Origin of the sequence: Methyloversatilis universalis FAM5, from assembly GCF_000214035.2 — a bacterium.
GTDB lineage: Bacteria > Pseudomonadota > Gammaproteobacteria > Burkholderiales > Rhodocyclaceae > Methyloversatilis > Methyloversatilis universalis.
Genome location: NZ_AFHG01000048.1, coordinates 56,584 through 113,113, shown reverse-complemented (window position 1 = coordinate 113,113; position 56,530 = coordinate 56,584). Strand labels below are relative to the sequence as shown.

Here is a 56,530-nt window from a genome sequence, read left to right as displayed (position 1 = left end):
CTGCATGTGGCGGCCGTTCGCCTGCGCCTGGGCGCTGAGCGCTTCCATGCGGGCACTGGTGTCCAGACCTTCGCCCGAGTAGGTGGCGGCGTCGGTGGCATTCGACTGCATGCGTTCGCTGGCCAGGCTGGTGTCGTCCTGTATGCCGCTGACCAGGGTCGCGATCTCGGTCGTGGCGGAGCCGGTGCGCTCGGCCAGCTTGCGCACTTCATCGGCCACCACCGCGAAGCCGCGCCCCTGCTCACCGGCACGCGCCGCCTCGATGGCGGCGTTCAGCGCGAGCAGATTGGTCTGGTCTGCGATCTCGCGGATCAGCTGCACGATGCCGCCAATGCGTTCCGCCCGCTCGCGCAAGGTGTTCACGCTGGACGCGGTTTCGGTCAACCGGCCGGCATAGCCGCTCAGGCTTTCCGCCACCGCACGGCTGCCGCCGGCGGTCTGCGCGCACTGTCCGGCCGTTTCCGCGGCGCGGCCCGCTTCGCTGCTGACGATATCGGCCAGCGAAGCCAGCGTGGTGCGGAAGCGCTGGAAGGAGCCGGCGTAGGCGGTCAGATTGGTCAGCAGGCCGTTCTCGAAGGCCGCGCGGGCACGGATGTCCGCGTTCTCCTGCTGCAGCGTGCTGCGCTCGGCCTCCAGCCGGGCGATGTCCGCCCTCAGCCGCGCAATGTCGTCCTGCAGACGGTTGCGCTCGGCGCCGAGCTGTTCGTGTTCGCGTACTGCCACCCATCCGAGAAATGCCATCGAGCTGTCCGTCCATGCATGATCAGAACAGGCTTATCGGCGGCCTGACATGCGGCTTGAATCGGATTCAGCGTGCCACCGGCGGTGCGCCTTCGAGGCCGAGCGCACGCATCTGCGCGCGCGCCCGGTCCGCTTCCGCGCGGGTGCGGAAAGGGCCGACCAGCACCCGGGTCTCGACCTGCGCCGGAATGCCGTGCAGCGCGAGCTTGGCGCGCAGTTCCTCAGCATTGGCGGTGTGACTGAACACGCCGGCCTGCACCACATAGCCCCCTGCCGGGCTGCGCGTAAGCGCCGGCGGCGCGGACGGCTCGGCGCGCGCGGCACGGTCGGTCGACGGCCGGCGTGCGTCCGCCCCCTCGGAGACGGCAACCGGTGCGCCCGGGCGTGCGGTGGCTTCGGGGACGGCCGGTTCGGCCGCGGCGGCCGGCACCTTGGCCGACTGCGCGTGCGGCAGCACCTTGGCGGCGCCTGTGCCAGCCGGTTCCGCAGTGGTGCTCGCGGAGGGCGTGGCAGCCGCCTCCGCGGCATCGCCTTCCGGCAGCGGCGGCGGGCTGTCCTCCAGCGCGGCCGGCAGGGCGCTGACCGCAGGGGTCTCTTCCGGTGGCACCGCGGACACGGCCGCGGGTGCAGGCAGGGTCGGTACGGCCGCCTGGGCCGGCGCTTCGTCGTCCTCGTCGTCGTGCGAGCGACGGCTGGCGTCGAATACCGCCAGTCCGCCGATCAGCAGGGCGATCAGCACACCGGCCACCACGATACGGCGCAGCAGTACGCCGCGCTGTTCGGCAGCCGGCGCTTCGTCGCGCCGGGCGGTAATGCGGATCGTCGTGCTCATCGCTATTCTCCGAGCCCCCGGCTCTGTGCAAGCGTACGTACCAGATCGGCTTCACCGATCGACATGTCGCACTGTTCGGCGATCGCCTCCGCGCTCAGTCCGCGCGCGGCCAGGGACAGCGCTTCGCTGTACTGCGGCGCCACCGGCGGCAGCTGATTGACTGTTTCGATGCGGCGGCTCACGCCATCCAGCCTGTCCTCGATCACTTCGATCCGGGTTTCCAGCGCCTGCATCAGCGGCGCAAGGCGGGCGTCCAGCAGCGTATCGAGTTCGGCCTGCAAATCGGGCGGCGGCGGCGCCGGCACCGGTGCGGGCGGCGGCGGTGGCGACGCGGGTTCGGCATCGCGGCGGGCGTTCAGCATGGACAGACGCATCAGCGCGTAGCCCAGATAGCCGGTCAGGATGACCAGCGCCAGCAGCGCCGCCTCCTTCCAACCCATCGCTGACAGTTCGATCAAATCCCGCTCCGTAGGGTCCGGCCACGCGGACGGCGCAGCGCATCAGGACAGAATGACGCCCGCAGGCGCTCCGGCCCGGATAATAAGGCCTTTTCACCCTGCCCGGCTCCGATGCTCGCGTCCATGCTGTTCGTTCTCAAGAAGGCGATTTCCACGCTGGTGCTGCCGCCGGCCGGCCTGCTGCTGCTCGCTGCGGCCGGTCTGGCGCTGGTACGCCGGCATCGCCGCGCCGGCATGACGATGATTGCCTGCGGCCTGCTGCCGCTGTTCGCGTTGTGTCTGCCGGCCGTGTCCGGCTGGCTGGAACAGAGCACCTACTGCTGCCGGAACACGGCGCCGCCGACGGATGTCGGGGCCATCGTGGTGCTGGGCGCCGGCACCTACGACAACCTGATCGACTACGACGGCGAAACGGTGAATGGCTGGGCGCTGGAGCGGGTACGCGCCGGCGCGCGGCTGGCGAAGCAGACCGGACTGCCGGTACTGGTCAGCGGCGGGGTGGTATGGCGGGGCAGACCGGAAGGTGAACTGATGCGGCAGGCGATGGCGGAATTCGGCGTGACAGTGCGCTGGGTGGAATCGGCCTCGCGCGACACCGCGGACAACGCGCGCATGTCGGCGGCGCTGCTGAAGGCAGCCGGCATCAGCCGCGTGGCGCTGGTCACCCACGCGATGCACATGCGGCGCTCGATGGCCGAGTTCCGGCTCGCCGGACTGGAACCGGTCGCCGCACCGACGGTGATCCGGCGACCGCCCGACATGGCGTTCACCGACTTCATCCCCAGCGCGCGCGCGCTGCAGCAGTCAGGCTGGGCGCTGCACGAATGGCTGGGCTGGCTGGCGCAGACACTGCGCCCCGCCAGCCCTTAGTCCCTGGTCCTCAGCGATCAGAGCTTGCTGCCGCCGCTCACGTCGATGATCTGGCCGGTGGTCCAGCCACCGTCGGCGCCGACCAGGAAGGACACCACGCCAGCCACGCGGTCGGGGGTGCCGATGCCGGACAGCGCCTGCATCGCCTGCACCGCGTCCGAGCCACCGCCTTCGAGCAGGCCGGTGGTGAGACGGGTTTCGATCACGCCGGGCGCGACCGCGTTCACGGTGATGTTGCGCGCGCCAAGCGACGCCGCCATCTGCAGCGTGAACACGTCGATGAAGCCCTTGGTGGCGGAATACGCCGGAATGCCCGGGAAGGCGGTACGGGCGACGATGCTGGACAGGTTCACGATGCGGCCGCCGTCACGCAGCTTGGGCAGCAGGTACTTGGTGACGAAGAAAACCGAACGCATGTTCACGTTGGACAGCCGGTCGTAGCTGCCTTCGCTCATGTCCTCGATCGCCTCGAACGGCGCGATGCCGGCGTTGTTCACCAGCACGTCGAGATGCGGCTCGGCGAAGGCGTCGGCCAGGTTCTGCGGGCCGTCCGACATCGACAGATCGGCCTGCAGCAGCGAGGCCGAACCGCCGGCGCGTTCGATCGCCGCGCACACATCGCGCGCTTCAGCCGCGCCGTGCGCGTAATGCACCACGACGTGAAAACCGTCCCTGGCCAGCCGCCGCGCGATTTCGGCGCCGATGCCGCGCGATGCGCCGGTAACCAGCGCCACGCGGCGCGTGTTTGATGCAGACGTGGATGCAGACATCCCGACCTCCTCCCTGTTGAATGTGTTGTGTCGTGCTGCGGGTGTTGCGGACTACTGGATCAGGCCGGTCTGCGGCGACGAGGCTGCAGCCCGGTAAGGCAGCTTTTCCATGCGGCCGGCGAGGAAGGCCTCGCGGCCGGCGATCACGCCGTGGCGCATCGCCGCAGCCATGCGGACCGGGTCACGCGCGTGGGCAATGGCGGTATTCATCAGCACGCCGTGGCAGCCCAGTTCCATCGCCACGGCAGCGTCCGACGCGGTGCCGATGCCGGCATCGACGATGACCGGCACCCTGGCGTCGCCGAGGATGATTCCGATGTTCCACGGATTCAGGATGCCCATGCCGGAGCCGATCAGGCTGGCCAGCGGCATGATGGCCACGCAGCCCATGCTTTCGAGCACGCGCGCCTGTATCGGGTCGTCAGAGCAATAGACCATGACGCGGAAGCCGTCGCGGATCAGCGTTTCCGCCGCGCGCAGCGTTTCCGGCATGTTCGGGTACAGCGACTTCGGGTCGCCCAGCACTTCCAGCTTGACCAGGTCGTGCCCGTCGAGCAGTTCGCGCGCCAGACGCAGCGTGCGCACCGCGTCGTCGGCGGTGTAGCAGCCGGCGGAATTGGGCAGCAGCGTGTAGCGGCCGGCCGGCAGCACGTCGAGCAGGCCGGGTTCGCCATTGGTGCCGGCGAGCGGCGTGCGGCGGATGGCGACGGTCACGATTTCGGCGCCGCTGGCGTCGAGCGCGCGGGCGGTTTCGTCCAGCGAACGGTACTTGCCGGTGCCGACCAGAAGGCGCGAGGCGAAGGGCTGGCCGCCGATCACCAGCGGATCGGTCAGCGCTTTCTCAAACGGAGCGTTCATGGTCTAGCCGCCTCCGACGGCAATGACGATTTCCAGGCGATCGCCCGGCGCCAGCGCGGTCTGGTCGAACACGCTGCGCGGCACGATTTCGCCGTTGCGCTCGACCGCGATACGCTTCTCGCGCAGCGACATGCGGTCCAGCAGGTCACCGACCGAGCCGGCGCCGTCCAGCGGCTCCAGCTGGCCGTTGACCGAAATGGTGTGGGCCACCGCTTCAGCCATGTTTCTCGTGCGCGGCGTGCAGCACGTCGGCACGGTAGGACGAGCGCACCAGCGGGCCGGCCGCCACTTCGCTGAAGCCCATGCCGAGCGCGATGTCGCGCAGCGCGGCGAAGCGTTCCGGCGTGATGTACTCGATCACCGGCAGGTGGGCCGGCGACGGCCGCAGATACTGACCGAGCGTGAGCAGGTCGCAGCCGTGCGCGCGCAGGTCGCGCATCACCTCGACCACTTCCGCCTCGGTTTCGCCCAGACCCAGCATCAGGCCGGTCTTGGTCGGCACGCCGGGGAAGCGCTGGCCGAAATCGCGCAGCAGCTTCAGCGATCCTTCATAGCTCGCGCCCGGGCGGACCTCGCGGTACAGCCGGGGCACGGTTTCCATGTTGTGGTTGAACACGTCCGGCGGCGACACCGCCAGCGCGTCCAGCGCGACCGCCTCGCGGCCGCGGAAATCGGGGGTGAGCACCTCGATCGTGATGTTCGGGCTCAGCGCACGGATGTCGGCCATGCACTGGGTGAAATGCGCCGCGCCACCATCGCGCAGATCGTCGCGGTCCACCGAGGTGATCACCACGTAGCGCAGCTTCATCGCCGCCACGGTGCGCGCCAGCCGCTGCGGCTCTTCCGCGTCCGGCGGCAGCGGCCGGCCGTGCGACACGTCGCAGAACGGGCAGCGGCGGGTGCAGATGGCACCCAGGATCATGAACGTGGCGGTGCCGCTGCCGAAGCATTCACCGATGTTCGGGCAGGCCGCTTCTTCGCACACGGTGTGCAGCGCGTGTTCGCGCAGCACGCCCTGCAGCGCGCGTACCGCCGGCGTGTCCTGGTCGCGTCCGCGCAGCCAGGCCGGCTTCGGCGGCGAGGCAACATCCTCGCGCACCTTGACCGGGATGCGGGCCAGCTTTTCGCGCCCGCGCAGTCCTTCTCCAGCCACTGCAGAACTCATGTCGGCATCCGGTAATACAGAAATCGGTACTGAAAAATCGGCCGCCGCAGGAGAGGCTGCGGCGGCCGGGGTAGAGCATCAGCCGATGAACTCGCCGATCAGCTTGTTCACTTCGCCTGCCGCTTCGAGCTGGACCATATGGCCCTGGCCCGGCATCACCTTCACGGTCGCGCCCGGGATCGCCGTGGCGTGAGAGGACGGGATGACACGGTCGTTTTCGCCCCAGATCACCAGCGTCGGCTTGCCGGCCGCGGCAGCTGCGAGCTGCGCGGTCTGGCGGCCGCCGGCGAACAGGCCGCCGGCCAGCGTCGCGAGCGCGCTGTCGACGCCTTCGAGGCGCTTGAACTTGAGCATGTCGTCGATCATCGAGCGGGTGACCAGCGACTCATCCGAGTACAGCTGGGCCAGCACCGGCTTCAGCGCATTGCGCGATGCCGCCGACACGAAACCGTCGATGTAGGCGCCGTTGATTTCGCTGCCCAGACCGGCGGAAGCGATCAGCGACAGCGACTTCACCTTGTTCGGCGCACGCTTGGCCACCGCCAGGCTCACGCCGCCGCCCATCGAATGACCGGCGAGGTGGGCGCATTCGAGACCGATCGCGTCCATGAAGCCGACGACGACTTCGGCCAGGCCGTCCAGCGAATTGATGCCGGTGACCTTGGTCGTGCTGCCGTGGCCCGGCAGGTCGAGCGCATAGACGGCGCGCGACTCGGACAGCGGAGCGTGGTTGAACAGCCAGTTGTTCAGGTCGCCACCGAAGCCGTGGATCAGCAGCAGCGGTTCCTTGCCTGCGGCGTCCTCACCCAGCTTCAGGTAACGGACCTCGATGTCGCCGACCTTGACGGTCTGCGTCTGCGGGCCGCTGTCGGCGTCGTCGGCGGACGGCGGCACGAACTCGGCCTGGAAGCGGGCGATCAGGTCGTCGATCAGCGCGTCGTCGACATCCTTGTCGGCGATCACGCCGAGCAGGGCGCCGACCGGCAGCACCTCGTCGGCCTGGGCCACCTGCCGGCGCAGCACGCCGGCGGTCGCGGCCTCGACGGCGCCGGAAATCTTCTCGCTTTCGACTTCGAGAATTTCCTCGCCCGGCTCGATCTTGTCACCCACTTCCTTCAGCCAAAGGTTGACCTTCCCTTCCTGCATGGAAAGGCCCCACTTGGGCATGGTGACGGTAAAGATTGCGGACATCAGCGATACTCCTTGACCTTCATCACGGCTTCTTCGATGCGTGCCGGACTCGGGATGTAAAGATCTTCCAGCGAGGCGGCGAACGGCACGGGAACGTGCGGTGCGGTCACCATCTGGATCGGGGCCTTCAGCGCGCCGAACGCTTCCTGGGCGATGAAGCCGGAAATGTCCGATGCCATGCTGCAGCGCGGGTTCGATTCATCGACCACGACCAGGCGACCGGTGCGTTCGACGCTTTCGAGGATGGTGTCGGTGTCCAGCGGCGAGGTGGTGCGCGGGTCGATGATTTCGCAGCTCACACCCTTCTTGCGCAGGCTGGCCGCGGCGTCCTTCGCGTAATTGACCATGCGGCCGATCGCCACGATGGTCACGTCGTCGCCTTCCTGCACCACGGCGGCTTCGCCGAACGGCACGATGTAGCTTTCGGCCGGCACGTCGCCTTCCATCGTGTAGAGCGCCTTGTGCTCCAGGAAGATGACCGGGTCGTTGTCACGGATCGACTGGATCAGCAGGCCCTTGGCGTCGTACGGATTCGACGGAACGACCACCTTCAGACCCGGAACGTGCGTGAACATGTTGTACAGGCACTGCGAGTGCTGGGCGGCGGCACGGAAGCCGGCGCCGTACATCGCGCGGATCACCACGGGGGTCTTGGCCTTGCCGCCGAACATGTAGCGGAACTTGGCAGCCTGGTTGAAGATCTGGTCGAAACAGACGCCCATGAAGTCGATGAACATCAGTTCGGCGACCGGACGCAGGCCGTTGCAGGCCGCACCGACCGCGGCGCCGATATAGCCCGACTCCGAGATCGGCGTGTCCATCACGCGACCCGGGTGCTTGGCGTACAGGCCCTTGGTGACGCCGAGCACACCGCCCCATGCGTCGTCCTCGCCCGGCGAACCTGCGCCACCGGCCACGTCCTCGCCCATCACGATGACGCTCGGGTCACGCGTCATTTCCTGATCCAGCGCCTCGTTGATGGCCTGCTGGTAAGTAATCTTTCTTGCCATTCTGTTTTCTCCTGTCAGCGTATGGCGCGGGTTCAGTAGGACACGTACACGTCGGTCATCAGCTCGGACGGCGCCGGCAGCGGATCGGCCTTGGCCTTGACGACGGAGGCGTCGATCATGGCTTTCACTTCGGCGTCGATCGCCTCGATGTCGGCCATCGTCAGTTCGCCGCGCGAGGTGACGCGCTTGGCGAACTGCATCAGGCAGTCCTTGGTTTCGCGCAGCTTCTGCACTTCGCCCGGGGCGCGGTAGGTCTGCTGGTCGCCTTCGAAGTGGCCGTAGTAGCGCGACAGCTTCACTTCGAGCAGGGTCGGGCCGTGGCCTTCACGGGCGCGCTTGATCGCTTCGCCGGCGGCTTCGTACACCGCGAAGAAATCGAAGCCGTCGACGATGACGCCCGGCATGCCGAAGGCGCTGGCGCGGTCAGCGATGTTGTCCACCGCCACCGAGAAGTTGCTGGAGGTCGCCTCGGCGTAGCCGTTGTTCTCGGCCACGAAGATGACCGGCAGCTTCCAGACCGAAGCCAGGTTCATGGCTTCGAAAATGGTGCCCTGGTTGGACGCACCGTCACCGAAGAAGCACACACCCACGTTGTTCTCGCCACGGACCTTGGAGGCCAGCGCGGTACCGCAGATCAGCGGGCCGCCGCCACCGACAATGCCGTTCGCACCCAGCATGCCCACCTCGAGGTCGGCGATATGCATGGAACCACCCTTGCCCTTGCAGGTGCCGGTGGCCTTGCCCCAGATCTCGGCCATCATGCCGACCGGGTCCACGCCCTTGGCGATGCAGTGGCCGTGGCCGCGGTGGGTCGAGGCGATGTAGTCCTTGCGGTTGAGGTGCATGCAGATGCCGGTCGCCGAAGCTTCCTCACCTGCATACAGATGGACGAAACCCGGGATTTCGCCGGTGGCGAAATCGACGTGCACGCGCTCCTCGAAATCACGAATGATGCGCATGGTCCGGTAAGCCTGCAGAAGGGCTTCCCTGTTCAAAGGACTGGTCATGAGTGCTCCTCTTTGTTGTGGACGGAAATGCCCGCGTATCTCCGGCAGCTGCGGGCGGATGGCTGAACACGGGCCTGCGGACATGCAACCGGCCGTACCGGTTGAATGTCGGCAAACCCGGGCCTGAATCGGGGCGGCAGCCGGCGCAGGCGGCCGGCGACCCCGTGGAGAACGGGATGAAGGCGGGGGTGCATCACGTGGCATCCCCGACATAGCCGCGCATCAGTCGATGCTGAGCGGCGTAGGTGAGCGTGGCGGCAACATCGATGGTGGCCGGACCGTTCGGGTCCAGTTTCACTTCGATCCGGCTGCCGCTGTCGTATTCGATCTCGCGCTCGCCATCGAGCGCGATGGTTCCGCGGCGGCCGGTGAGCAGCACCGGTTCGTGCGGCACCAGGTGGCTGTATTCGCGCACGCCGACCTCGGCCACCAGGCCGGGAGCGATCGCGGCATGCACCCGGCGCGGCGTGTCGCCGACCGGAGCGCAGCGCACGTGCAGCCCGTGCTGCGCGGTGCGCGACACCGGCTCGAGCTGGCCGGCGATGGCGGACAGGCCGATGCCGTCGGCGGCGGCGAAGGTGACGAACAGGTCCTCCACCACCGCGCTGTCCCACACCGCGCGCGAACCGATGTATTCGTGCCCGGTGAAGCAGGCATCGACCAGCGCGATGTCGTCGCGCCCATCGCACTGCACGCGCAGCACCTTGTTGCGACGCACGCCGGCCGACCCGGGCACCGCACCGGTGGCGATCAGGCCGGTGGCCAGCCCGGCCACGGTCGCTTCACGCATTTCCGGGAAGGCGTTATTGGTGCCGGTCGACAGTGCAAGCAGCGGAATCTGACCGCTGCGCAGCGACACCGCCCGGTGGGTGCCGTCGCCGCCGAGCACGATGATGGCGGTCACGCCGGCGTCGCGCATCGCGGCGGTCGCGGTCAGCGTGTCCTCGATCGTTTCCGAAATGGTCATGTCGAGGAAGCGCACGCCCTGGCCTTCGGTCGACGGCCCTTTCAGATCAAGGGCGCGATAGACCAGCGGCGAGATCGAGCCCTTGTCCGGCATCAGCAGCACTTCGTTCACGCCGGCGGCCTGCAGGCCGGCGATGGCGCGCACGATCATGCTGGCCTTCTCGGCGTTCGGGAAAACCGAGGCGCGCGAGGTGAGACGGCGGATGTCCCTGCCCGAAGCCGGGTTGGCGATGATGCCGACGCGGGTCGGGCGGGCTGGACTTGAAGACACGAGGGTGCGACTCCTGAAAGCGATTCATGCCTTCATTGCATCTGTCGTGCCAGATACCGTCCCGCCGGACACCCCCTGTCCGCAAGCCGATGATTTGGAAGCACTCTCTGCATCACGCGACGAAACCATCGTCATGAGCGAGACAAAAAGCCCGGGAAGTGAGACGCCGTGCGCCTCTCGGTCTGAGACAGCTGTCTCAGTTTTCGGAGACATTCGTCGCGTTGCATTCCGGTGAAAGCACGCCTACCCTCACGGAACAACACGGGAACCATTCCCTCAGGCGACACAGATCGCCACACAAAGAAGTAAAAAACCGAAATCGGAGGAGGCGCTGTATGAGACACGGTCGCGAGATCGCGGACCACGTCGGACGCGTGATGAACATCGTGGAAGGCCGTGGCCATCCGCTGTTGTCCGATCCGCATCACGAACGCGTGGCACGCTCCTGGAAGCGTTCGCTGAACAAGCATTCGATCGACCCCTCGCTGTCGTCGGTACCCAAGGTGGTCACCGCCTACGAACTGCGCGAGCACCGCGATCGCATCGAAACCTTCATGCGCATCGCCCGTGAAGGCGTGGAGCGCCTCCACAACGAACTCCTGCCTGCCAATTACTGCGTGCTGCTGACCGACGCCGCAGGCGTCACGGTGGATTACCGCGCCGTTCCTCACCTGGAACGCGAATTCAAGGACGAAGGCTTCCGCGCCGGCACCTGCTGGTCGGAAGAGAGCGAAGGCACCTGCGGCGTCGGCACCACGCTGATCGACCGCCAGCCCACGCTGATCCATCGCGGCGAACACTTCCGTTCGCACAACACGCAATTCACCTGCAGCTCGGCCCCGATCCTGGGCCTGCAGGACGAACCGATCGCGGTGCTGGACGCGTCCGCGCTGTTCTCGCCGGACGCACGTGAGAGCCAGCTGCTGGTGTTCCGCATGGTGTGCGACAAGGCCCGCCTGATCGAGGATGCCTACGCCCACTACAGCCTGCGCAATCACTGGACGCTGCAGCTTGGCCAGGTGGCCGAGTTCATGCCGGTCGAAACCGATTACCTGATCGCCTTCGACGACGACGGCCGCATCATTGGCGGCAACCGCCGGGCCCGCAACGAACTGATCACGCACAACGGCCGCCGTGCCGAGTTCCTGCACGACCTGTTCGAGTGCTCGGCCAACGACATCATGGTGTCGGCCCACGCCAGCCCGGGCACGCCCTTCCCGCTGCGCATGCTGGCCACCGGCCGTCGCCTGTTCGCGGTGCTGCGCGCCCCGAACGCACGCTCACCGGCCCAGGTCACGCAGTCCAAGCCGGTGCTGACCGAAGAAAACGCCACCGCGCCGCGCGGCTTCCGCCACCTCGCGCTGGGTGACCCGCGCGTCAAGAGCAATGTGCAGTGTGCGGTGAAGGTCGCGAACCGCGACATTCCGGTCATGCTGCTCGGCGAAACCGGCACCGGCAAGGAAGCGTTCGCACGCGCCATCCACGACTACAGCGAGCGGGCGAAGCAGCCTTTCGTTGCGCTGAACTGCGCGGCCATTCCGGAAAGCCTGATCGAGAGCGAACTGTTCGGCTACCGCGACGGCGCCTTCACCGGCGCGCGCAGCAAGGGCGCCAAGGGCAAGATCCTGCAGTCGGACGGCGGCACGCTGTTCCTCGACGAAATCGGCGACATGCCGCTGTCGCTGCAGAGCCGTCTGCTGCGCGTGCTGGCCGAAGGCGAAGTGGTGCCGCTGGGTGCCGAACAGCCGACGCCGGTGAATCTGCACGTGATCTGCGCCACCCACCAGGACCTGCCGGAACTGGTACGTCAGGGCCGCTTCCGCGAAGACCTGTTCTACCGCCTGAACGGCGCCAGCTTCATGCTGCCGCCGCTGCGCAACCGCGAGGACAAGCGCGAGCTGATCCAGCTGGTGATGCGCGAGGAGTGCGCGGCCATGGGCCGCGAAGAACTGCGCATCGCGGAAGACACGATGAACCGCCTGCTGGCCTACGACTGGCCGGGCAACATCCGCCAGCTGCGCCACGCCATCCGCTACGCCTGTGCGATCGCAGACGGCAACCAGGTCGCGATCGAGCACTTCCCGCAGGAACTGCGGGGCAGCGCGGCCAGCCAGGCGCGCGCGTTGCCGCAGCCGGCCCAGCAGCAGCCGCCGGCGGCCGCGCCCAGCCTGCCGCGCAGCGTTGCTGCGGCACCCGATCCGTGCGAACTGCGCGACGGCGAACCGCTGAACGAAGCCTGTCTGCAGCTGCGGCAGAAGATGCTCGACGCGCTCCGCCGCAACCACTGGCGCGTGACCGAAACCGCCCGCCAGCTCGGCATGTCGCGCGCCACCTTCTATCGCAAGATGGCCCGCCTGCGCATCGTCGCGCCGAACTATCTGGACGGCGAGGACAGCGTGGTTGGCCACGGCTGAGCCAGGCAGGCTTGCATCCAGCCGGACGGGGCGCCATGGCGCCCCGTTTTTCCTTTCGTCGAGAGACCGTCAAACAAAAAGCCCGGCACGCACTGCGGCGCACCGGGCTTCATGCGGAAGGCCGCTGAATTACTGCGTGCCGAGGAATTTGATGTAGGCCACCAGTTCCCAGATCTGGTCGGTCGAGAATGCTTCGCCCCAAGGCGGCATGATGTCCGAGCCACGACGGCCGTGGAAAATGGTGTGGAAGGCCGCTTCGGGCGGCAGGTCGGTCCGGCCCTTGAAGTCGGGGGCACGGCCACCGACCCCTTCTGCGCCATGGCAATAGCCGGCACAGGTCTTGTTGAATCGCTTCTTGCCGGACGCGATGCGTGCCGGATCTTCCAGATCGAAACTCGGCTTCGGCAGGGCGGCGGAGGCCGCTTCCTGTGCCATCACCGGCGCGCTGGTGGCCTGCAGTGCCAGGGCGGCACCTGCGAACAGCAGTGCCCGCACGGCACCGCGGAAGGAAGAAGTACGAGGAGAAATGAAGGCGTTGCGGTCTTTCATGTTTCTGCTTTCCTGCCCGGGTTGACGCTCAGATTCTCTGATGTTCTTGTGTCTTTTGAGTTCGGAAGTCTGAACAAAAAAAGACGGGCGGTCACTCCCGTTACCGCCCGTGAATGAGGAGACATTGACACCCCGCCGTGTGTCCGCACGGCGGGGCGGTACAGCACTTACTCCAGCGTGAAGGCGATCATCGCCGCGCCGCCCGGCAGATCCTTGATCTGCGGGAAAGCACCGGCGAGGAAGCCCGGAGCGTGCGAGCCCAGACCGGTCGGGAACACGATGTACTGCTTGCCCTTGACCGAGTAGCTCACCGGGCCGCCACGCAGGCCGGAACCTGCGTTGAAGGTCCACAGTTCCTTGCCGGTGTCGGCGTCGTAGCCGTAGATCTTGCCTTCCATGTCGCCGGTGAACACCAGGCCACCGGCGGTGGTCAGCACCGACGACAGCGGCGGCAGGTCGTACTTGATCGACCACTTGCGCTTGCCGGTGATCGGGTCACGCGCATCCAGACGGCCATGCGGCTTGCTGCCCGGCGGCGGGACCAGCTTGATCGACTCGATGCCGAGCGACAGCGAGGACACCGACTTCAGGTTGTCCGGATCGTCCTTGCCGGCGACCACGTCGTTGCACACTTCCATCGCGTGCGAGTACCACAGGCCGGTGCCCGGGTTGTACGCACCGTGGTTCCAGCTGCGCGCACCCAGCAGGTTCGGGCAGAAGGTCTTGGTCTTGTCGATTTCCGGGTAGATCGGATCGATCAGCGCACCGGTCTTCGGGTCGATGCCCTTGACCCAGTTCACGTTCTCGGCGAACTGCCACACGTTCTCGAGCTTGCCGTCCTTCTTGTCCATCACGAACACGAAGCCACCCTTGTTCAGGTGGACGATGACGTCCTTGCCATCCTTCTGCACGACCAGCGCTTCGTACGCCGAGTCGTAGTCCCACGAATCGTGCGGGACTTCCTGACGGTGCCACTTCACCTTGCCGCTCTTCGGATCGAGGGCCAGCAGCGTCGCGGTGTAGAGGTTGTCGCCCTTGCGGTCGTAGTTGTAGTAGTCCGGTGCAGCGTTGGACGTACCGATGTAGATGGTGTCCGACTTCGCGTCGTAGGTGCCCGGCATCCATGCGCTGCCGCCACCCACCTTGCCGCTGTCGCCCGGCCAGCTCTTCGGGTCGTTGCGGATCACGTCGAAGGTCCACGCCGGCTTGCCGGTGTCGGCGTTGACTGCGTAGATCTTGCCCGAGATCGGCTGGTCGCCGCCGGTGGTGCCACCGAACAGCACGTCGCCTGCCAGCTGCGGCGGTGCCGAGAACAGCGCGCCGTACTGGGTCTTCGGATTGGTCAGCTGGGTCGACCACACTTCCTTGCCGGTCTTCTGGTCGAGCGCGATGAAGCGGCCGTCCAGCGTGCCGAGGAACACCTTGCCGCGGCCCACGGTCACGCCGCGGCTGGCGGCGCCGTAGAACACCTGATCGACGATCTTGTCGAGCTTGGGCGCGTATTGCCAGATGGTCTTGCCGGTGGCGGCGTCGATGGCCCACACATTGTTGTTGGCCGAGATCGAGTACATGACGCCGTCGATCACGATCGGGGTGGCCTGCAGACCGTGCGTGATGGTGCCCGGCTGGTGGATCCACGCCACCTTGAGCTTCTTCACGTTGTCACGGTTAACCTGGTTCAGCGGGCTGAAGCGCCAGGCGTTGCTGGTGCGGTGGTACTGCGGCCAGTTGTTCGGGTCCTCGAAGCCCGGGCCGGACTGGGCGGCAGCCGGGGCAGAGAACAGCGACATCATCGACGCGGCGGCAATGGCGGACGCCATCAGCGCGGGGCGGAACTGCTTGCGAATCGGGTTCATCAATCAGGTCTCCATTATGTTTTTGCGGTGGCGGGGGCTGCGTCCCCCGCCACCGGTACTGCCTTTACTACCACTACGGATGCTGCGGGAACTGCAAATCAGAACATGAAGTTCAGACCGACGTTGATCAGCGTGCTCTTCTCACCCGGGGTCACGCCGGCAGCGACGATGCTGGTGCGCAGGGTGGCACCCGGATCGGCGTCGGCGAAGGCGGCCTGCACGTACAGCGTGGTGTCCGGACGCCACTGGTAGTCGTTGCTGATCACGATGAACTTGGTTTCATCGGTCTTGTTGGCATCGTCCTTGTTCAGATAGAACGCGAGCGTAGCCGAGTTCTTGGCGCTCCACTTCCAGTCCAGACCGGTGCTGTAGCCATTCACGTCAAACAGCTTGTTGCCGGCGCTGTTGTCGTTCTTGGCGTTCATCCAGTTGTTCTTCCAGGTGAAGTCGCCGAACGGGATCGCGAAGCCGAGGGAGGTGTGATCCACCACCTTCTTGCCGGTCTGTTCGTCGTGGAAGGCCTGGTACGAACCGGACAGGGTGACCGGGCCGTTGTAGGTCACACCCAGCGCGTAGGCGCTGTTGTCCTTGAAGTCACCAGCCTGGCCGCCGAAGGAGTACAGCACGCCGACGGTCACCGGACCCCAGGTGTTGCGGTACTGAACGGCGTTGTTCATGAAAATGCCAACGTCGTTGTTCGTGTTGCGACCGCCACCACCTGCCGGTGCGTTGAAGGTCGTGAACAGCTGGCCGTAGGCCCAGGCGTACAGGTTGGAGAACTGCTCCTTGAACGCACGCGGTTCGGTACCGATGTGGGCCAGCAGGGCCGGACCGTACTGGCGACCGAAGGTCAGGCTACCCCAGTCACCACGGACACCCAGGTTGGCCTGACGACGGAACAGCGGGGTGCTCACGCCGCCGGGACCGGTGCCGGCCGCATCGCCGGTGCCGTGCAGGAAACCGTTGTTGGTGTCGAAGTGCGACTCGAGGTTGAAGAAGGCAGTCAGGTTCACGTCGAGTTCACGTTCGCCCTTGAAACCGATCACGGTCTGACGCAGACCGCTGGTTTCCATCGAGGTACGGCTGTCACCTGCGGCGTTGGCCTGGCTGTTGTACAGCATGCCAACGTCGATGATGCCGAACATCGAAAGCTTGGTACCGCCCATTTCGCCGATAACGATATCGGCCATGGCCGGCGACGAAAGCACGGACAGCGCCGCAACGGCGGCTGCGCCCACCGTGAGCTTGCGCGAGAGATTTGCTGCGGCGCTGTTCAGCGACTTGCGTCCAGTTCTTGTCATGTTCCCCTCCGTGTGATGCTGGTGATGAATCACTGGTTGAATGCGGCGTCCGCGGACCGGACCACCGTCGGAACAGCTAAGGCAGCATTCATGCCACTGAAGCAATCGCCCGGAAACCCGCATGAAACCTGGGGGTTACTGGATGAGACAGGAAGGGGTGCGACAACTGTACGGGTGAGACGCAGCCCGTCTGCGACAACTGTCTCGCCTTCCGCACCCCGGTGCGGTGAGACGTCTGAGACAGCCGGTCCGCCATGACTGGCGCCGGATCCGGGCTCTGCGGCAAGCGCTGAAGGGCCGTGGACTGGAACTTGCGTCGGTCACTGGACGAGGTGCGCCCAGAGCACTCGAAGCACCCGCAATAACGAACCGGACTGCAGTACGAACAGGAGTTTCAATGAACGCCAAAGACACCTTCCTCGCCGAGCAGGCACACGTTGACGAGGCGGCGATCGCGCCGCTGCCGAACTCGCGCAAGATCCATCTCGAAGGTTCGCGCCCGGACATCCGGGTGCCGATGCGCGAAATCTCTCAGGCCGACACGCCCACCGGCTTCGGCGGCGAGAAGAACCCGCCGGTGTTCGTCTATGACTGTTCCGGCCCCTACACCGACCCGAAGGCCTCGATCGACATCCGCAAAGGCCTGCCCGCGCTGCGCGCGCGCTGGATCGAGGAACGCGGCGACACCGAGGTGCTCACCGACCTCTCCTCCGAATTCGGTCGCATCCGCGCAGCCGACGCCGCGCTCGACGACCTGCGCTTCCCCGGCCTGCACCGCCACCCGCGCCGTGCCAAGGCCGGCCGCAACGTGACCCAGATGCACTACGCCCGCCAGGGCATCGTGACACCGGAGATGGAGTTCATCGCCATCCGCGAGAACATGAACCGTGCGGCCTATCTTGAGTCACTGCGCGCCGCCGGCCCGACCGGCGAGAAGATGGCCAAGCTGCTCACCCGCCAGCACCCGGGCCAGAGCTTCGGTGCTTCCATTCCCGCCGAGATCACGCCCGAATTCGTCCGCGACGAGGTCGCCCGCGGCCGCGCCATCATCCCGAACAACATCAATCACCCGGAAAGCGAGCCGATGATCATCGGCCGCAACTTCCTGGTGAAGATCAACGCCAACATCGGCAACTCGGCTCTCGGCTCCTCGATCAACGAGGAAGTCGACAAGATGACCTGGGCCATCCGCTGGGGCGGCGACACGGTGATGGATCTGTCCACCGGCAAGAACATCCACGAAACCCGCGAGTGGATCATCCGCAACTCGCCGGTGCCGATCGGCACCGTGCCCATCTATCAGGCGCTGGAGAAGGTCGACGGCAAGGCCGAAGAGCTCACCTGGGACATCTTCAAGGACACGCTGATCGAGCAGGCCGAACAGGGCGTCGATTACTTCACCATCCACGCCGGCGTGCTGCTGCGCTACGTGCCGATGACCGCCAACCGCATGACCGGCATCGTGAGCCGGGGTGGTTCGATCATGGCCAAGTGGTGTCTGGCTCACCACAAGGAGAGCTTCCTCTACACCCACTTCGAAGAGATCTGCGAAATCATGAAGGCCTACGACGTGGCCTTCTCGCTGGGTGACGGTCTGCGTCCGGGCTCGATCTACGACGCGAACGACGACGCGCAGCTGGGTGAGCTCAAGACGCTGGGCGAACTGACCGACATCGCCTGGAAGCACGACGTGCAGGTGATGATCGAAGGTCCGGGTCACGTGCCGATGCACCTGATCAAGGAGAACATGGACCTGCAGCTCGAGTACTGCAAGGAAGCGCCCTTCTACACGCTGGGTCCGCTGACCACCGACATCGCGCCCGGTTACGACCACATCACCAGCGGCATCGGTGCAGCGCAGATCGGCTGGTACGGCACCGCCATGCTCTGCTACGTGACGCCGAAGGAGCACCTCGGCCTGCCGGACAAGGACGATGTGAAGGAAGGCATCATCACCTACAAGCTCGCCGCCCACGCCGCCGATCTGGCCAAGGGTCACCCGGGCGCGCAGATCCGCGACAACGCGCTCTCAAAGGCGCGCTACGAGTTCCGCTGGGACGACCAGTTCAACCTCGGCCTCGATCCGGACAAGGCCAAGAGCTTCCACGACGAGACGCTGCCGAAGGAATCGGCCAAGGTGGCGCACTTCTGCTCGATGTGCGGCCCGCACTTCTGTTCGATGAAGATCACGCAGGATGTGCGCGACTTCGCGGCCAAGCAGGGCCTCAATGAAGACGAAGCCCTGCAGAAGGGCATGGAAGTGAAGGCGGTGGAGTTCGTGAAGTCGGGCGCGGAGATCTACCGCAAGGTGTAAGGCCCGTGGCCGGCGCCGCTTCCCGCATCGCCTGCGGGTGCGGCGCCGGGTCCGCCGCACTTCATCCGGAGGCTGGATCGCGGCGAGGGCGCCGCTCCCACGCGCGCCTGCACCCCGCATTTCAGTGTCGTGGGCGCGGCGACCTCGCCGCGAAAAGACACACGCGGGACACACACGATGTAGTGGGAGCGGCGCCCTCGCCGCGATGCGGCTCCTGACGACTCGCGAAAACACCTCAGTGAGCGGCTGCCGGCGTCATCGATTCGTTCGTCCGGAAGCGGACAGGTGATACAGACGAGACAGATCGTCCGGTCAACTGTCTCATCAACAGTCTCACCGGCTTGTCTGTCTCAACCGGATCGGGCGATCCGGTTGAGGGGCGAAAGGTCTTACTGCAGGGCCTTGATCTGTTCCGGCGTCAGTCCTTTCAGCGCTTCGGCCGCCGACTTGCGGGCCAGATCGCGGTCGGTTTCGATGATGGCGTGCACCGAGTTCATCACCTTGTCGTAGGACGCTGAAGCCTCTTCCTTCGTGATCTGGCCGGCAGCCACGCGTTCGCAGGTGCGGTACAGCGATTCACGCAGGAAATTCAGCATCTGTGCGCGCTCGGCCAGACGGACCACATTGGCGTCCACCTGACCGCTGGCGGCCTTGCCCGACGCCTCGAGCTGGCTGATGAGCTTGAGCGTGCTGTCGGCGCCGGGTTCGGTACAGCCCGGGCCCATGCGTGCGGCGCGCGAAGCGGCCACGGTGTCCTGGTCGGAACTGCCACCGCCGAACAGCGGCTTCTTTTCGGACGCCGCCGGCATGGCGCTGCGGGAGTGTTCGTAATTGGCCCAGTACTGCTTGTGCTGCTCGGTCGAGTTGTCGCGAGCGGTACCGCTCATGCTGGAGCAGCCGCTCAGCAGCACGGCAAGAAGGCAGGTTCCGGACAACAGCGGGTATTTCATGACGGCTCCCTTTTGTGGGGTTCTGGATGGGTGTCGCGTGTCCATCGACCGGTGGGCCGGTCGCCGCGCGAAGCTCCTCAACTTCGCGTCGGGGCATGGACCCGGTACCTGTAGCAAGATGAAGGCCAGCAGACCGGCCGATTGGGTGGACCGAGTCGTCGTCCGGGCCGCAACGCCGGTGACGCAGGCCTCGGGCACAATGCGGCTCCGACCGCCGCCGCACGCTCACGATGACCGCCCCCGCCGACCGACCCGCACAGGTTTCATTCCGCGAAGCTTTCCTGTTCTGGCTCAAGCTCGGTTTCATCAGCTTCGGCGGTCCGGCCGGCCAGATTTCCATCATGCACCAGGAGCTGGTGGATAACCGGCGCTGGATTTCCGAGCGCCGCTTCCTGCACGCGCTGAACTACTGCATGGTGCTGCCCGGCCCCGAGGCGCAGCAGCTGGCCACCTATATCGGCTGGCTGATGCATCGCACCTGGGGCGGCATCGTCGCCGGTGCGCTGTTCGTGCTGCCGTCGCTGTTCATCCTGATCGCGCTGTCCTGGGTGTACATCGCCTTCGGCGACGTGCCGCTGGTGGCCGGGCTGTTCTACGGCATCAAGCCGGCGGTCACCGCCATCGTGGTGCAGGCAGCCCACCGCATCGGCTCGCGGGCGCTGAAGAACAACACGCTGTGGGCGATCGCCGGCGCCTCCTTCGTCGCCATCTTCGCGCTCGGCCTCCCCTTCCCGCTCATCGTCGTCGCTGCGGCCCTGATCGGCTATGTGGGCGGACGCCTGTCGCCGGCCACCTTCCGTACCGGCGGCGGCCACGGCGCCGCGCAGCGCGCCCACGCCCCGGCGCTGATCGACGACGACACGCCGACGCCCGAGCACGCGCGCTTCAGCGTCGGCCGGCTGGTGCGCATCGTGCTCGCCGGTGCGCTGCTGTGGGCGGGGCCGATGGCGCTGCTCACGCTGCTGCTGGGCTGGTCGCACACGCTGACCCAGATGGGCTGGTTCTTCACCAAGGCGGCCCTGCTCACCTTCGGCGGCGCCTACGCGGTGCTGCCCTATGTCTATCAGGGCGCGGTGTCACACTACGGCTGGCTCACGCCGACCCAGATGATCGACGGTCTGGCGCTGGGCGAAACCACGCCCGGCCCGCTCATCATGGTGGTGGCCTTTGTCGGCTTCGTCGGCGGCTACCTCAATGACGAAATGCGGGCGGTGTTCGGCCCGGACAGCCTTTTCCTGGCCGGCGCGGTGGCGGCCACGCTGGTGACCTGGTTCACCTTCCTGCCGTCCTTCCTGTTCATCCTGGCCGGCGGGCCGCTGGTGGAATCCACCCACGACGACCTGAAATTCACCGCGCCGCTGACCGCCATCACCGCGGCGGTGGTGGGCGTCATCCTGAATCTGGCGCTGTTCTTCGGCTACCACGTACTGTGGCCGGAGGGCTTCGACGGCCATTTCGACCTGCCGTCGGCGCTGATCGCGCTGGGCGCGGCGGTGGCGCTGTTCCGCTTCCGGCGGAACGTGATCCACGTGATCGCCGCTTGCGCGGCGGTCGGTCTGGCGGTGCGCACGCTGGGCGGCTGACGCCGGCCAGCGGCGCCGGTTCAGCGCGCGGGCGCAGCCGCGTCCTGCTTCTGCCAGTAGTCGAAAATGAGGCGGTAGCCGTCGAGGTTGGGATGCTTTGAATCCTTGGGGCCGTGCAGGAAGCGCTGGTGCGCGGCGGCCTGCATCGCCTCGGTCGGGTCGATCAGCGCGATGCCTTCGCGCTGCGCGTAGGCGGCGATGCGGCTGCGGATGACGCGGCTGCGTTCGGCGTTGCGGGCGGCATCCACGCTGTCCATCTTCGCGTGATAGGGCTGGATGCGCACCTCGCCCTGCAGCGGATACACGGTCAGCGGAGACGGGATGTACACGATGTCCAGCCGCTTCGGCCGGAAGTGCTGGCGCACCGCGGCAACCGAATCCTCGAACGCCTTCAGCGCGCGGTCGAGCTGGGCGTCGTCCAGTTCCACCGCCGCCGACTGCATCGGCGGCACGCGGCGGGTTTCGCCGGCCACCGTGATGTCCACATGGCCGTGCGTGGTGTCTTCCGAAGTGTGCGGGTCGTTGCCGGCCGCCCGGTCGAACAGCGGACGTACCGTGTGGTCGTTGAAGGTGTAGAGCAGCGCCTGCGCGCCGGCGAGATGACCATCCACCACGATGTCGCGCAGCGTGGGCTGCGAACGGTCGATCAGCGCCTGCGGCGAATCCGGATCGCGGAACTCCTTCAGCTCATGGATGTTGTTGTTGAGGTCGTTACCCTCGTAGAACAGCACCACCGCGCGATCGATGGCCGGCATGTCACGCAGGAACAGCGAGCGGCGGAACAGCGTATCCAGCCAGATCGCGTTGCGCGCAGCGCGCAGGCTGCCGTAACCGCCCTTGCCGGTCATGTGCACGGTCGCTTCGTGCGCGGCGGCGTACATGTGGGCCAGCGAGTAGTCGTGCACCCGGTCGCGGTAGGCGTCACCGGCGCCCTGGGCGTGCGAATCGCCGACGAACAGCACCTGCTCGCGCTCGCCGCGCTTCAGGTCCGGAATCAGGTAGCTGAACACCGGCGTCTTGGTCACGTAATAGGACGCGTCGGTCAGCACCTTCTGGTTCACGAACCACAGCACGATGAAGTTCAGCGGCAGCACCGTGGTAATGAAGAAGAAGATGACATAGCCGGTCCAACGGACCAGCCGGCTGCGCAGGCCGCTCATGGAAATCCTTTTCCGGGTCGGGGTCGAGTCGGGGCGATACGGGCGAAGGCGCGGATTGTGCACCGCCGGAGCCGTCGCGGTCGCTATGGTAGAGTGCCGGCCGTGAAATCCACGTCTTCCCCCCCTTCCGAACGCTCTTTCGGCCTGCTGTTCACGGTGGTGTTCGCCGGTCTGGCGGGCTATGCCGTCTACAAGGGCTGGCAGCGCGAAGCGGCCATCGCCTGGGGCGCCGCCTCGGCGCTGACCGCCGCGGTGACGCTGTTCGCGCCGCGGCTGCTGGCGCCGTTCAACCGCGCCTGGTACCTGCTCGGCGAACTGCTGGGCCGCATCGTCAGTCCCATCGTCATGGGCGTCATCTTTTTCGGCCTGATCACCCCGGTGGCGCTGTTCGGCCGGCTGCGCGGCCGCGACGAACTGCGCATGCGCCGCCGTACCGTGAGCAGCCACTGGATCGACCGCGACCCGCCGGGTCCGGCCGCCGATTCGTTCAAGAACCAGTTCTGATCCGCATGAACGCATTCATCAAGGAACTCTGGGCTTTCCTGCGCACCCGCAAGAAGCTCTGGCTGATGCCGGTCATCATCATCATGGTCGCCATCGGTGCGCTGCTCATCGCCGCCCAGGGCTCGGTGATCGCACCCTTCATCTACACGCTGTTCTGAGCATGCGGGTTCTCGGCATCTCGGCCTACTACCACGACGCGGCCGCCTGTCTGGTGGTCGATGGCGACATCGTGGCAGCCGCCCAGGAAGAGCGTTTCACCCGCAAGAAGCACGACGCCGGCTTTCCCCAGCACGCGATCGACTACTGCCTCGCCCACGCCGGGCTGAAGCCGCAGGACATCGACCAGGTCGTGTTCTACGACAAGCCCTTCCTGAAGTTCGAGCGGCTGCTGGAAACCTATCTGGCCTTCGCGCCGCGCGGCTTCCGCAGCTTCGCCACCTCGCTGCCGGTGTGGCTGAAGGACAAGCTGTTCCAGAAGTCGGTCATCACCCGCGCACTCGAAGGCCAGTTCCCGGACAGCGGCGTCGACTGGTCGACGCGCCTGATGTTTTCGGAACACCACCTGAGCCACGCGGCCAGCGCCTTCTTCCCGTCGCCGTTCGAAGAGGCGGCGGTGCTCACGATGGACGGCGTCGGCGAGTGGACCACCACTTCGCTGGCCATCGGCCGCGGCAACGACCTGTCGGTGCACAAGGAAATCCATTTCCCGCACTCGCTCGGCCTGCTCTACTCGGCCATCACCTACTACACCGGCTTCAAGGTGAATTCCGGCGAGTACAAGGTGATGGGTCTGGCGCCCTACGGCGAACCGCGCTACGCGCAGACCATGCTGGACCACCTGATCGACGTGAAGGAGGACGGCTCCTTCTGGCTCGACATGCAGTACTTCAACTACTGCACCGGTCTCACCATGACCAACGAGCGTTTCGACGCGCTGTTCGGCGGCCCGCCGCGCAAGCCGGAAAGCACGCTCACCCAGCGCGAGATGGATCTGGCCGCGTCGGTGCAGGCGGTGACCGAAGAAGTGGTGATCCGGCTGGCGCGCGGCATCCGCAAGTCGACCGGACTGAACAATCTCTGCCTGGCCGGTGGCGTGGCGCTGAACTGCGTGGCCAACGGCAAGCTGCTGCGGGCGAACGTGTTCGACCGCATCTGGGTGCAGCCGGCCGCCGGTGACGCCGGCGGTGCGGTCGGTGCGGCCCTGGCCGCCACCCATCTGGCGCTGAAGCAGCCGCGCACCGTGCGCGCCGGCGACGGCATGCACGGCAGCTACCTCGGCCCCAGCTACGCCCAGGACGACATCGAACTGCGCCTGAAGGCGGCCGGCGCGGTGTTCGACACGCTGTCGCAGGACGACATGATCGACTGCACCGCCCGCGCGCTGGCCGAAGGCAAGGCGGTGGGCTGGCACCAGGGCCGCATGGAATTCGGCCCGCGCGCGCTCGGCGGCCGCTCCATCATCGCCGACCCGCGTTCGCCCAGCGTGCAGAAGCAGCTCAACCTGAAGGTGAAGTACCGCGAATCCTTCCGCCCGTTCGCACCCAGCGTGCTGCGCGAGGACGTGAGCGAGTGGTTCGACATCGACACCGACAGCCCCTACATGCTCATGGTGGCCGACGTCGCGAAGGCGAAGCAGAAGCCGATGACTGCCGAGCAGCAGGCGCTGTTCGGCATCGACAAGCTGAACGTGCCGCGCTCCGACATCCCCGCGGTCACCCACGTCGATTACTCGGCGCGCATCCAGACCGTGCATGCGGACACCAATCCGCTGTACCACCGGCTCATTTCCCGCTTCAAGGCGCTGACCGGCTGCCCGGTGCTGGTGAACACCTCGTTCAACGTGCGCGGCGAACCCATCGTGAGCACGCCGGAAGACGCCTTCCGCTGCCTGATGGGCAGCGAGATCGACCTGCTGGTGGTCGGCAACTGCGTGCTGGAAAAGTCGCGCCAGGACCCGGCGCTCAAGCTCGACTACAAGAACGCCTACGAGCTGGACTGAGCCGGCCCGCCGCCGGCAGCCCGTCATGCCGCGAGGGTGGCGCGGCGGCCGCGGTCGGCGCTACAGTGAGGGCTGTCGCCACCCATCGAGGAGCCGGACATGACCCGCACCGCATCGATTTCCCGCATCGCACTGATGACCGCCGCCCTGCTGTGCGCGGCGCCCGCGTTCTCCGCCGACAGCACGTCCGCCGCACTGGCCGGCGCCCGCTGTGACGCCAACGCGGTCGACAAGAATGGCAAGGCGCTGGCCGGCGCCGCCAAGGACGGTTTCCTGAAGCGCTGCTATCGCGAAGCCGGCCTCACCGCCGAATGCGAAGCCAAGGCGCTGAGCAAGGACGGCAAGCCGCTCGCCGGTGCCGCCAAGGATGCATCGGTCGGCCGCTGCCAGCGCGACGCCGTGCAGGCGCTCGGCTGCGAGGCACGCGCGGTGAGCAAGGACGGCAAGCCGCTGGCCGGCGCGGCGAAGGATTCGTCCATCCGCCGCTGCGAGGACGACGCCAAGGCCGCAGCGGCCGCCAAGTAAGCACGCACGGAATCCATGCCATGAGCGACCACACTTCGAACGGCGAAACCATACGCCGCAGCGTCATGGGCGACGCCTTCGTCGACCGCGCCCACGCCAACGCCACCGATTTCACCCGCCCGCTGCAGGAATTCATCAACGAGCACGGCTGGGGCAGCGTGTGGGCGCGCGAAGGTCTGGACCGCCGCACGCGCAGCCTGGTCACGCTGGCCGCGCTGACGGCGCTGAAAAGTCCGCATGAGCTGAAAGGCCATGTGCGCGGCGCGCTGAACAACGGCTGCACGGTCGAGGAAATCCGCGAAACCCTTCTGCACTGTGCGGTCTATGCCGGCGTGCCTGCAGCCGGCGAGGCCTTTCGCGCAGCGCAGGAAGTGCTGGATTCGTATCAGCTCTGAGGCGCCGCCGCCTCACACCCGTGGGAGCGGCGCCCTCGCCGCGATGCGGGCGAGAGACGGAGTGGGGCGCACCGGGCAGAGGCTGATCGCGGCGGGGGCGCCGCCCCCACTCCAATCGCGCTCCCACTGAAGCCGCCCTCTCACTGAGGCAGCTTGCGCTGCCGCGGCTTCAGCCCGCCGCTTCGATCTGTTCGCTCACTTCGAGCCAGCGCATTTCCTGCGTCTCAAGCTCTTCGTCCACCTTCTGCAGTTCACTCCCGACTTCGCCGATTTCCTTCGGCGGCAGTGCGCTGGCGAGCTTTGCGGTGAGCGCGTGCTTCTTCGTCTGCAGTTCGAGGATGCGCTCTTCGAGCTTGCCGAGCTCGTTCTTCAGCGCCTTGAGGTTCACCGGCGCCTTCTTCACCGGCGCAGCGACCGGCGGCGCCTGCACGACGGGCGCGGCTTCGGCCGGAGCGGCCTTCATCGAATCCTTCAGCACTTCGCGCGCGCGCTTCGCTTCGTCCAGCAGGTAGCGCTGGTAGTCGTCGAGGTCGCCGTCGAACGGTTCGATGCCGCCGCGCGACACCAGCCAGAACTCGTCGCACACCGAGCGCAGCAGCGAGCGGTCGTGACTCACCAGCATCACCGTGCCTTCGAATTCGTTCAGCGCCACCGCCAGCGCCTCGCGCGTGGCGAGGTCGAGGTGGTTGGTCGGTTCGTCCATCAGCAGCAGGTTGGGGCGCTGCCACACGAGCATGCACAGCACCAGCCGCGCCTTCTCGCCGCCGCTCATGGTGCCGACCGCCTGCTTCACCATGTCGCCACTGAAGTTGAAGGTGCCGAGGAAGTTGCGCAGGTCCTGTTCGCGGCCGCTCTGCCCGGCCGGCAGGCCTTCGCGCGCCATGCGCGTCATGTGTTCGAGCGGATTGTCCTGCGGGCGCAGCACGTCCAGTTCCTGCTGCGCGAAGTAGCCGATGCTGAGACCCTTGCCTTCGGTGACGCGGCCGGCGATCGGCGCCAGCGCGCGGGCGATGGTTTTGACCGCGGTCGACTTGCCCTGGCCGTTGGCGCCCAGTATGCCGATGCGCTGGCCGGCCATGACGGACTTGTTCACGTTGCGCACGATGGTAATCGGCTCGGCACCGGCCGGCGCGTCGGCCGGCGGCGGGTAGCCGAAGCTGGCGTCTTCCATCACCAGCATCGGGTTGGGCAGGTTGGCCGGCTCCTTGAACTCGAAAGTGAAGTCGGCGGTGGCCAGCATGGGCGCCAGCTTCTCCATGCGGTCGAGTGCCTTGACCCGGCTCTGCGCCTGCTTGGCCTTGCTCGCCTTGGCCTTGAAGCGGGCGATGAACTTCTGCAGGTGGGCGATCTTGTCCTGCTGCTTCGCGTAGGCGTTCTGCTGCAGCTCCATCTGCTGCGCGCGCATGTCCTCGAAGGTGCTGTAGTTGCCGCCGTAGCGCGTGAGCTTGCCGGCGTCGACATGCAGCGTCACGTTGGTGATGGCATCGAGGAATTCGCGGTCGTGGCTGATCACCACCAGCGTGCCTTCGTAGCGCTTGAGCCACGATTCCAGCCACACCAGCGCGTCCAGATCCAGGTGGTTGGTCGGTTCGTCGAGCAGCAGCAGGTCGGACGGACACATCAGCGCGCGCGCCAGCTGCAGGCGCATGCGCCAGCCGCCGGAAAAGCTGTTCACCGGATTGCACATCTGGTCGTTGGTGAAGCCCAGGCCGAGGATGAGCGCCTGCGCCCGCGCCTGCGCGTCGTGCGCGCCGGCGTCGTGCAGCGCCATATAGGCGTAGGCCATGCGCTCGCCGTCGTCGGTGGCTTCGGCGGCCTGCACTTCCTTCTGCGCGGCGAGCAGCGCGGTGTCGCCCTCGATCACGAAATCGGTGGCCGGCTGGTCGGTTTCCGGCATGTCCTGCGCCACCTGTGCCATGCGCCACTGCGCCGGCATGCTGAATTCGCCGCCGTCTTCGTGCAGCGTGCCGTTGAGCAGCGCGAACAGCGTCGACTTGCCGGCGCCGTTGCGGCCGACCAGGCCAACCTTCTCGCCCGGATTGATGGTGGCGGTGGCGCCATCGAGCAGCACCTTGGCGCTGCGGCGAAGGACGACGTTTCTGAGCGTGATCATGCGGGTGAAACTCCAGCGGGTTCTCCCGCAGGGCGAACGGCGGCAGGACGTGGGGATGGGCGGATGCGCGGCCGGCCCGCACACGGGCGGCGGCGCCGGGGCCGCAGTATCCGGGGTGGCGGTAAGCCCGTCAAATCAGCGCCCTGCCCGGGGGCCGCCCGCCCCATTGGATGAATTCATGAATCGCGGACGCGCGGCCCCGGCCCGCTTGCGCGCCTTAACTACGACTTGTATAGTCGTAGTTATTGAACGACGTAGCAGCGAGCCGTTACAGAGGCTTCCCGAAGCACGTTCAGATCGCATCCACCGCATCCCGGCCCGCTGCCCGGCGATGACCACCGCGGCGGCGCGCGGCAGAACCGCCCGCCGTTCGACTACGCATCCACGCGATGCACACCGGAAGGGAAGTGACATGACGCAGAAGAACATCGTGATTGCCGGCTCGGGTTTCGCCGGCGTATGGGCGGCGCTGGCCGCCGCGCGTGCGGTATCGCAGGCCGGCCGCGAAGGCGAAGTCGCGATCACCGTGGTGTCGCCGAGCGCGGCACTGCACATCCGCCCGCGCCTGTACGAAACCGCGTTTGACGAACTGGCGCCCGACGTGTCGGCGCTGTTCGCCACGGTGGGCGTGCGACACCTGCCGGGCCGGGTCGAGCGGATACACGCCGCCGACAGCACGCTCGAAGTGAGCGCGAACGACGGCACGCTCACCACACTCCGCTACGACCGCTTCGTGCTGGCCACCGGCAGCCGCCTGTTCATGCCGGACATTCCGGGCCTGCGCGAGCACAGCTTCAATGTCGACCAGCTGGCCGACGCGCAGGCACTGGACGCCCACCTGAAATCGCTGGCCGGCCGCAGCGACCGCGCCGCCCGCACCGTGGTGGTGGCCGGCGGCGGCTTCACCGGCATCGAAACCGCGGCCGACATGCCGCAGCGCCTGCGCGCGGTGTTCGGCGACAGCGCCGACGTCCGCGTGCTCATCGTCGAACAGGCGGCCGACATCGGACCCGATCTCGGTCCCGGCCCGCGGCCGGTCATTCTCGAAGCGCTGGGCGCACTGGGCGTGGACATCCGCACCTCGGCACGCGTCACCGCGATCGACGCCGACGGCGTAACGCTGGAAGGCGGCGAACGCATCGCCGCCGCCACCGTGGTGTGGACCGCGGGCGCCCGCGCAAACGCGCTGGCCGCACAGGTGCCGGGCGAGCACGACCGCTATGGCCGGCTGGTGGCCGACGCCGAGCTGCGCGCGGGCGAAGCGCCCGCCATCTTCGTCGCCGGCGACGTGGTGCAGGCCGCCACCGACGACCTCGGCAACGTGGCCGCCATGTCCTGCCAGCACGCACTGAGTCTGGGCCGGGTGGCCGGTCACAACGCCGCGGCCGAACTGGTGGGCCTGCCCACCGCGCGCTACAGCCAGCCCAAATACGTCACCTGCCTCGACCTCGGCCCCTGGGGCGCGGTCTATACCGAAGGCTGGGACCGCCAGGTCAAGCTGCGCGATCAGGAGGCCAAGGCGCTGAAGCGGGCCATCAACACGCAGTGGATCTACCCGCCCGCGGCCGACCGCGACGCCGCGCTCGCGCTGGCCGACCCGTACTACGTCATCGTGCCCTGAGCGATCGCGCACGCGCCGGCCCCGCAAAGCGGGCCGGTGCGCGGCGTTCCCATGCAGAGGGCGGCAGCGGGCCGGACGGGGTCTTACACCGCCGTCCGGGGATGAGAGAATGCGGACTGCGCGGCCGCCGCACGGCGGTGCAGTCCGCAGCACGCGGACCGGCCTGTCGCCCGGCCCGCCGCCCCTCATTGCATGGAAGCCCTGTGAGCCACATCAGCACCGGCGTCGAATACGCACTGCACTGCCTCATCTTTCTCGCGGCGCTGCCGCCGGAAGCCGAGGGCGCCAGCGTGCGCGACCTCGCCGACATGCAGGGCATTTCCACCGAATTCGCAGCCAAGCTGTTTACCCGGCTGCACAAGGCCGGCATCACGGTGGCCACCGAAGGCGTGAAGGGCGGCTTCCGGCTGGGCCGGGCGCCGGAGCGGATCAGCGTGCACGACGTGGTGCTGGCGATCGACGGCGACAAGGCGCTGTTCGACTGCCGCGAAATACGCCACCGCTGCGCGATTTTCGGTGACAGCCCGCCGCAGTGGGCAACCGAAGGCGTGTGCTCGGTGCATGCGGTGATGCTGGAAGCCGAAAAACGCATGCGCGACGCGCTGCGCAGCCACACACTGGCCGATCTGGTGAACCGCACCGCCACCAAGATGCCGCCGCAGACCGCCAGCGAGGTCGTGCAGTGGTTCGGCCAGCGCAGGGAATCGCGTAAAGGTCCGGCTGCACCGGCTCCCGGCGGCGAGTCCTGAGTTCCGCCTGAGGTCTGCCGGCGTAGGCTGGCCGTTCACCAAGGGCTGGCCTGCCGCTGCGGCGCTGACTCGGTCAGGTCGGTCGAGAAGCCACAAAGGGCACGGTGATGCGGAATCCGGTGCCCTGTCCGTCCAGACCGGCCGTGAGCGCGATATGCCCGCCAAGACGCCGCACGGCCTCGCGCACGATGGCCAGACCAAGACCGGCGCCCGGCGCGCTCGTGCCGGCGCCACGGCGAAAACGCTCGAACAGATGCGGCTGCAGCGCGGGGTCGAGGCCCGGACCGTCGTCGGCCACATCGAGCTGCAGGGTGTCACCGATCAGCCGGAGCACGATGTCCACCCGCCCGCCCTCGCGACCATAGGCCACCGCGTTGCGCACGAGGTTATCCACCACCGAATGCAGGGCGCCCGCATCCAGATGCGCGAGCAGCGCATCCGGGCCGTCGAGTCCGATGTCAACGCGGCGAGCGGTCGCCGCAGGCAGCGCCGCGATCAGCACCTCGCGCAGCAGCGCCGCCACATCGCAGATCGCCGGCGGGCTGCCGTCACCCCGGCTTTCGAGCGAAGCCAGACGGAGCAGCTGACCGACCAGATGCGAGGCGCGCGCGACGGCTGCCTCGAGCCCGCGCTGCGCACGCTGACGTGCGGCGGCGTCGGTCGCACCGGTCAGCGCGTGCGCCTCTGCAGCGATGACGGCCAGCGGCGTACGCAGTTCGTGGGCGGCGTCCTGCACGAAGCTGCGCTCACGCTCGATGCTGGCCCGGGCACGCGCGAGCAGCGCGTCGAAGGCTTCGCCAAGCGGGGCCAGTTCGGCGTGTCGCAGATCGACGTCGAGCGGCGACAGGTCGTCTGGCGCACGCCGCCGGATCCGGTCTGCAAAACGGCGTAGCGGTGCCAGACCGCTGCGCACGGTCAGCCACAGCGGAAGCAGGATGAGCGGCAGCGCGATCGCCATGGGCTGCAGCAGCGTGGCGTTGATCAGGCGAATCACGGTGCCGGCTTCCAGTACCGGTTCAAGCGCCACCACGCACCAGCCGCCGGCACTGCGCTCGGCCCGCCAGTAGCGCTGACCCGCGTGCTCGACCTCGGTGCGGGCCGGCGTGCCGTCGCAGCTCTCATGCGCACCGGCCAGCCCGGGCGACCGATAGACAGACGGTTGTCCGACGCGTGCGGCCAGGAACATCAGCGGACGCGGTTCGGTGGGCAGAGACTGTCGGCGCAGCAGGTTGTACTGGCGGTCGGAGGCGGCGAGCGCAATACGTGCCGAAGCGTCGTCAAGCGATTCAAGCGACTGCAGCACCGCCTCGGCCAGCGTGCCGAGCGGCGACGGATCGTCGTCATAAGCGAGATAGCCGACGAAATCGCGGGCCACCAGCGCGGCCCAGACCAGCGCGAAAGCACACAGCAGCGCAAGCACCACGCGCCCGGTGAGCGATGGTCGAAGACGCAGGGTCATGCCTCCTCCAGCAGGTAGCCGACGCCACGCAGCGTGCGTATGCGCGCTGCGCCGATCTTGCGCCGCAGATTGGAGAGGTGAACTTCGATGGTGGCGCCGTCGAGCGGCTCGCCCAGCGGCGCCAGGCGCAGCCCCAGTTCGCCCTTGGACACCGGCCGACCGGGCTCACGCGCCAGTTCGAGCAGCAACTGGAACTCGCGTGGCGACAGGTCGAGTTCAACGCCGTCGAGCCATGCGCGATGCGCGCGCGGTGCCACCTGCAGGCCACCGATCTGCCACAGGTCGCTGGCCCGGCGCGCGCTGCGCCGGGTCACCGCGCGCAGTCGCGACATCAGTTCCGGCATCGCGAACGGTTTCACGATGAAGTCGTCGGCGCCACTGTCCAGCCCGATCAGGCGCTCGTCGAGTGCTCCGCGCGCCGTCACGACGATAACCGGGGTGAGCTCGCCACGGGCACGCCAGCGCCTGAGCAGCGCCAGTCCGTCGCCGTCGGGCAGCGACAGGTCGAGCAGCACGCACTCGACCGCCAGATCGGCCGGCGGCGGCACGTCGGCCAGCCGGCGCACCCAGACGCTGGAACAGCCCTCGGCCTTGAGTGCCGCCATCATGGCCGGCCCCAGTCCGACATCATCCTCGACGATCAGTATGTGCATGCGGTGTGGCCGCGTATTCACCCGGAACCGGCGCAGACTATCTTTCACGGCGAACGGCGTGAAGGGTGTCTTTGGCTTTCCTGAAGGAAGCGTTTGGCATGCTGGCGACTCCCGATGCACGAGAACCCAGAGATGACCCGTACCCCACTCCGCCTCACCGGTCTGCTGCTTGCGCTGTCGCAACTGCTGGCCGCCTGCGCCGGCGCCCCGGCCCGCCCGTCGGCGCTGGCCGCTGGCGACGATGCCGCCGTCGTCCGCCACATGGAAGCCTGGCTCGCGCACCGCATGCGCAGCGAAGGCATCACCGGCCTGAGCATCGCCGTGGTCGACGGCCCGCGCGTGGTGTGGGCGCACGGCGCGGGCCTTGCCGACGCGAGCGCCCGCCTGCCGGCCACGCCGGACACGGTGTACCGCATGGGCTCCATCACCAAGCTGTTCACCGCCACCGCCGCGATGCGGCTGGCCGAAGCGGGGCGGATCGATCCCGACGCGCCGCTCACCACCGTGCTGCCCGCACTGCAGATGCGCGACCGCCATGCCGGCGGCGCGCCGGTCGCCTTCACCGCGCGCCAGATCATGAGTCACCACGCAGGCCTGCCGCGCGACCTGGCCGGCGGCATGTGGGGCGACACCGTGGCGCCCATGCAGAGCGTGCTGCCGACGCTCGCCGGCATCGACACCGCCTACCCGGCGGGCCAGGTGTTCAGTTACTCCAACCTCGGCTTCACCCTGCTCGGACTCGCGGTCGAACAGGTCAGCGGCGAGCACTACGCCACCCACCTCGAACGCACGCTGCTCGGCCCGCTGGGCATGCGCACCGCGAGCTTCACCGCTGCACTGCCCGACAACGCAGCCCGCGCCCACCGGGACGGCCGCGTGGTGCCGGAGCCGGCGCTGCGCGACGTCGCCGCCGGCGGGCTGAACGCCAGCGTGCTCGACATGACCCGCTTCATGATCGCGGCACTCGATCCGGAAGACCGCCTGCTGCCGCAGGCCGCGCACGGCACGATGCAGCAGGCGCAGAACGCCGGCAACCCGCTGGATCTCGATCTGCAGACAGGCCTCGGATGGCTGCTCAACATGCCGGGGAGCGCCAGCCCGGTCGGCGCAGGGCCGGTCATCCAGCACGACGGCGCCACCCTGCATTTCAGCAGCCGCCTGATCGCGCTGCCCGCACAGCGTCTGGGCGTCATCGTCGCCAGCAACAGCGCGGGGGCCGGACCCACCGTGCATGCCGCGGCCGCCTATGCGCTGGAACTGTTCCTCGAGGCGCGAAAGGGGCTGCGCGCGACTTCGCCGGTTGGCTTCACCGCACGTGAACAGCCCTGGCAACCGGAAGAGCTGGCGCAGTGGCCGGGCGACTACAGCACGCTGGCCGGGCATGTCAGGGTGAGCCGCGACGGTCAGCGCCTGCACGCCGACATGGCCGGCACCCGCTTCGAACTGATACCCGACAGCCAGGGCCGTGCCGGGCTGCGCTACCGGCTGCTCGGTCTGGTGCCGGTGCCGATCGGGCGCTTCGGCGAGATCGCGCTGGAACGTCGTCAGATCAGCGGCCGGGACGTGCTGATCGCGCACGCGGAAGGCGGTGCGCTGCTGGCAGGCGAACGCATGCGGCCCGACGGCCGCGCCCCCGGGCCTGCGCTGACCGGGCGCTACAGGCCGCAGGCCGGCACGCCGGAAGCCGCCCTCATCGACCATGTCGACGTGTTTGAGGACGCCGGCGTGCTGCTGTCGCGCAGCGTGCCGAGCGCCACTTTCGGCAGCGATGCGCCGGCGGTACCGTTGCGGCGCCTCGATGCGCGGAGGGTCGAAGTGCTCGGCGTGCTCGCCGCCGGCGGCGACGTGGCCGAACTGAGCGAGGACGGCCGCCAGGTGCGCTTCTCGGGCATGACGTTGGAGCGTGAACAGTGAAGGCAGCCGGCCCGCCTGCCTCGCGTGCGCGGCCGGAATGCGTCTGACGGGGCGTCCTGATCGCCCGCCACTATGGCCGGCAATCAGGCCAGCGACACCCCGATCAGCGCGCCGGTGCCGTAGGTGACGCCGGCCGCCGCCACGCCGATCAGCACCTGGCGCAGCGCGGAATAGACCGGGCCGCGGCCGCTGAACAGCGAGGTCGCCACACCGATGCCGGCCAGCGCCGCCGCCGACAGGCCGCCACTCCATGCCATGCCGGCCACGCCTTCGGTGAAGAAGAAAGGCAGCACCGGAAACAGCGCGCCGGCCGAGAACAGCACGAAGGAAAAGCCGGCCGCGCTCCACGGGTTGCCGCCCAGTTCGGCCGGGTCGATGCCCAGTTCCTCGCGCATCAGCGTATCCAGCGCCGCGTTCTTGTCGCGCATCAGTTCGGTCGCCACCCGCTGCGCGTCCTCGCGCGCCAGCCCCTTGGCCTGGAAGATGAGCGCCAGCTCCTTGCGCTCGGCCTCCGGCGTCTCTTCCAGTTCGGCCGCCTCGGCCGCCATCTGGGCCTGCGCGAACTCGCGCGAATTGGTGACCGACAGCCACTCGCCCAGCGCCATCGACACCGCGCCGGCGATCAGGCCGGCCAGCCCGGTCAGCAGGATGGTTTTGGCCGGCGCACCGGCGCCCGCCACGCCCATGACCAGACAGAGGTTGGACACCAGACCGTCGTTGGCACCCAGCACCGACGCCCGCAACTCGTTGCCCGAGCCGCCGCGGTGCCAGCGCTCACCCTTGGCGATGGCCGCGCCACTCATGCCGCGCGGCTTGCCGGCCGCGGCTTCCAGCACTGCCGCGTGCGAGCGCTCTTCCGCCGACAGCGAGGCCGCATCGGCCTGACCGGCGTACTTGTCGCGGTCGGCAAACTCGGCGGTCGCCACCGACGGCAGCACGAAGGACGGCCCGAAGCGCTTCGCCAGCGCGGCCAGCGCGCGGGTACGGAAGCTGGGCCGGAAGGCCTCGGGCTTCACCCCGGCCGCTTCGAGCTTGCCACGCCACAGCTGGGCGTGCGCGGTTTCGGCTTCCGCCAGCTGGCGGAACAGGTCGCGCCTTACCGGATCGGTTTCCGCCTCGGCCAGCGCGGCGTAGAGCGCGGCGCCGTCGAGTTCGTCGCGCAGATTGGACTGATAGCGCTGATAGCGGTCGGCGGAAGCGGTCATGGCGGGCAAAAGAGAAGCGATGCCACGATGGTGCCCGATCCGTGCGCCGGTGTGCGACGAAGCCGTCGCCCTGGCGCCGGGAACCCTGACCGCCGGACGCCCGTCAATGCCGCATGACGCAAGCGGCAGACGGTCATCGCCGCCACCGCGCCCCGACCACCCGGAGGAACTGCCTTGAACGCGCCCGAACAGCCGGACACGCTGACCGTGCTCTACGACGGCGGATGCCCCTTGTGCCGGCGCGAGATCGCGCACGTGAAGGGGCTGGCGGACCGGCGGCAGGACAGTGCGCTGTGCTTTGTCGACATCAGTGCCGACGCGGCCGACAGCGCGTGTTTCGCGGCCGACCGGACGGCGCTGCTCGCGCGCTTCCACGTGCAGCGCGCCGACGGCTCGCGGCTGGACGGCGCCGCCGCCTTCGTCGCCATGTGGCAGCGCCTGCCCGGCTGGCGCTGGCTGGCACGCCTGGCGCAGCTTCCGGGCGTGCTGCCACTGCTTGAGCGGGCCTATTGCAGCTTCCTGCGCGTCCGGCCCTGGCTGCAGGCGCGGGCCCGCCGTTTCGAACCGGCCGCAGCGGCGCAGACGCTGTCGCCCTGGCTCACGCGCGAACTGCGCTCGGACCACGCCGGCGAAACCGGCGCGGTATGCATCTACCGCGGCATCGCAGCCGTCGCCCGATGGCGCGGCGATGAGGCGCTGGAAGCCTTCGCGCGGCGTCACGGCGACACCGAAACCGGACATCTGCGCCTGATCGAAAGCTGGCTGCCGCCGCCGCAGCGCAGTCGCCTGCTCGGGCCGTGGCGCGTCGCCGGCTGGCTGACCGGCGCCCTGCCCGCACTGTTCGGCCAGCGCGCCACGTATGCAACCATCGCCGCGGTCGAAACCTTCGTCGACCGCCATTACCAGCAGCAGATCGATCATCTGCACACCCACGCCGGCCCCGACGGCCTGCTGCCGCTGCTGCTGCAGTGTCAGGCCGACGAACGCGCGCACCGCGACGAAGCCGCGTCGCTGCAGGACCGTCCTGCACCGTGGCCGCTGCGCGCCTGGTGCGCGCTGGTCGGCGCTGGCTCGGCCGCCGCCGTAAAGGTCGCGCGCCGGCTCTGAGCGACAGCCTCACTGTCCGGACACAGGGAATCCCATGCTCGAAATCGTCAGCCTCCTGCTGGTGGCGCTGCTGTTCGGCGGCATGACGCTGTACGCCTTCGGATTCGCCGCGGTGCTGTTCGCGGCCCTGCCGGTCGACATGGTCCGGCTCACCCTGCGCCGCGCCTTCCCGCACTTCTACCTGTTCGTGATCGTGACCGCCGCCGCTGGCGCTGCACTGATGTGGTCGCAGAACCGCGGCTCGGCGCTGATGCTTGGGCTGATCGCGCTCAGCACGGTGCCGACCCGGCAGTCCCTGATGCCGGCCATCAACGCGGCCACCGATCAGGGCCGGCACGGCCGCTTCAAGGCACTGCACGGACTGTCGGTGCTGGTGACGCTGGCGCACATCGCGCTGTCCGCGGTCGTGCTCGCGCGCTTCATCTGAACGGCGCGGCAGCGTCGACGCCGTCGCGCAGATCGGCCGGAGGGCGGTCTGAGGGCGGCTGCGCGGCGAAGTCATGCTATGTTCATCGCGGAACGCGCCCGATGGAGCGCGCTGCGGGCGAACGTGCCTTAATCCGTCGCGACGATCACGATCATCGGCGGCCAGACCCGGAAACCCTCGGCCGAACCGTCACGGCCACCCGCAGTCGACCTACATGCAGACCACGCGCGCCGGGGTCCGCATTGCCCGGCACCCATCCCCTTCAATGCAGGCCCTGCATTGACTCACCCGACCGGAGAACTTCATGGCCCACACCCCTGGCAGCACCTTCAGAACACGATGCCTGATCGCCGCGCTTGCGGCCCTGACCTCGACCGTCGCCCCCGCCGCCGAGCCGCCCGCTGCGGATGCGCAGCGCACCGGCGCCGCACTGAAAGAGATCGCCGGCCTCACCATGCCGGAATCGGCGGTCGCCCACCCCGACGGCCGCATCTTCGTGACCGAGATCGGCGAATTCAACAAGCCGGGTGACGGCAAGGTCACCGTGGTGCATCCGGACGGCCGCACCGAAGCGCTGGTCAGCGGACTGAACGACCCCAAGGGCATCGCGCTCGCCGGCGACCAGCTCTACGTCACCGACATGGACCGCGTGCTGCGCATCGGCCTCGACGGCACGGTGAGCGAACTGGCCAAGCCCGGCGACTTCCCGCACAAGCCGGTCTTTCTGAACGACATCGAGATCGCCGGCGACGGCGTGATCTATGTGTCGGACAGCGGCGACGACAAGGGCCAGGGCGCCGGCATCTACGCCATCGCGCCGGACGGCGGCATCCGCACCGTGCTCGGCGCCAATGCCGGCATCGTGCGCCCGAACGGTCTGCTGGTCGACGGCCCGAACGCGCTGCTGGTGGCCGATTTCGGCACCGGCAAGCTGTTCCGTCTGGTGATGAAGAAGGGCGGCGGCAAACCGTCGCTCAAGCTGCTCTACAGCGGCTTCGGCGGCGCCGACGGGCTGGTGCGCGATCGCGACGGCGCGCTCTACGTGAGCGACTGGAAGGGCGGCAAGGTGTGGCGCCTGGGCAAGCCGCGGTCGGCGCCGCAACTGATCGCCGAAGGCCACAAGTCGTCGGCGGACATCGCGCTGTCGGCAGACGGTCGCACCCTGCTGATGCCGGACATGATGGCCGGCAAGCTGGTGTTCCTGCCGCTGAAGTGACGGTACGCCCGGCGCGGGCCACTCAGCGCCCGCGCCAGGGCTCGCAGCCGATGCCGTCGCCGTCGCGGTCCAGATGAGGGCCGTAGCCGGGCTCCCCCGCGCGCACCGGTGCAGCACCCGCCGCGCGCGCCTCGGCGCAATTGCGGAAAGCGCGACCGACCGGCACGACGCCGGAGGTCGCCGGCGCATCGGCCGACGAAGCGCGCTCCGGCGCACCGCGATGGCAGTGGTAGTCCCCGGTCTTGCGGTTGTGGTGGCAGCCCTCGGCGTTCAGGCCGCCGCCGTGCGCGGCCACGCTGGCGCAAGCCGCCAGCATCGGCACGGCACACAGCCATCGGACCGGACAGGAACTGAAGCGCATCGACATGGCATGAAGGAGATCGGTGCGTCAGTCTAGCCGGCGCTTCAATCTGTGCGCGGAGCGCCCTTCAGGGCGTCCGCCGCGCCAGCACTTCGTCGCGCGGGCCGGCGTCGACCACGCGGCCGGCTTCGACCACCACCACGGTGTCGAAGCGCGCGAGCAGGCTGGGCCGGTGCACCGAGGCGACGATGCAGGCATCCGGAAACGCCTCCACCATGCGGTCGAACACCCGACCTTCGGCCTGCGGGTCGAGCGCGCTGGTCGGTTCGTCGAGCAGCAGCAGCGAACTGCCCTGCGCCGCCAGCGCGCCGCGGGCCAGCGCCAGCCGCTGCCGCTGACCGCCGGAGAGGTTGCCGCCGCGCTCGCTGAGCGCGCTGCTCAGGCCGTCGGGCAAGCGCTCAAGTACTTCGTCGAACACGCCGGCGTGCATCGCCGACTGCAGCGCCGCCGGGTCAGCGGGCTGGCCGAAGGTGAGGTTCTCTTCGACGCTCGCCTCGAACACTTCGGCTTCCTGCGGAATCAGCGTGGCGAGCGTGCGCAGTTCAGCCCAGGGCACCGGTACGCCATCGCGCAGCAGCTCACCCTGCTGCGGCAGGTAGAGGCCGGCCAGCGTGCGCAACAGCGTGCTCTTGCCGCCGCCGCTCGGGCCGATCAGCGCGACGCGCGTGCCGCGTCGCAACTCCAGATCCACGCCCTGCAGTCCGCCGCGGGCGTCGTCGCCGTAGCGCAAGGTAGCGCCGCGCAGGTCCAGCCTCTGCCACGAGGCATCCGCCTGCACCGCGGGCACCGCCGCATCCGGCTCACCGGGTGCGATCCAGATCGGCTCCGCGCTGCAGTAGTCGGTGTGCATGCGCGCGAAGCCCTGGAAGTTCGACGCCAGCGAAGCCACCACGCCGGCCGCCTGCTGCGCGTACTGGTAGATCATGAACACCGTGCCCAGCGCCACCGCCTGCCCCGGCGTGCGCACCTGCATGACATACACCACCACCAGCACCCAAGTGAGCCCCATGCCGAGCAGATCCACCGCGAACCACTTGCCCTCGTTCACCATCACCGCGCGCCGCAGTGGCGCCATCACCGCCTCCATGCGGCGGCCCAGCAGCACGCGCGACGCCGCCTGCAGCCGCAGCCCGATCACCGTGCCGGCGTTGCCGACGAAATCGAGCAGCGCCGCGGCATAGCGGCGGTCGGCATCGTTCTCGGCGCGCGCCAGCTGCATCAGCGTGCGGTCGAAGCGCAGGATGATGAGCGCGATCACCACATAGCCGCTCACCGCGATCGCGCCACTGGTGCGCGACAGCAGCGCCAGCGCGACCAAGGGACCGACGAAGTTGAACGCGCTCTGCAGATAGTCGAACTGGTTCTGCGCGAAGTCCGACAGCGCCCGGCTCGCCTGCATCACGCGATGCTGCAGCTCACCCGAATGCCGCCCGTCCCGCCATGCCAGCGGCGCCGCCGCGATGCGCGCATACAGCGTATCCGCCAGCCGCACGCGCACCCGCACGCCGACATTGCGCTCCAGCACCCGCCCCGGCCCGTGCAGCAGCCAGGACAGCAGATAGATGCCGACCAGATAGAGAATCCACCGCCCCGCCGTCGCCATATCGCCCTGCTGCAAGGCATTGATCGCCTGCGCCGCCAGCCAGGGCATGGTGAGGCGAAGCAGTTGCGCTCCAGACAGCAGCGCCGCGGCGCCGAGCATCTGCGCGCGTGCGCCCTCGGCGTGGCGCCAGAGGGCGCGGTAGAGGTCGCGAGCGGCGGTGGGGAGGGAGATGGCGGGAAACGACGGGGCATGGAACGACTTTGTCATACCGTCATTGCATCAGTGATCGATCTGAATGAAAAGCCGACAAGTCCGAGGAGATCCAAAGACCATGCGCGTTCAACCGGTTCCATCGGGGAAGGGTATCCGGAGCAGCACTTAGAGCTTGGAAATCACCACCCGGCTCTATCCGCACGAACACTGGCACGGTGCCATCAACTTTCTGCATATTGATCGAATATCTGAACACCCAAGTCACTCAAGCGCGCACGCATCCGCCGCCATATCCCATCATGCGCGTTCAGGCACGCTCAAGTATGTTCAACGACATCGAAATGTTCTACAACGCTAACCGCCACTATGGATACATCAATTGGCAATGCTCGGTAGAGTTCGAACGTCGGCGGTTTTTGAATAATGGAATCGTTGAGAAAAGGACGATTCAACAAAAGATCAACACAAACAGGGAGGCTGGCAAAGCTTTCGCGCAACGAATGGCATGAACGTCATGAGAGCTAGCCAGATGTCGATGCAAGACATCAAATCGCTGAACTTCGAGCCGCTGCGAAGGGCGTACCCCGATCTCGCCAACATGGGCGGATATGCGGAGCATTACGCGTACACCGACCCGGAGAGCGCACTGGTCAAGCTCCGCAACTTTGCCGAGCGCCTCGTCGATCACGTCTACCTGACGCTCAAGCTCGAACGGGTTCCGCGGTCCACTTTTGTGGATCTGCTGCACAACGCTGGCTTCAAGGCCATAGCCCAGCCCCTGGTGCTGGACAAGTTGCACCTGCTGCGCCGCCTGGGCAACCGCGGTGCGCATGGCGAAGATGTCGAGGCCGCGGATGCCGCTAGATGCGTTCAGGAGGCCTGGCAACTCGCCCGATGGCTCCATGTGACCTTCCTAGGCGGGAAGATCGAGGACTTCTCCGAGTTCAAGCAGCCATCGGTCGCAGACATCGACAGCACGGCCGAGTTCAAGCGAAAGGCCAAGGCACTGACCGAGGAGAACCTCCTCAAGGAAGAGCGTCTCAAACAGGCACTGGAGGAACTGGCGGCCCTGCGCGCAGCAGATCGCGCCTCAGCCTCAGCGGCACAGTCGTTGCCGCCGCCGACAGAGCTGGAACTGTTGCAGGCAGCCCAGGCGTCCGCCGCAGCCGCCAACCGGCTGAAGTTCAGCGAGGACAACACCCGCAAGTGGCTGATAGACCGCGATCTGCGCATGGCCGGGTGGGACGTGCCGGCTGGCACGGCGTCGAGCGATTCCGTTGGTCAGGAAGTCGAGGTTCCGTATCAGCCCACCCAAACGGGAAAGGGTTATTGCGACTACGTGCTGTGGGACGACAACGGCAAGCCGCTCGCTGTCGTCGAGGCGAAGAAGACCCAGGTCGATGCGCGTGCGGGGCAGGAGCAGGCCAGGCTGTACGCTGACGCCCTGGAGAAGGTGCACGGGCAGCGGCCGATGATCTTCTACACCAACGGCCACGACATTTGGGTGTGGGACGACGCCGGTGGCTACCCGCCCCGGTCGGTCTTCGGCTTCTTTTCCAAAGACACCCTGCAGTACCGCGTCGGCTTCCAGCGCCGCGAGAAGTTGGACCTATTGACCGACGTGCGCCCGGACGCCACCATCGCCGGCCGTCTGTACCAGATCGAGAGCATCACTCGCGTGGCCGAGCGCTTCTCGCAGCGCCACCGCCGCGCACTGGTAGTGCAGGCCACGGGCACCGGCAAGACGCGCGTGGCCATTGCCTTGGCCAAGCTGCTGATCGATGCCCGCTGGGTGAAGCGCGTACTGTTCCTTTGTGACCGCAAGGAGCTGCGCAAGCAGGCCAAGAACACCTTCAACGACTTCGTCCAGGAGCCCATCTACGTGATCGGGCAGGCCAACGACGTCGGCAAGATGGATGCGCGCATCTACATCGGCATCTACCAGGGCCTTATCAATGACTACGAGTCTTTCGATGTCGGCTTCTTCGACCTGATCATCGCGGACGAATCGCACCGCTCGATCTACAACCTCTACGGCGACCTGTTCAAGTACTTCGACGCCATCCAGGTCGGCCTCACGGCCACGCCCGTGGAGATGGTCAGCCGCAGCACCTGCCGCCTCTTTGGTTGCGATTACAAGCTGCCCACGGCCAACTACCCGCTGGAGCAGGCCATTGCCGATCGCAACCTGGTGCCCTTCCGCGTGGTGGCGCACACAACTAAGTTTCTGCGCGACGGTATCAAGTCCGCGCACCTGACCGACGAACAGATCGCCCAGCTGGAAGACCAGGGCATTGATCCGAACACCCTGGACTTCGACGCCCAGGAGATCGACGCGGCCGTGTTCAACAAAGACACCAACCGCGTCATCTTGCGCAACCTGATGGACAACGGTCTGCGTGATGCCGACGGCCAGCTGCCCGGCAAGACCATCGTCTTTGCCCGCAACGTTGACCACGCCCGTCTCCTGGCGGAGCTGTTCGACGAGATGTTCCCGCAGTTCGCCGGCAAGTTCTGCCGCGTCATCCATTCCAAGGAGCCGCGGGCTGAGGACCTGATCGACCAGTTCAAAGAGCCGAAGGGCGACCTCCGGATCGCCATCTCCGTGGACATGCTGGACACTGGCATCGATGTGCCCGAGGTGGTCAACCTCGTCTTCGCCAAGCCGGTGAAGAGCAAGGTCAAGTTCTGGCAAATGATCGGCCGAGGCACGCGCCTCTGCAAAGACCTGTTCGGGCCGCACAAGGACAAGAGCGAGTTCCTGATCTTCGACCACTGGGGCAACTTCGCCTTCCACGATCTGAACCTGGACGATGTCGAGCCCACCATCCCGAAGCCACTCACGCAGCGGCGCTATGAGGCCCGCATCGAGTTGGCGGCCCTTGCACTGGCGCGATCAGACCTGCAGGCCTTTAACCAACTGGCCCAGCAGCTGCAGCAAGACGCCGCCGCTCTGCCCGATGGCACGATTGCTGTCCGTGAGAACTGGCAGGCCGTTCAGCAGGCCCGCGATGCCAAGCTCATCCACCAGTTCGCCCCGGTTACGCGACAACTGCTGATGGACACTATTTCGCCCCTGATGAGCGCCTTGGACGTGCGCGGCCAGGGCGACGCCCTGCGCTGGGACCTGCTGCTGTCCAAGGCCCAGGCCGCCGCCATTGCCGAACCTGGCAAGCCCAACCCGCAGCGCGAGGAGATCCTCGAATGGCTGGATCGGCTGCCGCCGCACCTGAACCCCGTGCGCGCCAAGGCCGACGAGCTCAAGGCCCTGCGCTCCGACGCCTTCTGGCAGCAGCCCACCTTTGGCCAACTGGAAGTCATGCGCGAGGCGCTGCGCGGCATCATTGACTTGGCCGAGGCACCAATCAAGCCGCCCCCCACGCCAACGACCGTGCTGGACGTACGTGAAGACGAGGCCGAGTACCGGGTTGAGCACCGCTCCACAAAGGTCAGATCGGTCGACTTCATCATTTACCGCAAAGCGGTACAGGCCGCGCTGGAGCCGCTGTTCGCGACCGACCCCGTACTGCAGAAGCTGCGCCGGGGTGAGCCGATCACACCGGAAGAACTGGACCAGCTCAACAGCCTCCTGCACACCCTCAACCCGAACGTGGACCTGTCCACGCTGCGCGAGTTTTACCCCGACACAGCCGTGCCTCTAACCCACATCCTGCGCGCCATCGTGGGGCTGGACCATGAAGCGGTCGACGCGAAGTTCACCACCTTCGCCCACAGCCACGCGCTGACCAGCCAGCAACTGCGCTTCCTGGCCATGCTGAAGGACCACATTCGCCAGTTTGGCGCCATCGCCGTGGCGCAACTGTTCGACGCGCCGTTCAACACCCTCCATGCCGAGGGCCTGGGCGGCGTCTTCCCCAACCAAACCCAACTCGATGAGTTGGTGGCGCTGGTGCGCGGCTTTGGTGAGCCATTGCAGCCACCTGCCACCAGCTGATTCCGTACCCAGCAGACAGGACACTCAATGATCACAGGGCCCCTCAAGAGCCGCATCGACAGCCTCTGGACCGACTTCTGGACCGGCGGCATCACCAACCCGCTTACGGTGATCGAGCAGATCACCTTCCTGATGTACAGCCGCCTGCTGGACATGAAGGAGCGTGTTGATGAGAAGCGCGCGTCGCTGACCGGGCAAGCCTTCGCCCGCCGCTTTGGCGAGGACGAGCAGGACTGCCGCTGGGAAACGTGGCGCCACTACGGCAGCGAAAAGATGTTGCCTCATGTGCGCGACCGCGTGTTTCCTCACTTCCGCCGCCTGGCTGACCGCAGCACCGGGGCAAGCAGCCTTTTCGCGTCCTTCATGAAGGACGCGCAGCTGATGATCCAGAAGGGCACCTTGCTCACGAAGGCCGTGGCTGCAGTGCAGGACCTGCCCTTGGAGCGGGGCGACACCAAGGGCGACCTCTACGAGTACCTGCTTAGCAAGCTCACCACCGCCGGCATCAACGGCCAGTTCCGCACGCCGCGGCACATCATCCGCTTGATGGTGGAGCTGATGCAGCCCCAGCCCACCGACCGCATCTGCGACCCCTCTTGCGGCACCGCTGGCTTCCTGGTCGAGGCCTACGAGTACCTGCTGCGCGAACACACCAGCGAGGCCGGTAAGCATGTGGAGCTTCTGGACGGTGAGGAGCACATCACCTACACCGGCGACCTGCTCGCCCAGCAGGGCCACCGCGCGCATGTGGACAGCGACATGTTCCACGCCTACGACTTCGACGCCACCATGCTACGCATCGCCAGCATGAACCTGGTGATGCACGGCGTGGCCGAGCCCGACGTGCACTACCAGGACACGCTGAGCCAGAGCTTCGAGGAGCGCCACCCCAAGGGATCCAAGGGCGCATTTGACCTCATCCTGGCCAACCCACCGTTCAAGGGCAGCCTGGACGAGCAGGACGTGGCGCCGGACCTGCTGCGCGTGGTCAAGACCAAGAAGACTGAGCTGCTGTTCATCGCCCTCATCCTGCGCATGCTGAAAGTTGGGGGCCGCAGCGCCACCATCGTGCCGGACGGCGTGCTGTTCGGCTCCAGCAAGGCTCATGTGCAGTTGCGCCAGCATCTGATCGAGAACAACCAGCTGGAGGCGGTGATTTCGCTGCCGTCCGGCGTGTTCAAGCCCTACGCCGGAGTCTCCACCGCCATCATCGTCTTTGCCAAGGGCGGCAAGACGGAGAACGTGTTCTTCTACGACGTGCAGTCGGATGGCTTCACGCTGGATGACAAACGACTGCCTGAGCCCGATGGAAAAAGCGACTTGCCGGATGTGCTGGCTAAGTACAGGCAGTGGTGCGAAGGAACAGGCAACTTCAGCGACCGCACAACGCAGGCTTTCGACGTGCCGGCCGAAGACATACGTGCTCAAAGTTTCGACCTTTCCATCAATCGATACAAGGAGCAGTTGATCAAGCCCAAGAACCACGTCCAGCCGGAAGACATCCTTGAATCGCTGCGCGCGCTCGAAGTGCAGATCATGAACGACATCAGCGAAATCACGGAGCTGATGAAGTGATGCGACGGCACTACCGGCTTGATGCGCTGTGTGACATTCGCAGTGGCGGCACCCCACCTAGGTCGTCAAGTGCCAACTATGGCGGCAACTTCCCATGGGCCAAGATTGACGATCTAAACGTCGAGAACGGGGTCGTATCGTCCACAAAGGAGTGCATCACCGAGATCGGCCTGCAGTCGATCCGTGGTCGCCTTGTTGAGCCAGGCACGCTGCTGTTTGCAATGTATGGCTCTGTCGGAAAGATGGCGTGGGCAGGAGTGCGCCTAGCAACAAACCAAGCCATTTTGGGCATATCGGTTTTGGATCCTCAGAAGCTAGCACCAAGTTATCTCAAGCATTGGCTCGCCTCAAAGCAGGCAGACTTTGATCGAGACGCAAACGGCGTCACACAAAAGAATCTCTCGGCAGGCTACGTCAGGGACCTTGAGATTGCGCTTCCTCCCATCGAAGAGCAGCAACGCATCGCCACCATCCTGGACAAGGCCGACGGCCTGCGTCGCAAGCGGCAGGAGGCCATCCGGCTGGCAGACGAACTTCTGAGGGCGGCATACCTGGAAGTAGCGCAACGGAATCCAGTCAGAGCTCCAGTTGAATCATTGCTCGCCGAGGTGCCGAACGCTGCGCGAACGGGCCCTTTCGGCAGCCAGCTGCTGGTGTCCGAGTTCTCTGCGTCAGGCATACCCGTTCTTGGTATCGATAACGTCGTCTCGAATACCTTCACCTGGGCGGCACCTCGCTACATTTCCCACGAAAAGTACGCGGAGCTTGATCGCTACACCGTCAGACCTGGCGATGTGATGGTCACGATCATGGGGACAACCGGGCGCGTTGCTATCGCGCCGGACGACTTGCCGACCTGCATCAGCACCAAGCACCTTTGCACGCTCACGCTCGATCGAAAGAAGATGCTCCCGACCTATCTCTGGGCCTGCCTGCGCTGGGACCCTGAAGTCAAAGCCCAGACCCGTCGCGAGGCGAAGGGCGCCATCATGGAAGGTTGGAATATGGGCATCGTCAAGGGGCTGTTGGTCAACGCGCCACCGATGGACGTGCAACTGAAGTTCGAAGAAATTGCCGGCCGCATCAAGCGGATGAGTTCGGCGCAGGCCCTCGCAGCAAAGGGAACTGATGAACTCATGGCCTCGCTGTCCGCCAAGTACCTTGAGCCGACGACCTAAACAACGCCAGGCCGCTGAACCATGTCATCGCTGATCAAGTCGCTCTCGCTCAAGAACTTCAAGGGCTTCTCCGACGTAGTCCGCATCGAGCTGCGTCCCATCACCTTGCTGTTCGGCGCCAACAGCGCTGGCAAGAGCAGCGTGCTGCAGGCTCTGCAGTATGTGCGAGAGATCCTGGAGCGGCAAAACGTCAATGCCGATCGAACCCTGCAGGGCGGCGAGGCGGTGGACCTGGGCGGCTTCCTGAACCTGGTCAACGGCCGCGATCCGCAGAAGAAGGTCGAGATCGCAGTTGAGATGGAGTTGGGAGCGACCTCCGTCCCGGAACTGGTGCCGGATGCTTTCGAGGACTGGCAGACAACCGACGAGCAAGTCTGGTGGATGTACGACACCCTGCAAAACATCCGCCGCGCCGTGAAAACCGTCGTCATCCGACTGAGCATTGGGTGGAACGAGCAACGCGAGCAGCCCTTCGTCCAGGGCTACGAGATCGCCACGAACGGCGAGTGGTGCCTCAGCATCGCTTCCACCAGTGATGGCCGTGATGCGCAGATGCGCATCAACCATTTGAACCCGATCTTCATGGTAGACGCGCCGGATGGCGACGAACTGCTCTCGTTGCTGGACGACTTCGTCAACCCGGAGGATCTGGCGCAGCCTGTAGAACGCCCCGGGGCCAGCGAGCCAACCAAGTCGCAAGGCGAGACATCGATCTTGCCGTCGCTGTTCAGTGCCGTTCAAGAAGCCGGCATGGAGCGCCCGGGCGACGGCCTGCGCGCATGGCTCACGGGCTTTCGTGGGGCACTGCCGCGCCTGGACCAGATGCTGTTCATCCCCGCGCCGGGAGCCAAAGGGGCTGAAAACGTCTACACGGTGCGGGAGTTCACCGCGTTCCTGTCTTGGCTGACCGTCGGCCCCGCTTTGCTGCTGCGCGAGCAGTTGGGTCAGATGCGCTACATCGGCCCGCTACGGCGCATTCCGCCTCGCGGTCTGGAGGTGTCGCTGACCAAGAGCGACTCGGCCTGGTCGGATGGCATGGCCGCGTGGGAGACGCTGGTCACTGGCAGCCAGGACCTGGTGGAGCGTGTGAGCGACTGGATGCAGTCGCCCGCCAAACTGGGCACGGGCTACGCCGTCACCCGCAAGGCCTACCAGGAGTTCGATCCGAACCACCCGGTGCCTCAGCCCATCGGCCCCATTCGCAAGCGCGCGCTGCTGGTAGACGGTGCTGGGCTGACCTTGCAGCCGCAAGACGTGGGCGTCGGCATCTCGCAGGTGCTGCCGGTGGTCGTGGCGGCACAAGACGGCTCAGCCAGCGTGGTGTGCATCGAGCAACCCGAACTGCACATCCACCCCGCCGTTCAGGTGGGCCTGGGCGATCTGTTCATCGACGGCGCGGTGAACCAAGGGCTGTCCTTCCTCATCGAGACGCACAGCGAGCACCTGATCCTGCGTCTGCTGCGTCGCATCCGAGAAGCTGCGGAACTGACCAACCAGGTGACCGACCAGCCGCTGTCACCCGCGCTGATCGGCGTCTACTGCCTAACCAAGCGCAACGGTGCGGTGATCATCGACGAAATCCCGGTGACCAAGGACGGCGACTTCGCCAAGCCCTGGCCGCAGGGCTTCTTCGATGAACGTGGCGCGGAGCTGTTCTGATGTTCAAGGAGATCGCTGTCGAGCCCGCTGCCCTGGCGGCGTCTGATCTTCAATTCCGCTACCTCATCGAAAAGTTCGGGGTCGCTGAAGGCCGCTTGATCGCGGCCTTCCCCAGCAAGTGGAAGAGGTTCGTGTACCAGGCTGCTCAGGCCAGGCTGCGGGGCACTACTGAGCTTTCCAAGATCGAAGTCCGCCTGCGTGGGTTGAAAGACGATCTCTTCTACTTCCGGGGTCGCCCAGGGGAGGGTTGCGCGGAGAACTGGCTGGCTGCTGCAGAGGCTGAGCATGCGCGCGAGCCCTTCGACGCCATCATCGCCGCAGAGGGCGACGCGCGTGGCGCGGTAGTTCCGGCCCATGAGCTGGATGCGGCCCATCCCTGCTTGCAGCCCAATCGGCAATGGCACATTGAACGCACGGCAGAGGTGATGGCCCGTTGCTGCGCACCTCTGCTGCACGCTGGATCACACATCAAGCTGATTGATCCCCACATGGACGCCAACAACGGCCGGCATCGCAGGCCCTTGGTCGCCTTCCTCCGCTGCGTCAGACCTGGCGCACGCGTCGACGTGTTCTGCGGCGATGGCAAGCGCCAGGATCATCTGTGCCGTGGCATTGAGCGCGCTTTGGAGTTGGCTCGGCCCGACGGCGTCGAGGTGCGGCTTTACCTGCGCCCGCAAGCAACCCTGCACAACCGCTACGTGCTCACCGAGGGCGGGGGCTTGTTCTTCTCCACGGGTCTGGATGACCACGACGACGGCGCGAACCGGACCGATGAGGTCGGCGTCTTGGAGTCGGCCATCTGGTTGGTGCAGTGGGAGAAATACAGCGGGGACGACCCGGTTGCCTGCTGGAAGTGGCAGAAACACAAGGGAGGAGAATGAAGCCAAAACAACGCATCAGAACGGTCGGCTCAGTCTCAAACGAATTGCTCAAGAAGTCCCGAGAGGCCGCCTTGGCGGCTGTGCAGGTCTTCAACAACCCGGCCATCACTTTCAAGTCCGAGATCTTCGTTGTGATGATGGTGATCTCCTGGACGTACCTGCTCCATGCGCACTTCCGCAAGCAAGGCATCGAGTACCGCTACTTCAAGGTAGCCGGCACGCGAAAACGCTTCGACAAGACATCAAAGGGCGCCTTCAAGTACTGGGAGCTTGAGCGCTGCCTGAACGACCAGGCCTCGCCCGTTGACAAAGCGGCTGCGAACAATCTGCGCTTTCTTGTCGGCTTGCGACATGAGATCGAGCACCAGATGACGAACCGGTTGGACGAACACCTGAGTGCCCGCTTCCAAGCCTGTTGCTTGAACTACAACGACTTGATCAAGCGTCTATTCGGAGACGAGTTCGGTATCGACAAGCACTTGTCGTTCAGCCTGCAGTTCTCGGCGATCAACACTGATCAATGGGAGGCACTGCATGACGCGGAGGGCCTGCCCCCGAACATTCGCGCGTTCATCAACGCCTTCGACTCGGCGCTGACCGAAGCCGAGTTCAACGACCCAAGGTTCGCATACCGTGTGCTGTTTGTGCCCAAGACTGCGAACCGCAAAGGGCAGGCGGACAAGGTGATCGAGTTCATCAAGGCCGACTCGGATCTAGCCAAGGACGTCAACAAGCACTACGCCGTCGTCAAGGAAACCGAGAAGGCCAAGTACCTGCCGAAACAGGTGGTGGAGAAGATGCAGGCGAGCGGTTATCCGCGCTTCACCATGCACAACCACACTCAGCTGTGGAAGGAGCTAGACGCGAAAAACACCTCCAAAGGTTGGGGCGTCTCGGTCGTCAAAACCTGGTACTGGTATCAGCCTTGGCTTGAGATCGTCGCATCACACTGCGCCGCCAATGCGGCTGCCTACTCGTAGGTGCCGAAATGGAGGTTTTTTACTACTGGAAAGACTGAGCATCCGATATTCACCACGGCCGGATTCGTCACTTTCGATTTGCCCAAGACAAACTCAAAAAGGCTACAACAGCAGCGCACGAATGACATTCGGATAGAAAAACCGCGCGAGTGAAACGGAAAGCTGCAATTGCTGCGCCGACTTGCATGTGCGGATTCGCCACCGTCGAAGGTCATGGCGACCTCTGGCGACAGTCTCATCCCTTAGAGGCCGACGCTCAATGCGCCCTTACCTACGCGTCTGCATAACCCAGAGAAATCGAACAACAGCTGCCTAATAGTGATGGATGGTCAGCAGACGCACCGTCGCCAGATCATCTGCTATCGAGTACAACATCAGGAAATCGCCGTGCAAATACTCGCGAAGGGTATCGGCGAAGCCAGCATCAGCTTTGATTGGCTTCGAGGCGTGCAAGGAAGCTGTCGGTCAGCTCAACCCGATGAAGGTCTTCAGCCACGTGCCTTCGCGCGACACTTCTGGAGACCGGCGATTGCGGCATCGGCCACCTGGGTGCGGCCCGCTGCAATGTCGTCCAGACCGCGACGGGCGTCTTCAAGCAGAAGCAGATGGATGCGCTCGCGTTCCAGCCGGTGGTAGTAGTCCAGCCGGTCGGCGTCGATCAGCGCGACATAGCTTTCGCCATTCTTGGTGATGATCTTCTCGGCGCCAGCCTTGGCCTGCTCGGCCAGTTCCGAGAGATTGGCGCGTGCCTGGGTGAAGGGCACCACGTCGCGCGCTGAAAAACCCATGGCAGGCTCCCAATGGAAAGATGACAGAATTCTGTACAGTTTATCGACGCACGTGCGATGTCGCCAGAGGGGGCCGGTCATCTGGCAGCGCGCGTGCGATGGGAGGTCGCAACTCGGGGCCTGATCAGAGGCACAGCAAAAATGGCGACGGCACTGCACCGACCGTCCACCGGACCACCTCAGGCCCGGACATTCAGGATATGCATGGGGGCGCTGAAGAAGGCGCCCTCACGACTTTCAAGATATTTTTCCTGACCGTGACTTCAAACCATTGTTTTCAATAGATTTTTATCAACCTCTTCAAGATACGGCGGTCGCTGATTACGGATACCCTTCAGCTTCGGCTCGAGTTCAGCTCCCGGGTCGCTCTTGGCAACGCTTCGGTGCCATGACACGTGTCTTTCCCTGCCGGCCAGGGCCATTTCGGTGCCGGCGTCAGCGATGACGTAGCGTTCACCACTGCGTGTGCGGACCTCCTCGACCTTGCTCTTGAGCTTTTCGATCAGCGCCTCTTTCTGGATGGCGACCGGGCTTGACTGCGCACCTTAGCCAGACGAGACTAACCTTGCATCTACCCCGGAGGAAAGCATGCGTTCAGTCAATATGTTGCAGGCCAAGACGACACTCTCCCGTCTGGTAGAGGCGATCGAGCTGGGTGAAGAGCGGGAGATCGTGATCGCGCGCAATGGTCGACCGGTTGCACGGCTGGTGCCGGTCGACACGCAACAGCCGGGGCCGCGCCTCGGGGTGGCCAAAGGACTGTTCGAGGTGCCGGAGGATATCGACGCGCACAACGAGGAGGTCGCGCGGCTGTTCAGCGGCGTCGCCCCGTGAACATCCTGCTCGATACACACGTGGCGCTCTGGGCGATCACGGACAGCCCCAGACTGCGCGCGCCGGCCCGCGAACTCATTGCATCGTCGTCAAATCAGGTCTGGATCAGTGCTGCAACGATCTGGGAGATTTCGATCAAGCACACGCTGGCGCGCGGCGACATGCCGGTGTCGGGCAGCGAGGCGCTCCGCTACTTCAATGCATCAGGATTCCGGATGCTGCCGGTGGAAGCCGAGCACGCGGTGGCCGTCGAGACGCTGCCGGCGCATCACCAGGATCCGTTCGATCGCATCCTGGTTGCACAGGCGCTGACCGAGCCCATGCGGCTGATCACGCACGACGCGACCGTGGCGCGCTACAGCGACACCATCATCCGCTGCTGAGCGCGCCGCCGGCCCTCACTCCACCGTCACGCTCTTCGCCAGATTCCGCGGCTTGTCCACATCGGTGCCCTTCACCAGCGCGGCGTGATACGCCAGCAGCTGCAGCGGCACGACGTGCAGCACCGGTGACAGCAGGCCGTAGTTCTCCGGCATGTTCAGGATGTGCACGCCCTCGCCTTCGACCATTTCGGTGCCGGCGTCGGCGATGACGTAGAGCTCGCCGCCGCGGGCGCGGACTTCCTGAATGTTGCTCTTGAGCTTTTCGATCAGCGCGTCGTTCGGGGCGATGGCGATGACCGGCATGTCGCGGTCGACCAGCGCCAGCGGGCCGTGCTTCAGTTCGCCGGCCGGGTAGGCTTCGGCGTGGATGTAGGAAATTTCCTTGAGCTTGAGCGCGCCTTCGAGCGCGATCGGGTAGTGCTGGCCGCGACCGAGGAAGAGGGCGTGGTGCTTCATGGCGAAGCGTTCGGCCCAGGCCTGGATCTGCGGCTCAAGCTCCAGAACGCGGGTGACTGCGCCCGGCAGGTGGCGCAGCGCGCCGAGGTATTTCTCTTCCTGCGCGACGCTGAGCGTGCCGCGGGTCTTGGCCATGGCCAGCGTGAGCAGCGCGAGCGCGGCGAGCTGGGTGGTGTAGGCCTTGGTCGAGGCGACGCCGATTTCCGGGCCGGCGCGGGTGATGAAGCGCAGGCTGGATTCACGCACGATGGCCGATTCCGGCACGTTGCACACCGCCAGCGTGTGGGTCATGCCGAGCGTCTTGGCAAACTTGAGCGCGGCCAGCGTGTCGGCGGTTTCGCCGGACTGCGAGATGGTGACCACCAGCGTCGCCGGGTCGGCCACCGGCTTGCGGTAGCGGTATTCGCTGGCGATTTCGACCGAGCATTCGATGCCGGCGATGTCTTCGAGCCAGTAGCGGGCGACCATGCCAGCGTGATAGCTGGTGCCGCAGGCGAGCACGAGCACGCGGCGCACCGAGCGGAATACGCTGTCGGCTTCGGTACCGAACAGGTTGGGCGTGATGGAGCGCGCCTGGGCCAGCATTTCGAGCGTGTTCGACAGCGCGGCCGGCTGTTCGAAAATCTCTTTCTGCATGTAGTGGCGGTAGCTGCCCAGCTCGACCGCGTCGGCCGACAGCTGGCTCACCTGCACCGGGCGTTCAACCGGCGTGCCGTCGAGACGCATGATGCGCATCGCGCCGCGGGTGAGCTCGGCCATGTCGCCGTCTTCGAGGTAGATCATGTTGCGCGTGACCTGCAGCAGCGCCGAGGTGTCGGAGGCGGCGTAGTTGCCGGTGTCCGACTGGCCCAGCACCAGCGGCGAGCCGTGGCGTGCGACGATGATGCGCGAGTCTTCGCCTTCGCTGACGATGGCGATGGCGTAGGCGCCGATCAGTTCGCCACAGGTGGCGCGCACCGCGTCGACCAGATCCGGGGTGCTCTTCAGGTGGTGGCGCACCAGGTGGGCGATCACTTCGGTGTCGGTTTCCGACGTGAAGGTGTAGCCGAGGTCGGTGAGGCGGGCGCGCAGCGGCTCGAAGTTCTCGATGATGCCGTTGTGCACGACCGCCAGACCGTCGCTGATGTGCGGGTGGGCGTTGCGCTCGGACGGCACGCCGTGGGTGGCCCAGCGGGTGTGGGCGATGCCGATGGCGGCGTCGAGCTGCTGCTCGTCGGCCTGGGTGGCCAGTTCGGCCACGCGACCGACCGCGCGCAGGCGACGCAGCTGGGTACCGTTGGCGCCGTTCAGCACCGCGAGGCCGGCCGAGTCATAGCCGCGGTATTCGAGCTTGCGCAGCCCTTCGAGCAGGACGGGAACGATGTTCTGGCCGGAGATGGCCGCGACGATGCCGCACATGGGAAATCCTTTGGCGTTGCGATGCGTTGTGTGTCTGCGCTCTACGTCTGCGCTGCAGGTTCGTTCGGGCGCCCGGTCACTTCTTCTGCTTGACCGGGCGGGTCCAGCTTTCGATCGTGGTCTGGCGCACGCGGGAAATCGTGAGCTGACCGGCCGGCGCGTCCTGGGTGAGCGTGGTGCCGGCGCCCAGCGTGGCGCCGCGGCCGACGGTGACCGGCGCAACCAGCTGGGTGTCGGAGCCGATGAACACGTCGTCCTCGATCACGGTACGGAATTTGTTGGCGCCGTCGTAGTTGCAGCAGATGGTGCCGGCGCCGATGTTCACGCGGCTGCCCACGGTGGCGTCACCGACGTAGGCCAGGTGGTTGGCCTTGCTGTGGGCGGCGATGGTGCTGTTCTTCACCTCGACGAAGTTGCCGATGTGCACGTCTTCGGCGAGCTTCGCACCCGGACGAAGGCGGGCATAGGGGCCCAACTGGCAGTCGGCGCCGACTTCGGCGTCTTCGAAATGGCAGAAGGGCGCGATGCGGGTGCCGGCGGCCACGGTGACGTTGCGCAGCACCGAGTGCGCGCCCACCTTGACGCCATCGCCCAGCTCGACGCGGCCTTCGAAGATGCAGCCGACGTCGATCTCGACATCGCGGCCGCACACCAGCTCGCCGCGCACGTCGACCCGCGCCGGGTCGCGCAACGTGACGCCCTCGGCCAGTAGCCGGTCGGCGTTCTCACGCTGGTGGATGCGTTCCAGTTCGGCCAGCTGGGCCTTGTCGTTCACGCCCAGGGTTTCCGACACGCGGGCCGGCTGGGTGCTCACCACCGGCACGCCGTCGCGCACCGCGGCGGCGACCACGTCGGTCAGGTAGTACTCGCGCTGGGCGTTGTCGTTCGACAGCTGGTCGAGCCAGCCGGCGAGCTTGCCGCCGGGCACCACCATGATGCCGGTGTTCACTTCGCGGATGGCGCGCTCGGCCTCGGAGGCATCCTTCTGTTCGACGATGCGCACGATGTGGCCGGCGCCGTCGCGCACGATGCGGCCGTAGCCGGTCGGGTCGTCGAGCTGCACGGTCAGGATGGCGAGCTTGTCGCCGCCGGCGGCGTCGGCCAGCTTGCGCAGCGTGTCGGCGCGCAATAGCGGCACGTCGCCGTACAGGATGAGCACCGGCTCTTCACGGTTGAGCAGCGGCAGCGCCTGCATGACCGCGTGGCCAGTGCCGAGCTGTTCGGCCTGCAGCGCCCAGCCCACCGCCTCGTCCGGGAAGGCGGCACGCACCGCCTCGCCGCCATGGCCATAGACCACGCAGGTGTGCGAAGGCGTAAGGGACGCTGCGGTACGCAGCACATGCCCGAGCAGCGGGCGGTCAGACAGCGGTTGCAGCACCTTGGGCAGGACGGAGCGCATGCGCTTGCCCTGACCGGCTGCCAGAATGACGATCTGCATCGGGCACCATATCGCGAAAATCCGCGTGGATTCTAGCATTCGGGGTATTACAGCCTGCTGCGCACCAGTTCTCGCACGGCCTCACCGGAGGCCCGGGAAATGGATGTTTCCGTCAAATAATGCGCAGCAGAACCGGACACACCCGGCGCACTGCGCGGGGTGATTGCGGTCCACCCTAGTGTGGATACCTTGACGTATCGTGGAGGTTTGTCGATGAACGGAAGAACATTCATCTGCCTGCTGGCCCTGCTGCCGCTCGGGGCGCTGGCCGATGGCACGGTGCACCGCTGGGTGGACGAGCGCGGCGTGGTGAATTACGGCGACAAGCCGCCGCCCGACCGCAAGGCGACCCCGGTACCGATCACCGACCCGCTTACGGTATCGCGGCCGCCCGCGCCGACCACGCCTTCGGATGCCGCGGCGCCGCCCGCACGGGCAGGCACGCCGCCCATGGACCGCGACGCGGTGCGCCAGGAAATCGAATCGACCCTGCGGCGGGAACAGGCGGCCCAGGCGCAGGAGGCGGAACGCAACCAGGAAAAGGCGAGGGCGGAAGCGCGCCGGCGCTGCGAGGAACAGCGCCGCGTCGACTGCGATCAGGCGCAGCCGGACGATCTGTACATCGCTCCGCCCCGCATCGTGCGCCGGCACTACCCGATCACGCCGGTCATCCCGCCCCGCCCGGCCGACCCACCGGCGCCTCCGGTACTGAAAGCCCCGCGACCGGCCAGTCCC

The 56,530-nt window shown here is 66.6% G+C and carries 49 protein-coding genes and 1 pseudogene (2 of these 50 running past the window's edge); 24 read left to right on the top strand and 26 right to left on the bottom strand.

Annotated features, from left to right (window positions below; genetic code table 11):
• The 4 genes and pseudogenes from METUNV1_RS20220 to METUNV1_RS09735 form a co-directional block, all read right to left on the bottom strand.
• Nucleotides 1–6 carry the 5' end (the start) of a CZB domain-containing protein gene (locus METUNV1_RS20220; RefSeq protein WP_408630414.1) on the bottom strand. Its footprint begins 387 nt before the window's first position, so the window shows 6 of its 393 coding nt (coding positions 1–6); the start codon lies at nucleotides 4–6; its stop codon lies off the left edge, out of view.
• A gap of 72 nt (nucleotides 7–78) precedes the next feature.
• Nucleotides 79–348 (bottom strand): annotated as a pseudogene (locus tag METUNV1_RS20215) (methyl-accepting chemotaxis protein); the annotation flags it as partial.
• Between the two features lie 460 nt (nucleotides 349–808).
• Nucleotides 809–1,573: an SPOR domain-containing protein gene (locus METUNV1_RS09740; protein ID WP_008061234.1), complete on the bottom strand. Its 765-nt coding sequence runs from the start codon at nucleotides 1,571–1,573 to the stop codon at nucleotides 809–811.
• Nucleotides 1,574–1,575: 2 nt separating this feature from the next.
• Nucleotides 1,576–2,031 carry a DUF2802 domain-containing protein gene (locus METUNV1_RS09735; protein WP_008061233.1) on the bottom strand — a complete coding sequence of 152 codons (456 nt, stop codon included), beginning with the start codon at nucleotides 2,029–2,031 and terminating at the stop codon, nucleotides 1,576–1,578.
• A 123-nt stretch (nucleotides 2,032–2,154) separates the two neighbouring features.
• Between METUNV1_RS09735 and METUNV1_RS09730 the strand changes: the two genes are divergently transcribed.
• Nucleotides 2,155–2,901, top strand: a complete 747-nt coding sequence (locus METUNV1_RS09730; protein WP_232416323.1) for a YdcF family protein — start codon at nucleotides 2,155–2,157, stop codon at nucleotides 2,899–2,901.
• Between the two features lie 17 nt (nucleotides 2,902–2,918).
• Here METUNV1_RS09730 and METUNV1_RS09725 read toward each other — a convergent pair whose 3' ends face one another.
• The 8 genes from METUNV1_RS09725 to METUNV1_RS09690 all read right to left on the bottom strand — a co-directional run bounded on the left by METUNV1_RS09725 (nucleotide 2,919) and on the right by METUNV1_RS09690 (nucleotide 10,139).
• The gene (locus METUNV1_RS09725; protein WP_043359610.1) at nucleotides 2,919–3,671 is read right to left on the bottom strand and encodes an SDR family NAD(P)-dependent oxidoreductase; all 753 of its coding nucleotides are present in this window, start codon (nucleotides 3,669–3,671) and stop codon (nucleotides 2,919–2,921) included.
• 51 nt (nucleotides 3,672–3,722) lie between these two features.
• Nucleotides 3,723–4,529: a thiazole synthase gene (locus METUNV1_RS09720; RefSeq protein ID WP_008061230.1), complete on the bottom strand. Its 807-nt coding sequence runs from the start codon at nucleotides 4,527–4,529 to the stop codon at nucleotides 3,723–3,725.
• A 3-nt stretch (nucleotides 4,530–4,532) separates the two neighbouring features.
• Complete coding sequence (thiS, locus tag METUNV1_RS09715; RefSeq protein WP_008061229.1) at nucleotides 4,533–4,751, bottom strand: sulfur carrier protein ThiS; 219 nt, start codon at nucleotides 4,749–4,751, stop codon at nucleotides 4,533–4,535.
• Nucleotides 4,744–5,694 (bottom strand): lipoyl synthase, encoded by a 951-nt coding sequence (gene lipA, locus METUNV1_RS09710; RefSeq protein WP_008061228.1) that lies wholly within the window; start codon nucleotides 5,692–5,694, stop codon nucleotides 4,744–4,746. The genes thiS and lipA overlap by 8 nt, the downstream gene beginning before the upstream one ends.
• Before the next feature lie 78 nt (nucleotides 5,695–5,772).
• Complete coding sequence (locus tag METUNV1_RS09705; RefSeq protein ID WP_043359608.1) at nucleotides 5,773–6,885, bottom strand: acetoin dehydrogenase dihydrolipoyllysine-residue acetyltransferase subunit; 1,113 nt, start codon at nucleotides 6,883–6,885, stop codon at nucleotides 5,773–5,775.
• Nucleotides 6,885–7,895 carry an alpha-ketoacid dehydrogenase subunit beta gene (locus tag METUNV1_RS09700; RefSeq protein ID WP_008061225.1) on the bottom strand — a complete coding sequence of 337 codons (1,011 nt, stop codon included), beginning with the start codon at nucleotides 7,893–7,895 and terminating at the stop codon, nucleotides 6,885–6,887. The genes METUNV1_RS09705 and METUNV1_RS09700 overlap by 1 nt, the downstream gene beginning before the upstream one ends.
• 32 nt (nucleotides 7,896–7,927) lie before the next feature.
• Nucleotides 7,928–8,854, bottom strand: a complete 927-nt coding sequence (locus tag METUNV1_RS09695) for a thiamine pyrophosphate-dependent dehydrogenase E1 component subunit alpha (protein WP_269746554.1) — start codon at nucleotides 8,852–8,854, stop codon at nucleotides 7,928–7,930.
• Nucleotides 8,855–9,095: 241 nt separating this feature from the next.
• Nucleotides 9,096–10,139, bottom strand: coding sequence for an ATP-NAD kinase family protein (locus METUNV1_RS09690; protein ID WP_008061223.1), 1,044 nt, complete (start codon nucleotides 10,137–10,139; stop codon nucleotides 9,096–9,098).
• A 335-nt stretch (nucleotides 10,140–10,474) separates the two neighbouring features.
• On the opposite strand from METUNV1_RS09690, the gene METUNV1_RS09685 reads away from it, so the two are divergent.
• Nucleotides 10,475–12,553, top strand: a complete 2,079-nt coding sequence (locus METUNV1_RS09685; protein WP_008061222.1) for a sigma-54-dependent Fis family transcriptional regulator — start codon at nucleotides 10,475–10,477, stop codon at nucleotides 12,551–12,553.
• A 129-nt stretch (nucleotides 12,554–12,682) separates the two neighbouring features.
• On the opposite strand, the gene METUNV1_RS09680 is transcribed toward METUNV1_RS09685, so the two are convergent.
• From METUNV1_RS09680 to METUNV1_RS09670, 3 genes are all read right to left on the bottom strand, one after another.
• Entirely contained in the window at nucleotides 12,683–13,102 is a 420-nt protein-coding gene (locus METUNV1_RS09680; protein WP_051165342.1) for a c-type cytochrome, read from the bottom strand.
• Between the two features lie 167 nt (nucleotides 13,103–13,269).
• Nucleotides 13,270–14,958, bottom strand: coding sequence for a pyrroloquinoline quinone-dependent dehydrogenase (locus METUNV1_RS09675; RefSeq protein ID WP_043359606.1), 1,689 nt, complete (start codon nucleotides 14,956–14,958; stop codon nucleotides 13,270–13,272).
• 98 nt (nucleotides 14,959–15,056) lie between these two features.
• A complete protein-coding gene (locus METUNV1_RS09670) occupies nucleotides 15,057–16,259 on the bottom strand; it encodes a porin (protein ID WP_008061219.1) in 1,203 nt (400 codons plus the stop codon).
• Nucleotides 16,260–16,656: 397 nt separating this feature from the next.
• Between METUNV1_RS09670 and thiC the strand changes: the two genes are divergently transcribed.
• Nucleotides 16,657–18,573, top strand: coding sequence for a phosphomethylpyrimidine synthase ThiC (gene thiC / locus METUNV1_RS09665; protein ID WP_008061217.1), 1,917 nt, complete (start codon nucleotides 16,657–16,659; stop codon nucleotides 18,571–18,573).
• Nucleotides 18,574–18,962: 389 nt separating this feature from the next.
• Here the strand turns inward: thiC and METUNV1_RS09660 are convergent, their stop codons facing one another.
• On the bottom strand, nucleotides 18,963–19,460 hold the full coding sequence (locus METUNV1_RS09660; RefSeq protein WP_242059660.1) for a hypothetical protein: 498 nt from the start codon (nucleotides 19,458–19,460) through the stop codon (nucleotides 18,963–18,965).
• Nucleotides 19,461–19,753: 293 nt separating this feature from the next.
• On the opposite strand from METUNV1_RS09660, the gene chrA reads away from it, so the two are divergent.
• A complete protein-coding gene (chrA, locus tag METUNV1_RS09655; protein WP_008061214.1) occupies nucleotides 19,754–21,106 on the top strand; it encodes a chromate efflux transporter in 1,353 nt (450 codons plus the stop codon).
• 20 nt (nucleotides 21,107–21,126) lie between these two features.
• Here chrA and METUNV1_RS09650 read toward each other — a convergent pair whose 3' ends face one another.
• Nucleotides 21,127–22,266, bottom strand: a complete 1,140-nt coding sequence (locus tag METUNV1_RS09650; RefSeq protein ID WP_008061212.1) for an SGNH/GDSL hydrolase family protein — start codon at nucleotides 22,264–22,266, stop codon at nucleotides 21,127–21,129.
• 102 nt (nucleotides 22,267–22,368) lie between these two features.
• Between METUNV1_RS09650 and METUNV1_RS09645 the strand changes: the two genes are divergently transcribed.
• The 5 genes from METUNV1_RS09645 (at nucleotide 22,369) to METUNV1_RS09625 (ending at nucleotide 25,689) form a co-directional block, all read left to right on the top strand.
• A complete protein-coding gene (locus tag METUNV1_RS09645) occupies nucleotides 22,369–22,770 on the top strand; it encodes an SxtJ family membrane protein (protein ID WP_232416322.1) in 402 nt (133 codons plus the stop codon).
• A gap of 5 nt (nucleotides 22,771–22,775) precedes the next feature.
• On the top strand, nucleotides 22,776–22,928 hold the full coding sequence (locus METUNV1_RS09640) for a DUF5989 family protein (protein WP_008061208.1): 153 nt from the start codon (nucleotides 22,776–22,778) through the stop codon (nucleotides 22,926–22,928).
• 2 nt (nucleotides 22,929–22,930) lie between these two features.
• Entirely contained in the window at nucleotides 22,931–24,769 is a 1,839-nt protein-coding gene (locus METUNV1_RS09635; RefSeq protein WP_008061205.1) for a carbamoyltransferase family protein, read from the top strand.
• A gap of 99 nt (nucleotides 24,770–24,868) precedes the next feature.
• Complete coding sequence (locus METUNV1_RS09630) at nucleotides 24,869–25,294, top strand: hypothetical protein (protein ID WP_008061202.1); 426 nt, start codon at nucleotides 24,869–24,871, stop codon at nucleotides 25,292–25,294.
• Nucleotides 25,295–25,314: 20 nt separating this feature from the next.
• Nucleotides 25,315–25,689: a carboxymuconolactone decarboxylase family protein gene (locus METUNV1_RS09625; RefSeq protein ID WP_008061201.1), complete on the top strand. Its 375-nt coding sequence runs from the start codon at nucleotides 25,315–25,317 to the stop codon at nucleotides 25,687–25,689.
• Between the two features lie 169 nt (nucleotides 25,690–25,858).
• On the opposite strand, the gene METUNV1_RS09620 is transcribed toward METUNV1_RS09625, so the two are convergent.
• Nucleotides 25,859–27,802: an ABC-F family ATP-binding cassette domain-containing protein gene (locus tag METUNV1_RS09620; protein WP_008061200.1), complete on the bottom strand. Its 1,944-nt coding sequence runs from the start codon at nucleotides 27,800–27,802 to the stop codon at nucleotides 25,859–25,861.
• A gap of 412 nt (nucleotides 27,803–28,214) precedes the next feature.
• On the opposite strand from METUNV1_RS09620, the gene METUNV1_RS09615 reads away from it, so the two are divergent.
• Nucleotides 28,215–29,423 carry an NAD(P)/FAD-dependent oxidoreductase gene (locus METUNV1_RS09615; protein ID WP_008061199.1) on the top strand — a complete coding sequence of 403 codons (1,209 nt, stop codon included), beginning with the start codon at nucleotides 28,215–28,217 and terminating at the stop codon, nucleotides 29,421–29,423.
• Nucleotides 29,424–29,626: 203 nt separating this feature from the next.
• The gene (locus METUNV1_RS09610) at nucleotides 29,627–30,172 is read left to right on the top strand and encodes an RrF2 family transcriptional regulator (RefSeq protein WP_008061198.1); all 546 of its coding nucleotides are present in this window, start codon (nucleotides 29,627–29,629) and stop codon (nucleotides 30,170–30,172) included.
• A gap of 73 nt (nucleotides 30,173–30,245) precedes the next feature.
• Here the strand turns inward: METUNV1_RS09610 and METUNV1_RS09605 are convergent, their stop codons facing one another.
• Entirely contained in the window at nucleotides 30,246–31,631 is a 1,386-nt protein-coding gene (locus METUNV1_RS09605) for a sensor histidine kinase (RefSeq protein ID WP_008061197.1), read from the bottom strand.
• Nucleotides 31,628–32,284, bottom strand: a complete 657-nt coding sequence (locus tag METUNV1_RS09600) for a response regulator (protein WP_008061190.1) — start codon at nucleotides 32,282–32,284, stop codon at nucleotides 31,628–31,630. The genes METUNV1_RS09605 and METUNV1_RS09600 overlap by 4 nt, the downstream gene beginning before the upstream one ends.
• Before the next feature lie 132 nt (nucleotides 32,285–32,416).
• Here METUNV1_RS09600 and METUNV1_RS09595 point away from each other — a divergent pair, with 132 nt between their 5' ends.
• Complete coding sequence (locus METUNV1_RS09595; RefSeq protein ID WP_008061188.1) at nucleotides 32,417–34,198, top strand: serine hydrolase domain-containing protein; 1,782 nt, start codon at nucleotides 32,417–32,419, stop codon at nucleotides 34,196–34,198.
• A gap of 83 nt (nucleotides 34,199–34,281) precedes the next feature.
• Here METUNV1_RS09595 and METUNV1_RS09590 read toward each other — a convergent pair whose 3' ends face one another.
• Nucleotides 34,282–35,403: a VIT1/CCC1 transporter family protein gene (locus tag METUNV1_RS09590; RefSeq protein WP_008061186.1), complete on the bottom strand. Its 1,122-nt coding sequence runs from the start codon at nucleotides 35,401–35,403 to the stop codon at nucleotides 34,282–34,284.
• Between the two features lie 174 nt (nucleotides 35,404–35,577).
• Between METUNV1_RS09590 and METUNV1_RS09585 the strand changes: the two genes are divergently transcribed.
• The 3 genes from METUNV1_RS09585 to METUNV1_RS09575 all read left to right on the top strand — a co-directional run bounded on the left by METUNV1_RS09585 (nucleotide 35,578) and on the right by METUNV1_RS09575 (nucleotide 38,153).
• The gene (locus tag METUNV1_RS09585; protein ID WP_008061184.1) at nucleotides 35,578–36,510 is read left to right on the top strand and encodes a demethoxyubiquinone hydroxylase family protein; all 933 of its coding nucleotides are present in this window, start codon (nucleotides 35,578–35,580) and stop codon (nucleotides 36,508–36,510) included.
• A gap of 34 nt (nucleotides 36,511–36,544) precedes the next feature.
• Nucleotides 36,545–36,937 carry a DUF4149 domain-containing protein gene (locus METUNV1_RS09580; RefSeq protein ID WP_008061182.1) on the top strand — a complete coding sequence of 131 codons (393 nt, stop codon included), beginning with the start codon at nucleotides 36,545–36,547 and terminating at the stop codon, nucleotides 36,935–36,937.
• Nucleotides 36,938–37,241: 304 nt separating this feature from the next.
• The gene (locus METUNV1_RS09575) at nucleotides 37,242–38,153 is read left to right on the top strand and encodes an SMP-30/gluconolactonase/LRE family protein (RefSeq protein ID WP_008061180.1); all 912 of its coding nucleotides are present in this window, start codon (nucleotides 37,242–37,244) and stop codon (nucleotides 38,151–38,153) included.
• Between the two features lie 22 nt (nucleotides 38,154–38,175).
• Here the strand turns inward: METUNV1_RS09575 and METUNV1_RS09570 are convergent, their stop codons facing one another.
• Both METUNV1_RS09570 and METUNV1_RS09565 read right to left on the bottom strand, forming a co-directional pair.
• Nucleotides 38,176–38,469, bottom strand: a complete 294-nt coding sequence (locus tag METUNV1_RS09570) for an excalibur calcium-binding domain-containing protein (protein WP_008061178.1) — start codon at nucleotides 38,467–38,469, stop codon at nucleotides 38,176–38,178.
• A 112-nt stretch (nucleotides 38,470–38,581) separates the two neighbouring features.
• On the bottom strand, nucleotides 38,582–40,216 hold the full coding sequence (locus METUNV1_RS09565; RefSeq protein WP_008061177.1) for an ATP-binding cassette domain-containing protein: 1,635 nt from the start codon (nucleotides 40,214–40,216) through the stop codon (nucleotides 38,582–38,584).
• Nucleotides 40,217–40,799: 583 nt separating this feature from the next.
• Between METUNV1_RS09565 and METUNV1_RS09560 the strand changes: the two genes are divergently transcribed.
• From METUNV1_RS09560 to METUNV1_RS09535, 6 genes are read left to right on the top strand one after another with little or no spacing between them, the layout of a single operon-like run.
• A complete protein-coding gene (locus METUNV1_RS09560; protein WP_197315204.1) occupies nucleotides 40,800–44,225 on the top strand; it encodes a DEAD/DEAH box helicase family protein in 3,426 nt (1,141 codons plus the stop codon).
• Between the two features lie 27 nt (nucleotides 44,226–44,252).
• Nucleotides 44,253–45,800: a type I restriction-modification system subunit M gene (locus tag METUNV1_RS09555; protein ID WP_008061173.1), complete on the top strand. Its 1,548-nt coding sequence runs from the start codon at nucleotides 44,253–44,255 to the stop codon at nucleotides 45,798–45,800.
• The gene (locus METUNV1_RS09550) at nucleotides 45,800–46,978 is read left to right on the top strand and encodes a restriction endonuclease subunit S (protein WP_008061172.1); all 1,179 of its coding nucleotides are present in this window, start codon (nucleotides 45,800–45,802) and stop codon (nucleotides 46,976–46,978) included. The genes METUNV1_RS09555 and METUNV1_RS09550 overlap by 1 nt, the downstream gene beginning before the upstream one ends.
• A gap of 21 nt (nucleotides 46,979–46,999) precedes the next feature.
• Nucleotides 47,000–48,637: an AAA family ATPase gene (locus METUNV1_RS09545; protein WP_008061171.1), complete on the top strand. Its 1,638-nt coding sequence runs from the start codon at nucleotides 47,000–47,002 to the stop codon at nucleotides 48,635–48,637.
• Complete coding sequence (locus tag METUNV1_RS09540; RefSeq protein ID WP_008061170.1) at nucleotides 48,637–49,518, top strand: hypothetical protein; 882 nt, start codon at nucleotides 48,637–48,639, stop codon at nucleotides 49,516–49,518. The genes METUNV1_RS09545 and METUNV1_RS09540 overlap by 1 nt, the downstream gene beginning before the upstream one ends.
• Complete coding sequence (locus METUNV1_RS09535; RefSeq protein WP_008061169.1) at nucleotides 49,515–50,498, top strand: DUF3644 domain-containing protein; 984 nt, start codon at nucleotides 49,515–49,517, stop codon at nucleotides 50,496–50,498. Before METUNV1_RS09540 ends, METUNV1_RS09535 begins: the two co-directional genes overlap by 4 nt.
• 488 nt (nucleotides 50,499–50,986) lie before the next feature.
• Here the strand turns inward: METUNV1_RS09535 and METUNV1_RS09530 are convergent, their stop codons facing one another.
• Nucleotides 50,987–51,286, bottom strand: coding sequence for a type II toxin-antitoxin system Phd/YefM family antitoxin (locus METUNV1_RS09530; protein WP_008061168.1), 300 nt, complete (start codon nucleotides 51,284–51,286; stop codon nucleotides 50,987–50,989).
• A gap of 588 nt (nucleotides 51,287–51,874) precedes the next feature.
• On the opposite strand from METUNV1_RS09530, the gene METUNV1_RS09525 reads away from it, so the two are divergent.
• A complete protein-coding gene (locus tag METUNV1_RS09525; RefSeq protein WP_008061167.1) occupies nucleotides 51,875–52,120 on the top strand; it encodes a type II toxin-antitoxin system Phd/YefM family antitoxin in 246 nt (81 codons plus the stop codon).
• Entirely contained in the window at nucleotides 52,117–52,503 is a 387-nt protein-coding gene (locus METUNV1_RS09520; protein ID WP_008061166.1) for a type II toxin-antitoxin system VapC family toxin, read from the top strand. Before METUNV1_RS09525 ends, METUNV1_RS09520 begins: the two co-directional genes overlap by 4 nt.
• 15 nt (nucleotides 52,504–52,518) lie before the next feature.
• Here METUNV1_RS09520 and glmS read toward each other — a convergent pair whose 3' ends face one another.
• Together glmS and glmU are read right to left on the bottom strand one after the other, a co-directional pair.
• Complete coding sequence (glmS, locus tag METUNV1_RS09515) at nucleotides 52,519–54,357, bottom strand: glutamine--fructose-6-phosphate transaminase (isomerizing) (protein ID WP_008061164.1); 1,839 nt, start codon at nucleotides 54,355–54,357, stop codon at nucleotides 52,519–52,521.
• 76 nt (nucleotides 54,358–54,433) lie between these two features.
• Entirely contained in the window at nucleotides 54,434–55,795 is a 1,362-nt protein-coding gene (gene glmU, locus METUNV1_RS09510) for a bifunctional UDP-N-acetylglucosamine diphosphorylase/glucosamine-1-phosphate N-acetyltransferase GlmU (protein WP_008061161.1), read from the bottom strand.
• A 213-nt stretch (nucleotides 55,796–56,008) separates the two neighbouring features.
• Between glmU and METUNV1_RS09505 the strand changes: the two genes are divergently transcribed.
• Nucleotides 56,009–56,530, top strand: partial view of a DUF4124 domain-containing protein gene (locus METUNV1_RS09505; RefSeq protein WP_008061160.1) — the 5' portion only. It continues 3 nt past the right edge of the window; only the first 522 of its 525 coding nucleotides appear in the window; it begins with the start codon at nucleotides 56,009–56,011; its stop codon lies off the right edge, out of view.

Coding starts and splice junctions, on each gene's coding strand:
- METUNV1_RS09740 (WP_008061234.1), bottom strand. CDS start 1,573: ATGAGCACGACGATCCGCATTACCGCCCGGCGCGACGAAGCGCCGGCT.
- METUNV1_RS09730 (WP_232416323.1), top strand. CDS start 2,155: ATGCTGTTCGTTCTCAAGAAGGCGATTTCCACGCTGGTGCTGCCGCCG.
- METUNV1_RS09725 (WP_043359610.1), bottom strand. CDS start 3,671: ATGTCTGCATCCACGTCTGCATCAAACACGCGCCGCGTGGCGCTGGTT.
- METUNV1_RS09720 (WP_008061230.1), bottom strand. CDS start 4,529: ATGAACGCTCCGTTTGAGAAAGCGCTGACCGATCCGCTGGTGATCGGC.
- thiS (WP_008061229.1), bottom strand. CDS start 4,751: ATGGCTGAAGCGGTGGCCCACACCATTTCGGTCAACGGCCAGCTGGAG.
- lipA (WP_008061228.1), bottom strand. CDS start 5,694: ATGAGTTCTGCAGTGGCTGGAGAAGGACTGCGCGGGCGCGAAAAGCTG.
- METUNV1_RS09705 (WP_043359608.1), bottom strand. CDS start 6,885: ATGTCCGCAATCTTTACCGTCACCATGCCCAAGTGGGGCCTTTCCATG.
- METUNV1_RS09700 (WP_008061225.1), bottom strand. CDS start 7,895: ATGGCAAGAAAGATTACTTACCAGCAGGCCATCAACGAGGCGCTGGAT.
- METUNV1_RS09695 (WP_269746554.1), bottom strand. CDS start 8,854: ATGCGCATCATTCGTGATTTCGAGGAGCGCGTGCACGTCGATTTCGCC.
- METUNV1_RS09685 (WP_008061222.1), top strand. CDS start 10,475: ATGAGACACGGTCGCGAGATCGCGGACCACGTCGGACGCGTGATGAAC.
- METUNV1_RS09680 (WP_051165342.1), bottom strand. CDS start 13,102: ATGAAAGACCGCAACGCCTTCATTTCTCCTCGTACTTCTTCCTTCCGC.
- METUNV1_RS09675 (WP_043359606.1), bottom strand. CDS start 14,958: ATGAACCCGATTCGCAAGCAGTTCCGCCCCGCGCTGATGGCGTCCGCC.
- METUNV1_RS09670 (WP_008061219.1), bottom strand. CDS start 16,259: ATGACAAGAACTGGACGCAAGTCGCTGAACAGCGCCGCAGCAAATCTC.
- thiC (WP_008061217.1), top strand. CDS start 16,657: ATGAACGCCAAAGACACCTTCCTCGCCGAGCAGGCACACGTTGACGAG.
- METUNV1_RS09660 (WP_242059660.1), bottom strand. CDS start 19,460: ATGAGCGGTACCGCTCGCGACAACTCGACCGAGCAGCACAAGCAGTAC.
- chrA (WP_008061214.1), top strand. CDS start 19,754: ATGACCGCCCCCGCCGACCGACCCGCACAGGTTTCATTCCGCGAAGCT.
- METUNV1_RS09650 (WP_008061212.1), bottom strand. CDS start 22,266: ATGAGCGGCCTGCGCAGCCGGCTGGTCCGTTGGACCGGCTATGTCATC.
- METUNV1_RS09640 (WP_008061208.1), top strand. CDS start 22,776: ATGAACGCATTCATCAAGGAACTCTGGGCTTTCCTGCGCACCCGCAAG.
- METUNV1_RS09635 (WP_008061205.1), top strand. CDS start 22,931: ATGCGGGTTCTCGGCATCTCGGCCTACTACCACGACGCGGCCGCCTGT.
- METUNV1_RS09630 (WP_008061202.1), top strand. CDS start 24,869: ATGACCCGCACCGCATCGATTTCCCGCATCGCACTGATGACCGCCGCC.
- METUNV1_RS09625 (WP_008061201.1), top strand. CDS start 25,315: ATGAGCGACCACACTTCGAACGGCGAAACCATACGCCGCAGCGTCATG.
- METUNV1_RS09620 (WP_008061200.1), bottom strand. CDS start 27,802: ATGATCACGCTCAGAAACGTCGTCCTTCGCCGCAGCGCCAAGGTGCTG.
- METUNV1_RS09615 (WP_008061199.1), top strand. CDS start 28,215: ATGACGCAGAAGAACATCGTGATTGCCGGCTCGGGTTTCGCCGGCGTA.
- METUNV1_RS09605 (WP_008061197.1), bottom strand. CDS start 31,631: ATGACCCTGCGTCTTCGACCATCGCTCACCGGGCGCGTGGTGCTTGCG.
- METUNV1_RS09600 (WP_008061190.1), bottom strand. CDS start 32,284: ATGCACATACTGATCGTCGAGGATGATGTCGGACTGGGGCCGGCCATG.
- METUNV1_RS09595 (WP_008061188.1), top strand. CDS start 32,417: ATGACCCGTACCCCACTCCGCCTCACCGGTCTGCTGCTTGCGCTGTCG.
- METUNV1_RS09590 (WP_008061186.1), bottom strand. CDS start 35,403: ATGACCGCTTCCGCCGACCGCTATCAGCGCTATCAGTCCAATCTGCGC.
- METUNV1_RS09580 (WP_008061182.1), top strand. CDS start 36,545: ATGCTCGAAATCGTCAGCCTCCTGCTGGTGGCGCTGCTGTTCGGCGGC.
- METUNV1_RS09575 (WP_008061180.1), top strand. CDS start 37,242: ATGGCCCACACCCCTGGCAGCACCTTCAGAACACGATGCCTGATCGCC.
- METUNV1_RS09570 (WP_008061178.1), bottom strand. CDS start 38,469: ATGCTGGCGGCTTGCGCCAGCGTGGCCGCGCACGGCGGCGGCCTGAAC.
- METUNV1_RS09565 (WP_008061177.1), bottom strand. CDS start 40,216: ATGCTCGGCGCCGCGGCGCTGCTGTCTGGAGCGCAACTGCTTCGCCTC.
- METUNV1_RS09560 (WP_197315204.1), top strand. CDS start 40,800: ATGTCGATGCAAGACATCAAATCGCTGAACTTCGAGCCGCTGCGAAGG.
- METUNV1_RS09555 (WP_008061173.1), top strand. CDS start 44,253: ATGATCACAGGGCCCCTCAAGAGCCGCATCGACAGCCTCTGGACCGAC.
- METUNV1_RS09550 (WP_008061172.1), top strand. CDS start 45,800: ATGCGACGGCACTACCGGCTTGATGCGCTGTGTGACATTCGCAGTGGC.
- METUNV1_RS09545 (WP_008061171.1), top strand. CDS start 47,000: ATGTCATCGCTGATCAAGTCGCTCTCGCTCAAGAACTTCAAGGGCTTC.
- METUNV1_RS09540 (WP_008061170.1), top strand. CDS start 48,637: ATGTTCAAGGAGATCGCTGTCGAGCCCGCTGCCCTGGCGGCGTCTGAT.
- METUNV1_RS09535 (WP_008061169.1), top strand. CDS start 49,515: ATGAAGCCAAAACAACGCATCAGAACGGTCGGCTCAGTCTCAAACGAA.
- METUNV1_RS09530 (WP_008061168.1), bottom strand. CDS start 51,286: ATGGGTTTTTCAGCGCGCGACGTGGTGCCCTTCACCCAGGCACGCGCC.
- METUNV1_RS09525 (WP_008061167.1), top strand. CDS start 51,875: ATGCGTTCAGTCAATATGTTGCAGGCCAAGACGACACTCTCCCGTCTG.
- glmS (WP_008061164.1), bottom strand. CDS start 54,357: ATGTGCGGCATCGTCGCGGCCATCTCCGGCCAGAACATCGTTCCCGTC.
- glmU (WP_008061161.1), bottom strand. CDS start 55,795: ATGCAGATCGTCATTCTGGCAGCCGGTCAGGGCAAGCGCATGCGCTCC.